The 56,915-nt window shown below is 60.0% G+C and carries 54 protein-coding genes, 1 tRNA gene and 1 pseudogene (1 of these 56 running past the window's edge); 30 read left to right on the forward strand and 26 right to left on the reverse strand.

Annotated elements, in window-relative coordinates:
- Positions 1-310 precede the first annotated feature (310 nt).
- Entirely contained in the window at positions 311-1,033 is a 723-nt protein-coding gene (locus EOS_RS32060) for a response regulator (protein ID WP_047896230.1), read from the forward strand.
- Positions 1,017-2,369 carry an ATP-binding protein gene (locus tag EOS_RS32065; protein WP_047896231.1) on the forward strand — a complete coding sequence of 451 codons (1,353 nt, stop codon included), beginning with the start codon at positions 1,017-1,019 and terminating at the stop codon, positions 2,367-2,369. Before EOS_RS32060 ends, EOS_RS32065 begins: the two co-directional genes overlap by 17 nt.
- A 112-nt stretch (positions 2,370-2,481) precedes the next feature.
- On the opposite strand, the gene EOS_RS32070 is transcribed toward EOS_RS32065, so the two are convergent.
- Positions 2,482-2,745 carry a double-stranded DNA-specific endonuclease gene (locus EOS_RS32070; RefSeq protein ID WP_031362550.1) on the reverse strand — a complete coding sequence of 88 codons (264 nt, stop codon included), beginning with the start codon at positions 2,743-2,745 and terminating at the stop codon, positions 2,482-2,484.
- A gap of 118 nt (positions 2,746-2,863) precedes the next feature.
- Entirely contained in the window at positions 2,864-4,540 is a 1,677-nt protein-coding gene (locus EOS_RS32075; RefSeq protein WP_047896232.1) for a sensor domain-containing diguanylate cyclase, read from the reverse strand.
- A 682-nt stretch (positions 4,541-5,222) separates the two neighbouring features.
- Here EOS_RS32075 and EOS_RS32080 point away from each other — a divergent pair.
- From EOS_RS32080 to EOS_RS46535, 3 genes are all read left to right on the forward strand, one after another.
- Positions 5,223-7,004 (forward strand): ABC transporter permease, encoded by a 1,782-nt coding sequence (locus tag EOS_RS32080; protein ID WP_047896233.1) that lies wholly within the window; start codon positions 5,223-5,225, stop codon positions 7,002-7,004.
- A 91-nt stretch (positions 7,005-7,095) separates the two neighbouring features.
- Positions 7,096-8,430, forward strand: coding sequence for an ABC transporter ATP-binding protein (locus tag EOS_RS32085; RefSeq protein WP_047896234.1), 1,335 nt, complete (start codon positions 7,096-7,098; stop codon positions 8,428-8,430).
- 132 nt (positions 8,431-8,562) lie between these two features.
- Positions 8,563-8,751 carry a hypothetical protein gene (locus EOS_RS46535; RefSeq protein WP_152693203.1) on the forward strand — a complete coding sequence of 63 codons (189 nt, stop codon included), beginning with the start codon at positions 8,563-8,565 and terminating at the stop codon, positions 8,749-8,751.
- Between the two features lie 47 nt (positions 8,752-8,798).
- Here EOS_RS46535 and EOS_RS32090 read toward each other — a convergent pair whose 3' ends face one another.
- The 3 genes from EOS_RS32090 to EOS_RS32100 all read right to left on the reverse strand — a co-directional run bounded on the left by EOS_RS32090 (position 8,799) and on the right by EOS_RS32100 (position 11,157).
- Positions 8,799-9,311: a hypothetical protein gene (locus tag EOS_RS32090; RefSeq protein ID WP_047896235.1), complete on the reverse strand. Its 513-nt coding sequence runs from the start codon at positions 9,309-9,311 to the stop codon at positions 8,799-8,801.
- Complete coding sequence (locus EOS_RS32095) at positions 9,308-9,862, reverse strand: hypothetical protein (RefSeq protein ID WP_047896236.1); 555 nt, start codon at positions 9,860-9,862, stop codon at positions 9,308-9,310. The genes EOS_RS32090 and EOS_RS32095 overlap by 4 nt, the downstream gene beginning before the upstream one ends.
- A 224-nt stretch (positions 9,863-10,086) precedes the next feature.
- Entirely contained in the window at positions 10,087-11,157 is a 1,071-nt protein-coding gene (locus EOS_RS32100; protein ID WP_047896237.1) for a sigma-54 interaction domain-containing protein, read from the reverse strand.
- A gap of 539 nt (positions 11,158-11,696) precedes the next feature.
- Here EOS_RS32100 and EOS_RS32105 point away from each other — a divergent pair.
- From EOS_RS32105 to EOS_RS32140, 8 genes are all read left to right on the forward strand, one after another.
- Complete coding sequence (locus EOS_RS32105; protein WP_047896238.1) at positions 11,697-12,041, forward strand: hypothetical protein; 345 nt, start codon at positions 11,697-11,699, stop codon at positions 12,039-12,041.
- A 47-nt stretch (positions 12,042-12,088) separates the two neighbouring features.
- Positions 12,089-12,406 (forward strand): DUF883 family protein, encoded by a 318-nt coding sequence (locus EOS_RS32110; protein WP_047896287.1) that lies wholly within the window; start codon positions 12,089-12,091, stop codon positions 12,404-12,406.
- A 70-nt stretch (positions 12,407-12,476) separates the two neighbouring features.
- Positions 12,477-12,737, forward strand: coding sequence for a hypothetical protein (locus tag EOS_RS32115; RefSeq protein ID WP_047896239.1), 261 nt, complete (start codon positions 12,477-12,479; stop codon positions 12,735-12,737).
- 347 nt (positions 12,738-13,084) lie between these two features.
- The gene (locus EOS_RS32120; RefSeq protein WP_047896240.1) at positions 13,085-14,491 is read left to right on the forward strand and encodes a sigma-54-dependent transcriptional regulator; all 1,407 of its coding nucleotides are present in this window, start codon (positions 13,085-13,087) and stop codon (positions 14,489-14,491) included.
- A gap of 336 nt (positions 14,492-14,827) precedes the next feature.
- Entirely contained in the window at positions 14,828-15,085 is a 258-nt protein-coding gene (locus EOS_RS32125; protein ID WP_326972960.1) for a hypothetical protein, read from the forward strand.
- 199 nt (positions 15,086-15,284) lie between these two features.
- Entirely contained in the window at positions 15,285-15,548 is a 264-nt protein-coding gene (locus EOS_RS32130) for a hypothetical protein (protein ID WP_047896241.1), read from the forward strand.
- A 211-nt stretch (positions 15,549-15,759) separates the two neighbouring features.
- Entirely contained in the window at positions 15,760-17,202 is a 1,443-nt protein-coding gene (gene otsA / locus EOS_RS32135) for an alpha,alpha-trehalose-phosphate synthase (UDP-forming) (RefSeq protein ID WP_047896242.1), read from the forward strand.
- A gap of 214 nt (positions 17,203-17,416) precedes the next feature.
- Complete coding sequence (locus tag EOS_RS32140; protein ID WP_047896243.1) at positions 17,417-18,298, forward strand: YihY/virulence factor BrkB family protein; 882 nt, start codon at positions 17,417-17,419, stop codon at positions 18,296-18,298.
- 54 nt (positions 18,299-18,352) lie between these two features.
- Here EOS_RS32140 and EOS_RS32145 read toward each other — a convergent pair whose 3' ends face one another.
- Positions 18,353-19,837, reverse strand: a complete 1,485-nt coding sequence (locus tag EOS_RS32145; protein WP_047896244.1) for an RNA polymerase factor sigma-54 — start codon at positions 19,835-19,837, stop codon at positions 18,353-18,355.
- Positions 19,838-20,209: 372 nt separating this feature from the next.
- On the opposite strand from EOS_RS32145, the gene EOS_RS32150 reads away from it, so the two are divergent.
- Complete coding sequence (locus tag EOS_RS32150; RefSeq protein ID WP_047896245.1) at positions 20,210-20,542, forward strand: BON domain-containing protein; 333 nt, start codon at positions 20,210-20,212, stop codon at positions 20,540-20,542.
- A 189-nt stretch (positions 20,543-20,731) separates the two neighbouring features.
- On the opposite strand, the gene EOS_RS32155 is transcribed toward EOS_RS32150, so the two are convergent.
- The 5 genes from EOS_RS32155 to EOS_RS32175 form a co-directional block, all read right to left on the reverse strand.
- Entirely contained in the window at positions 20,732-21,184 is a 453-nt protein-coding gene (locus EOS_RS32155) for a PA2169 family four-helix-bundle protein (RefSeq protein ID WP_047896246.1), read from the reverse strand.
- Between the two features lie 385 nt (positions 21,185-21,569).
- Positions 21,570-22,196 (reverse strand): membrane protein, encoded by a 627-nt coding sequence (locus EOS_RS32160; RefSeq protein WP_047896289.1) that lies wholly within the window; start codon positions 22,194-22,196, stop codon positions 21,570-21,572.
- Between the two features lie 56 nt (positions 22,197-22,252).
- Positions 22,253-22,609, reverse strand: coding sequence for a DUF1488 family protein (locus EOS_RS32165; protein WP_047896247.1), 357 nt, complete (start codon positions 22,607-22,609; stop codon positions 22,253-22,255).
- 178 nt (positions 22,610-22,787) lie between these two features.
- Entirely contained in the window at positions 22,788-24,155 is a 1,368-nt protein-coding gene (locus tag EOS_RS32170) for an MFS transporter (RefSeq protein WP_047896248.1), read from the reverse strand.
- 118 nt (positions 24,156-24,273) lie between these two features.
- Positions 24,274-24,777, reverse strand: a complete 504-nt coding sequence (locus EOS_RS32175; RefSeq protein WP_047896249.1) for a YbhB/YbcL family Raf kinase inhibitor-like protein — start codon at positions 24,775-24,777, stop codon at positions 24,274-24,276.
- A gap of 339 nt (positions 24,778-25,116) precedes the next feature.
- Here EOS_RS32175 and EOS_RS32180 point away from each other — a divergent pair, with 339 nt between their 5' ends.
- On the forward strand, positions 25,117-26,523 hold the full coding sequence (locus EOS_RS32180; protein WP_200908728.1) for a sensor domain-containing diguanylate cyclase: 1,407 nt from the start codon (positions 25,117-25,119) through the stop codon (positions 26,521-26,523).
- Between the two features lie 30 nt (positions 26,524-26,553).
- Here the strand turns inward: EOS_RS32180 and EOS_RS32185 are convergent, their stop codons facing one another.
- Positions 26,554-27,030, reverse strand: a complete 477-nt coding sequence (locus EOS_RS32185) for a hypothetical protein (RefSeq protein ID WP_235443026.1) — start codon at positions 27,028-27,030, stop codon at positions 26,554-26,556.
- Between the two features lie 172 nt (positions 27,031-27,202).
- Here EOS_RS32185 and EOS_RS32190 point away from each other — a divergent pair, with 172 nt between their 5' ends.
- Both EOS_RS32190 and EOS_RS47240 read left to right on the forward strand, forming a co-directional pair.
- Complete coding sequence (locus EOS_RS32190) at positions 27,203-27,877, forward strand: TetR family transcriptional regulator (RefSeq protein ID WP_047896292.1); 675 nt, start codon at positions 27,203-27,205, stop codon at positions 27,875-27,877.
- 114 nt (positions 27,878-27,991) lie between these two features.
- Positions 27,992-28,150, forward strand: a complete 159-nt coding sequence (locus tag EOS_RS47240; RefSeq protein ID WP_160312548.1) for a hypothetical protein — start codon at positions 27,992-27,994, stop codon at positions 28,148-28,150.
- 17 nt (positions 28,151-28,167) lie between these two features.
- On the opposite strand, the gene EOS_RS32195 is transcribed toward EOS_RS47240, so the two are convergent.
- Positions 28,168-28,521, reverse strand: coding sequence for a hypothetical protein (locus EOS_RS32195; RefSeq protein WP_235443027.1), 354 nt, complete (start codon positions 28,519-28,521; stop codon positions 28,168-28,170).
- Between the two features lie 76 nt (positions 28,522-28,597).
- Positions 28,598-28,990, reverse strand: coding sequence for a DUF1090 family protein (locus EOS_RS32200; RefSeq protein ID WP_160312549.1), 393 nt, complete (start codon positions 28,988-28,990; stop codon positions 28,598-28,600).
- A 267-nt stretch (positions 28,991-29,257) separates the two neighbouring features.
- Between EOS_RS32200 and EOS_RS32205 the strand changes: the two genes are divergently transcribed.
- From EOS_RS32205 to EOS_RS32215, 4 genes are all read left to right on the forward strand, one after another.
- Positions 29,258-29,479, forward strand: coding sequence for a hypothetical protein (locus tag EOS_RS32205; RefSeq protein WP_047896251.1), 222 nt, complete (start codon positions 29,258-29,260; stop codon positions 29,477-29,479).
- Between the two features lie 56 nt (positions 29,480-29,535).
- Positions 29,536-29,739: a hypothetical protein gene (locus EOS_RS32210; RefSeq protein ID WP_047896252.1), complete on the forward strand. Its 204-nt coding sequence runs from the start codon at positions 29,536-29,538 to the stop codon at positions 29,737-29,739.
- Between the two features lie 89 nt (positions 29,740-29,828).
- Complete coding sequence (locus EOS_RS47245; RefSeq protein WP_160312550.1) at positions 29,829-30,002, forward strand: hypothetical protein; 174 nt, start codon at positions 29,829-29,831, stop codon at positions 30,000-30,002.
- 164 nt (positions 30,003-30,166) lie between these two features.
- The gene (locus EOS_RS32215) at positions 30,167-30,358 is read left to right on the forward strand and encodes a hypothetical protein (protein WP_047896253.1); all 192 of its coding nucleotides are present in this window, start codon (positions 30,167-30,169) and stop codon (positions 30,356-30,358) included.
- Positions 30,359-30,487: 129 nt separating this feature from the next.
- Here the strand turns inward: EOS_RS32215 and EOS_RS46540 are convergent, their stop codons facing one another.
- The 7 genes from EOS_RS46540 to EOS_RS32255 form a co-directional block, all read right to left on the reverse strand.
- Positions 30,488-30,778 carry a hypothetical protein gene (locus EOS_RS46540; RefSeq protein ID WP_152693204.1) on the reverse strand — a complete coding sequence of 97 codons (291 nt, stop codon included), beginning with the start codon at positions 30,776-30,778 and terminating at the stop codon, positions 30,488-30,490.
- Positions 30,779-31,039 carry a hypothetical protein gene (locus EOS_RS32220; RefSeq protein WP_047896254.1) on the reverse strand — a complete coding sequence of 87 codons (261 nt, stop codon included), beginning with the start codon at positions 31,037-31,039 and terminating at the stop codon, positions 30,779-30,781. It lies immediately after the preceding gene.
- Between the two features lie 350 nt (positions 31,040-31,389).
- Positions 31,390-31,464, reverse strand: a tRNA-Arg gene (locus EOS_RS32225).
- Between the two features lie 276 nt (positions 31,465-31,740).
- Positions 31,741-31,884: a hypothetical protein gene (locus tag EOS_RS47250; RefSeq protein ID WP_160312551.1), complete on the reverse strand. Its 144-nt coding sequence runs from the start codon at positions 31,882-31,884 to the stop codon at positions 31,741-31,743.
- A gap of 449 nt (positions 31,885-32,333) precedes the next feature.
- Positions 32,334-33,659 carry an alpha/beta hydrolase family protein gene (locus EOS_RS32235; protein WP_200908727.1) on the reverse strand — a complete coding sequence of 442 codons (1,326 nt, stop codon included), beginning with the start codon at positions 33,657-33,659 and terminating at the stop codon, positions 32,334-32,336.
- A 2,127-nt stretch (positions 33,660-35,786) separates the two neighbouring features.
- The gene (locus tag EOS_RS32250; RefSeq protein ID WP_047896259.1) at positions 35,787-36,098 is read right to left on the reverse strand and encodes a hypothetical protein; all 312 of its coding nucleotides are present in this window, start codon (positions 36,096-36,098) and stop codon (positions 35,787-35,789) included.
- Between the two features lie 655 nt (positions 36,099-36,753).
- Positions 36,754-37,050, reverse strand: a complete 297-nt coding sequence (locus EOS_RS32255) for a hypothetical protein (protein ID WP_047896260.1) — start codon at positions 37,048-37,050, stop codon at positions 36,754-36,756.
- 173 nt (positions 37,051-37,223) lie between these two features.
- On the opposite strand from EOS_RS32255, the gene EOS_RS32260 reads away from it, so the two are divergent.
- Both EOS_RS32260 and EOS_RS32265 read left to right on the forward strand, forming a co-directional pair.
- Positions 37,224-38,027: a bestrophin-like domain gene (locus EOS_RS32260; protein WP_047896261.1), complete on the forward strand. Its 804-nt coding sequence runs from the start codon at positions 37,224-37,226 to the stop codon at positions 38,025-38,027.
- A 42-nt stretch (positions 38,028-38,069) separates the two neighbouring features.
- Entirely contained in the window at positions 38,070-38,804 is a 735-nt protein-coding gene (locus EOS_RS32265) for a class I SAM-dependent methyltransferase (RefSeq protein ID WP_047896262.1), read from the forward strand.
- Between the two features lie 43 nt (positions 38,805-38,847).
- Here the strand turns inward: EOS_RS32265 and EOS_RS32270 are convergent, their stop codons facing one another.
- Complete coding sequence (locus EOS_RS32270; RefSeq protein WP_047896294.1) at positions 38,848-39,030, reverse strand: rubredoxin; 183 nt, start codon at positions 39,028-39,030, stop codon at positions 38,848-38,850.
- Between the two features lie 365 nt (positions 39,031-39,395).
- Here EOS_RS32270 and EOS_RS32275 point away from each other — a divergent pair, with 365 nt between their 5' ends.
- From EOS_RS32275 to EOS_RS32295, 5 genes are all read left to right on the forward strand, one after another.
- Complete coding sequence (locus EOS_RS32275; protein WP_047896295.1) at positions 39,396-39,800, forward strand: DUF4399 domain-containing protein; 405 nt, start codon at positions 39,396-39,398, stop codon at positions 39,798-39,800.
- Between the two features lie 200 nt (positions 39,801-40,000).
- Positions 40,001-41,938: an ATP-binding cassette domain-containing protein gene (locus tag EOS_RS32280; RefSeq protein ID WP_047896263.1), complete on the forward strand. Its 1,938-nt coding sequence runs from the start codon at positions 40,001-40,003 to the stop codon at positions 41,936-41,938.
- Between the two features lie 305 nt (positions 41,939-42,243).
- Positions 42,244-44,259: a DNA topoisomerase IV subunit B gene (locus tag EOS_RS32285; RefSeq protein ID WP_047896296.1), complete on the forward strand. Its 2,016-nt coding sequence runs from the start codon at positions 42,244-42,246 to the stop codon at positions 44,257-44,259.
- A 59-nt stretch (positions 44,260-44,318) separates the two neighbouring features.
- Complete coding sequence (gene parC, locus EOS_RS32290) at positions 44,319-46,631, forward strand: DNA topoisomerase IV subunit A (RefSeq protein WP_047896264.1); 2,313 nt, start codon at positions 44,319-44,321, stop codon at positions 46,629-46,631.
- 147 nt (positions 46,632-46,778) lie between these two features.
- Positions 46,779-47,237, forward strand: coding sequence for a CopD family protein (locus EOS_RS32295; RefSeq protein WP_047896265.1), 459 nt, complete (start codon positions 46,779-46,781; stop codon positions 47,235-47,237).
- Between the two features lie 14 nt (positions 47,238-47,251).
- Here EOS_RS32295 and EOS_RS32300 read toward each other — a convergent pair whose 3' ends face one another.
- The 4 genes and pseudogenes from EOS_RS32300 to EOS_RS32315 all read right to left on the reverse strand — a co-directional run.
- Complete coding sequence (locus EOS_RS32300) at positions 47,252-49,624, reverse strand: bifunctional diguanylate cyclase/phosphodiesterase (protein WP_407639196.1); 2,373 nt, start codon at positions 49,622-49,624, stop codon at positions 47,252-47,254.
- A 633-nt stretch (positions 49,625-50,257) separates the two neighbouring features.
- Complete coding sequence (locus EOS_RS32305; RefSeq protein ID WP_047896266.1) at positions 50,258-50,722, reverse strand: RidA family protein; 465 nt, start codon at positions 50,720-50,722, stop codon at positions 50,258-50,260.
- A gap of 124 nt (positions 50,723-50,846) precedes the next feature.
- Positions 50,847-52,043, reverse strand: coding sequence for an aminotransferase-like domain-containing protein (locus EOS_RS32310; RefSeq protein ID WP_047896267.1), 1,197 nt, complete (start codon positions 52,041-52,043; stop codon positions 50,847-50,849).
- Positions 52,044-52,512: 469 nt separating this feature from the next.
- Positions 52,513-53,175 (reverse strand): annotated as a pseudogene (locus EOS_RS32315) (VOC family protein); the annotation flags it as partial.
- Between the two features lie 312 nt (positions 53,176-53,487).
- On the opposite strand from EOS_RS32315, the gene EOS_RS32320 reads away from it, so the two are divergent.
- On the forward strand, positions 53,488-54,930 hold the full coding sequence (locus tag EOS_RS32320; protein WP_047896269.1) for an aminotransferase-like domain-containing protein: 1,443 nt from the start codon (positions 53,488-53,490) through the stop codon (positions 54,928-54,930).
- 179 nt (positions 54,931-55,109) lie between these two features.
- Positions 55,110-56,915 carry the 5' portion of a molecular chaperone HtpG gene (gene htpG, locus EOS_RS32325; protein WP_047896270.1) on the forward strand. It continues 99 nt past the right edge of the window, so only the first 1,806 of its 1,905 coding nucleotides appear in the window; the start codon lies at positions 55,110-55,112; the stop codon falls past the right edge of the window.

Raw genomic sequence — 56,915 nt, forward strand, 5'->3', positions numbered from 1 at the left:
CCGGCGCGGCTGCGCTGGCGGCGTTGACCGCGCCGATCGACAAAGCGAGCGCAGCAGCGGTGATGGCGAGGAATCGGGACTGCTTCAACATGGTGTACTCCTTTTTGATTTTCAAAGCCGATCTGGCGGCGCCTTTTCGATGCTCACGCCTTCGGTAAGACACAGCGTAGACAGTCGCCGGGACGCGCGTGTTACGAGTAGCGGCCCCGTTATTACGCCGGTTTACTTTCGGCTTTCGCGGTAACACCCAGTAACCGTTTCCGGCAGGTTTGCAATCTTGTGGCCCCGCGCAGGCGTTAAACTGCGTCGCATGGCTACTCAAATACTTGTCGTCGACGACGACGCTGAACTGCGCGACCTTCTGCGCGACTACCTGGTCCGGCAGGGCATCGAGGTATCGGTGCTGCATGACGCAGGCACACTCGAACGGCGTCTCGAACGCGAGCGCCCGGACCTGATCGTGCTCGACCTGATGATGCCGGGTGTGGACGGACTGACCGCGTTGCGCAAACTCCGTGCATCGGGTGACGACATCCCGGTGATCATGCTGACGGCGCGCGCGGACGACGTGGACCGTATCGTCGGACTGGAACTAGGTGCTGATGACTACCTCGGCAAGCCGTTCAATCCGCGCGAGTTGCTGGCGCGCGTGCAGGCGGTACTGCGCCGGCGCCGCACGATTCCGTCGGCGGCACCCGAGCAGCGCGAACCGTTTTCATTCGGGCGGTTCCGGCTCGACTTCCAGTCGCGCACGCTCCATCAGGACGAGACACCGCTCACGCTGTCGGGCAGCGAATTCGCATTGCTGAAGATTTTCGTCAATCACCCAATGCGCACGCTCACGCGCGAGCGCCTGCTCGAACTGCTGCACGGTCCCGAATACGACGGCACGGACCGGGGTATCGACGTGCAGGTGTGGCGTCTGCGCCGGATTCTCGAAACTGATCCGTCCACGCCGCGCTTTATTCAGACGGTACGCGGGCGCGGTTATGTGTTCGTGCCGGACGGCGAGCAAAATGCGTCGGCCCATTGATTCGCTGTTCGGCCGGCTGGTTGTACTGGTCATCGGCGTGCTGGTGTTGTCGCACGTCGCATGGTTCACGGTCATCCGGCTAGAGCGCGATCAGACGCAAACCCGCTATGCGGTAGAAGAAGCCGCGTTCCTGGTCGACGCCGTGCGCCAGCACATCGCGAATTCACCGGATCAGCCGCTGCCCTCGAGCGTGCGCGTGGTCGAGCCTAGCAGTCCCGACGTCCCCAAACCCTTCACCGATGTCGATACCAATCGCATGCCGGCGTCGTTCGGGCGGTTTATCGACGACTTGCGGGATCGTTTGCCGGACGGTACCGACGTTCGTGTCGGCGAGCCGGGCGGCCCGCCGCGGCTTTGGGTGCGCGGCGCGAAGGACGCCAACTGGATTGTCGTCCCGGTGCAGCCGTTGCGTCCGCCGCGCTCGCGCGACCGGATGCTGCTGTGGCTGGCAATTATTTTTTCCACGGCTGTCATGGCTGCGCTGTTTGCCGCATGGCAATTACAGACGCCGTTGCGCTCGCTGGCACAGGCGGTCGGTCGCTTCGGCCGGGGCGAGCCTACTCCGCCGGTGCCCGAGCGTGGTCCTCGGGAGCTGCGGCAGCTGACTCACGGTTTCAACCAGATGGTGCGCGAAGTCGAGCAGACAGAAAGCGATCGCGCGGTCATGCTCGCGGGTGTTGCGCACGATCTCAAGACGCCGCTTGCGCGCTTGCGGCTGCGTGCCGAAATGATGGATGAAGCGAAGGTGCGCGATGGCGTGGTGCGCGACGTGGATTCCATGGCGCATATTGTCGACCAGTTTCTGGTGTTCGCGCACGACGGCGCGGATCGAAGCGAGCCCGCTGAAGTCGATCAGCAGTGTGAGCGCATTGTGCGCAGTTATCGTGCGGTCACGGTGGGCGCGCCCTCCGTTCAGACCCGGCTCACGGCGGGGCGGGATTTTGCGTTGCCGGCCGCGACACTTGACCGCTTGCTGTCGAATCTGCTCGACAACGCTCACGCATACGGCGCGCCGCCGATTGTGATCGAAACATTGCGCGGTGCGAATGGCTGGATTCTGCGCGTCATGGATAGCGGCAGCGGGATCGCGGCGCAGGATCTCATCAAGGCGAGCCGGCCTTTTGTGAGGCTGGACCCGGCGCGAGGCGGCAGTGGCCACAGCGGGCTTGGGCTCGCCATCGTGGAGCGGCTGGTGCGGCGTGCGGGCGGAGAATGCGACATCCGCAATCGCGAGGAAGGCGGTCTGCAAATCACAATGACCTTTCCTTTCGATGTCGTGGCGCGCTCGGCCGAGATGCTGCACGGAGACGAGCTCCATGAAGCGCGCATGATGTGATCGTGCGATTGGCCTTCGAGGGGGCTCGCGCCAGTGGGCGAGGGTTCGGCCGCCGGCAGAACTCAGTTGCCGCCGCAGCGCCGGCAAACCATCTCTGGCACGAGCGAAAACGCTAGTCGAACAAGGTATTAAGCGCGGAAGCAGCTTCACTATCGACGGTGTTGTATGTCACCGTGGCCGCCTCGAAAATATAGTGCGTCGTGTATTTACCGAACCGCGCCAGGATTTCCTCCTGAATCACTTCGGGCGCGACATCGAGACGCAAATACCAGGCAGTCGAAGAGAGTCGCGTCTGGAACGCACCATATTCGGCCAGCAAGTGATCGAATGCGTCAGCGTCCTGATCGCGGCAGACAATGACCAGATTTCCCTTCATGCACCCCTCCTGATAACGGCAGATATCGAACTCGAAGATCGATAATACCTGCTGTCACGGCGCTACCCCAGTACGCCGTTCGGCCAATCTCTCGCTTATTTCCTGTTTTAACTTCGCGTCAGGCCGTTTCAGGATGCCGCGGCATAGGCGGCTTGCTGTCCGCCGGATGCACTTCGGTGCGGTCGCGCCCGCCCGATTTCGCCGCATACAACGCCAGATCCGCGCGCTTGAGCAGATTTTCGGCGGTGTCGCCCTCGCTCAGCTCCGTAATGCCAATGCTCACGCTCAGCGCGGTGTCGTCCGGGAGATAGGCGCAATGCTCCTGGTTGAAGCGCTTGCGCAGGCGTTCGAGAACCGTGTGGGCGTCCGCGAGTGCTGTCTGCGGCAGCAGCAGCCCAAACTCTTCGCCGCCCAATCTCCCGACACCATCGCTTGCGCGCAGTTGCTCTTCGCACATCCGCACGAAATGCTCGAGCGCGCGGTCGCCGGTTGCATGGCCGAAGCGGTCGTTGACCTGCTTGAAATGATCCAGATCGGCGATCGCAACTGACATAGGCACGCCCGCCGAGCGCGCCAGATCGACCTCGCGGCGCAAGGTATCGAGGAAATAACGTCGTGACAACGCCCCGGTCAGCGCATCGTGGCGTGCTTCGGCAGACAACAGCGTATTGGCCGACTGCAGCTGCTCGGCTAGATGACGCGTGGCCCGGTGTAAGCGCCGCTCACGCAGGTACGACACGGCAATCACGATTGCCAGCAGGCTGACACCCAGCGCCGTGATGAACACAAGCAGCCGGTCGCGCCGTTGATTGCTCACGATTTCTGCCCAGTTCGGCAGCGGATGGACAATATGCGCGGCAAGCCCCGAGTTCAGGCCGGTGCGCTCGTCATAGAGAGAGGGCGCGGTGCTGTCGTCGGCGGCGAAAAATGCGCGCGAGAGTGCGGGCGGCAGCCAGGGCGCATCCATCCGCACCCGTTCGCCGATGTTCGTAAGCCGGAACGTGCGAAAGTCGACCCGCCGATACGCATCCAGCCGCTCCGCCCGCGACATCCGCAGCACCGGTGAATCGGGCATCACGCGGTTTTCGAGCCGGCTTTCGTGCGCCATCACGATCACGCCGTTGTTGTCGGTGACGAACGTTCCCGCCCGCGCCACCCAGTGGCGCAAGCGGTCGACGCTCACTTTCGCGATCACCGCGCCCACCAGGAAGCCGTCGCGATACACCGGCGTCGCGATGAAAATCCCCGGATCGCCGTTGGTCCGGCCGACGCCGTAGGTTTCGTTGAACGCGCCGAGCAGCGCTTTCTGGATATAACCCCGCGCCCGCATGTCGACGCCGACAAAGCTGTTTGGGTCGATGCCGTTGCTCGACGCGACGCAAAAACCGTCGCTATTGACCACCCACACGTAGTCGAGACCCGTGAAGCCACGGGCGTTGCGCAGGAAATTGCCGATTTTCGTGAGCGCCGGTACGGCGAGCCACCTTGTGCGCCGCTCGGCCTCGGTTGCGGCGGTTTCGCTGGCGGAATTGTGGGATTGCGCGAGCGCCAGCTGGATCATGTCCATTTCGGCGATGGTGGCCGGGATTGCTCGCGACATGGCGAGGTCGCTGGCAATGATCTGCGCGGTGTTGTCGACGATGGACGCGGCCATTTGCTGTTCCACGTGCATCGAAGCGGCCAGTTCTTGCTGTACCATTCGGTCCGACACCAACCCGGCGGCAACCCAGCACACGCATGCGAGCAACGCGAAGGCGAGCGTCGCGATGGCGCGGTGGAAGGTTGTCTTGTTCATCGATCCTCTGGCCTGTCTGACTGTGGCGCGACTCCGCGCCACGAGCATGTTATGAGTGTTTTACCGGCATATGAGCATCTTACCGGGCGCAGCCGCGCGCACTGCGGTAGTTGGCCTCCGCGCCGTTTGCTTGGGCGACGGAACCGGCGTCAGCCGCACACCATGCTTTGTCTGCACCGTCGCGACCGGCCCCAGTCCCGATGGCACAGGTTTGTGCGGATTCGCTTAACGCGGCTTATGCCTATACGCCTCGATTGGACGACGTTTTCTTTTGGCCATCAAGTTCTTATCGGCGCGAGCGTGCTTTTCTGAACGGTGTGTCCACGCCGGCAGGTGGGTAGCCGTTTAGTCGCTGGCGGAGGTTAGGCGTGGCCCGATCGTACAACAGGACATAAACCCGCCGGTCGAGGTTGTGCGTGAAACGAAGGTTGGTGTAGTGTCGTGCGATTCTGAAATGGTCAACTTGTGTGTCGCCGGGGGCGTGGCGGCACCGGACGTGCACTGGATCGCGCAGCGCTCCGCTGGTTCGAAGGGGATGCCGGATTAAGCGGTGTCCACGCTGTGTGCGCCGGCGGATAAGGGGGAGCGGGGGTTACCCCGCTTACAAACAAAAACACAGACACCGGACGTAGCCTCGCGCGACGGTGCCGGCTGCAACGAGCCTAAACGGGAAGGGCGTGTAATGGATTTTGGCTTTAACCTGACTCGAACGGCGAACGCTTCGGTGTGGCGTCTGCTGCCTAATCGATGGGATTTCGTCGCGTTTCCGCTGATTATCTGCGTGCTCGCGCTGACCGCAGTCGGCTTTCACGAGACGCTTGCACCCATCTCAACGCTGCAAACTCAGGCCGTCTCGCTCGATCCGGCGAACCTGCCCGAATACGCCCTGCGCACCACGCTGCGCATGCTGGCCGCCATGGTGGCGTCGCTGGTTTTCACGCTGATCTACGGCACGCTCGCGGCCAAAAGCCGGCGGGCGTCCATGGTGCTCGTGCCGATCCTGGACATCCTCCAGTCGGTGCCGGTGCTCGGTTATATCTCGTTCACGGTCACGTTCTTCCTGGCGTTGTTCCCGGGCCGTGTATTCGGCGCGGAACTGGCGGCGATCTTCGCCATCTTCACGAGCCAGGCGTGGAACATGACTTTCAGCTTCTATCAGTCGCTGCGCACGGTGCCGCGCGATCTGGACGAAGTTTCCCGTGGTTTCCATCTGACCAACTGGCAGCGCTTCTGGAAGCTCGAAGTGCCGTTTTCGATGCCCGGCCTCATCTGGAACATGATGATGTCGATGTCGGGCGGCTGGTTCTTCGTGGTCGCTTCCGAAGCCATCGTGGTCGGCAATCGCACCATCGTGCTGCCGGGTATCGGCGCGTATCTGGCGACGGCTATCGGCGAGCGCAATCTCGGTGCGATCGGCTGGGTGATCCTGGCAATGACCGTCGTGATCCTGGCCTACGATCAGCTCATGTTCCGCCCGCTGGTTGCCTGGGCCGACAAATTCCGCATGGAAAACACCAGTTCGGGCAACGTGCCGGAATCGTGGCTGCTCGACCTGATTCGCCGCACGCGCCTGATTCACCAGTTGCTCGTGCCGGCCGGTTGGATGATCGGCAAGATGGCCCGGGTGCCGCTGACGCTGCCGTCGCTGCAAGGCCGCCTGCCGAAGTTCCAGATAGGCGGCGCGTCGGTGTCGGCGCGCGGCAGGTCCCGTAATCCGTCCCGTATCGGCGATATTGTGTGGGCCATCATCGTGCTGGCGCTCACTGTGTTCGTCGTGTGGAAGGTGACCGTCTTCGTGAGCACCGGTGTGACCTGGAGCGAAGTCGGGCATGTTTTCTGGCTGGGGCTGATCACGCTGTTTCGGGTGGCGGTGCTGATTGCGCTCGCTTCGGTGATCTGGGTGCCCATCGGCGTGCTGATTGGCTTGCGCCCCGCATTGGCCAGCAAGATCCAGCCGCTCGCGCAATTCCTGGCCGCGTTCCCGGCGAACCTGCTGTTCCCGGTGTTTGTCGTGGTGATCGTCAAGTTCAACCTGAACCCGGATATCTGGCTCTCGCTGCTGATCGTGCTCGGCACGCAGTGGTATATCCTTTTTAACGTGATCGCCGGGGCGACGTCGTATCCGAACGATTACCGCGAGGCGGCCACCAATTTCCAGATCAAAGGCTGGCAGTGGTGGCGCCAGGCCATCTTGCCTGGCATCTTCCCGTACTACGTGACCGGTGCGATCACGGCGTCGGGCGGCGCGTGGAACGCGAGCATCGTGGCCGAAGCAGTGTCCTGGGGCAATACGAAGATCGTGGCGCACGGGCTTGGCGCGTATATCGCGGAAAGCACGGCCAACGGCGATTATCCGAAAATCATCCTTGGGATCGCGTTTATGTCACTGTTCGTCACGCTCTTTAACCGGCTCCTGTGGCGACCGTTGTTCGCCTACGCCGAAGCGCGCCTGAGGCTGGACTGAGCGTGAAGCGGGACCTGTTGCACACCGGCTGAACGCCCGCCGCCAGCGGCCACACCGTTAAATTTTTGTAATCAGCAACGCGAGCGCGCCTATGTCAACGCAGACGAATACGACTACCCAAACGCCGCCGATGCCGCCGCGCCTTGGCCAGGAAATCCTGCGCGTCGAAGACGTCAGTCGCGGCTTCAACAAGACGCAGGGCGAACTGCTCGTGCTCGAAGACGTGAACCTGACGCTCAACGAAGGCGAGATCGTCGGGCTGCTCGGCCGTTCGGGTTCCGGCAAGTCGACGCTGCTGCGGATCATCGCCGGCCTGATCGAGCCGACCGGCGGCCAGGTCACCTATCTGAACGAGCCGTTGAGCGGCCCGGCCAAAGGCGTGGCGATGGTGTTCCAGACCTTCGCGCTGTTCCCGTGGCTGACCGTGCTGCAGAACGTGGAAGCGGGGTTAGAAGCGCAGGGCGTGCCGGCGAAGGTGCGGCGCGAGCGTGCGCTGGCAGCAATCGATCTGATCGGTCTCGACGGTTTCGAGAACGCGTATCCGCGTGAGTTGTCGGGCGGGATGCGTCAGCGCGTGGGGTTTGCGCGTGCACTGGTGGTCGACCCCACGCTGCTGCTGATGGACGAGCCGTTTTCCGCGCTCGACGTGCTGACCGCTGAAAACTTGCGCACCGACCTGCTCGATCTCTGGACGCAGGGCAAGATGCCGATCAAGTCGGTGCTGATCGTCACGCACAACATTGAAGAAGCGGTGTTCATGTGCGACCGGATCCTGGTGCTCGCGTCGAATCCGGGGCGCGTGATGGCCGAGATTCGCGTGCCGTTCAAGCATCCGCGTAATCGTCTCGATCCGGCGTTTCGCCGTCTGGTCGATGACATCTACGCCAAGATGACCGCGCGGCAACTCGGCGAAGAGAAGAAGAAGGGCCTGGAACTGAGCAGCTGGCTGCCGCAGGTGTCGACCAACCTGATGGCCGGTCTGATCGAGACGCTCGCCGCCGATCCGTACCACGGCCGCGCCGACATGCCCGAGATCGCGCGTTCGCTGCATCTGGAAGTGGACGATCTGTTTCCGGTGGCCGAAGTGCTGCAGCATCTCGGTTTCGCCGATGTGCGCGAAGGCGATATTTTCCTGACCCCGCCGGCGCGCGTGTTCGCCGAATTCGGGACGCAGGAACGCAAGATGATGTTTGCGGAGCATTTGTTGCGGCACGTACCGCTCGCGGCACGGATCAAGAAGGTGCTGAACGAGCGGCCAGGACATCGTGCGCCGCGCGTGCGCTTCGAGCAGGAACTGGAAGATTTCCTCTCCGATAAAGCCGCCGAGGAGACGCTCGACGCGGTGATCAACTGGGGCCGTTACGGCGAGATTTTCTCGTATAACGACCAGACCGAGATTTTCAGTCTGGAAGACGTCGAGTCCTGATGCGCGGAGATTGAAGGGCGCTGGCTGGCGCAAAAAAAACGCGGCTGATCCGGAAATGGACGCCGCGTTTTTTGCATTGTGCGGGTTGTGTTTTAGTCATCGATAAGCGCTCTGGTTTTGCTTGTCGAGGGTTTGCGAGCCCGAAAGAGGTCGATTGTCGACGACCATGCCACGAGCCATGTGACGTTTGGCGGTACGACGGTGATCCCGGCGTTATCATCCGCGACGATTGCCGACGTCACGGCCGGGGTGGCCGTGAACGTGAACGGCGCGCGTCGCACGACAGTGGGCGGGGATGCAGGCGTGCGCTGGCGCGGGTGAAGCGCCCTCGACGCGTCACCCGCCGGTTACGTCGGTTACGTCGGTTACTACTGCAGATTGCCCCAGCGCTCCACCGCCGGTTCCGCCGATGCCCATTTCCAGGCGCCACTGTCATTGCCCTTGCACGCCTGGGCAAGGAACCAGTCCCGATGCGCATCGGGGTTATCACCGTCGGCGACCGAGAACGCAAACTCCCGGCACGTGGCCAGCGCACTGCTGAATTCGCGCAGCACGCGTACGTCGCCGTGACCGTTCTCCACCGGCAGCCTGTGCTTCACGCTCCACGGTTTCGTATCGCCGATGGGCAGATCGCCCACGGTGGTTGCTATCGCGATCTGCTGGTCGCTGTGCAGGCGTTTCATGAGGCGCTGGATGGCTTCGTCGGTGGCGGCCTGGACCGCGATACCCACGCCGAAGCCAACTGCGGGATTGCTGGTGACCACGCCGGTGGACACGCCGGCAGCCGCGCCGGCCGCGGCGCCAATCGACCCGCAGCCGCTCATGATGACGCAGCTCGCTGCAACGCCGGCCGCGAGTATCAAGCGGAGGCCGGGCCTCATTGCAGCGCGCCCCAGCGCGGCGTAGCAGGTTCTGCCGATGCCCACTTCCAGGTCTGGCCGTCACGGCAGATCGAGGCTACGTAGAAGCCGCTGTCGGCGGGTTGATCCTTGGTGGCGTCGGTATCGACGGAGAACACGATTTCCTTGCAGTCGAGCGTGCCGGTGCTGATGGTCCGGCTGACCGTCACGCGACCTTTCTCATCCGGTTCGATAGGCACGGAATGCACCGCGGCCCACGTTGCCACTGCCCCAACGGCAAGTGGCCCGGCGGCGCCGGCGATCCTGTCCTGCGTGTAGGTGTGCATCACGCGCTCGCTATATTGCACACCTGCTTTGGCTGCGGCGACAGCGCCCAGGCCGATGCCGGTTGCCACTGCGGCATTCCTGGTGACGCTGCCCGCGATAGCCGCGCCAGCAACACCGGCGCCTGCCACGGCGCCTTCGCCATATAGGGAGTTACAGCCTGAAAGGGTAGAGCATGCGAGTGCTCCGATCACGAGCGTTACCAGTGCGACGGCGTTGGGGGGACGCCGGTGAATCATTTTCTGCATGTGCTGTACCTTCCTCGCCTTTCCTTATTCTTTCGATGACGGCAGCCGGCTTGCGTGTGCGCACTGAAGGAACACTAAGCAATCGGAGCGCCCGCGCATTTTGAATGACGCAGCGAAATGAAGGGCAAAGAAATTTGCAAGAAATTGCAAATGCGGGGAACGTAGTGCGGATCGAGTCGCTCGCGCGAGCAGACCCGGACCAACCCCGAGTGCGAACGAAACAACTATCCCTCAGCACCCGTCGAAGTCGATGAATCCGCCTCGCCGCCTTCGTTCTCGTAAATACCGAGGCGGTTGTACAGAGTCTTGAGGCTCACGCCAAGCGCCTTGGCGGCGCGTCGTTTGTCTCCTCCGCAATGCTTGAGCGTGCCGAGGATGATTTGCTTCTGCGCATCGGCGAGCGGCGTGCCGACCCACACGTTCATCGCATCGCCTTGCGTGACCGGTTTTTTAACCCGCGACGTCAGATGCGGATGCGCTATTTCCACTGTCCTCTCAGCAAGAATGAATGCGCGATACACCGTGTTCTTCAACTCACGCACGTTGCCCGGCCATGAGTAGGTGCGCAGCATGTCCAGCGCGCGTTTGCTGAAGGACTTGTTCGTGCCTTCCTGCGCGTTCATCTCGGCGAGAAAGTGTTGCGCGAGAAATTCGCGGTCGGTATCGCGTTCCCGCAAAGGCGGTGCTCGCAACGGAAATACGGCGAGCCGATACATCAGGTCTTCCCGCAAGCCGTTCTCTTTGACCGCCACGATAGGGTCGCGATTGGTCGCCGCGATCACGCGGACATCCGAATGAATCAGATCATTGCCGCCCACGCGAAAGAACGTTCCTGTTTCCAGCGCACGCAGCAACTTGACCTGGCGCACTGGCGACATCTCCGTCACTTCATCGAGGAACAGCGTGCCGCCGTTCGCATGCTCGAAGTAACCCAGGCGCCCCTGCACGGCACCCGTGAAGCTGCCTTTCTCGTGGCCGAAGAGTTCGGGCTCGATCAGGTTGTCGGGGATCGCGCCGCAATTCACCGCGACAAACGGTGCTTCGCGGCGCGCGCTCTGGTCGTGGATCGTGCGGGCAATCAACTCCTTGCCTGTCCCTGATTCACCGATGATCAACGCGGTGGCATCGGTGGCGGCGACACGTTCGATCTGCGAGTAAAGCTCCATCATCACGGGCGACGATCCGTACAGAAGTCCGTACGACTTCAGACCCGCGATTTCACCTGGATTGCGTTTTTTCTGCGATGGCGTGTCGCCGGAGGCGACGGCCGGCGAGTCCAGATCGGTTGACGCCATGAGTCTTTTGTCCTGCAAATGTTGTTCGGGCGACAAGTCGGCCGCGGGGGGAAGACAAGGCGGCGCCGCAGGGTCGAGCGGGTCGTCACCGCGTCAGGTGGCAGGCTGGATTCTCACTGCCGCTCGAGTGGGCAAAGCATCGTTCGACGCGCGCCGGTCCGGTCGTTGCCGTGGCCGGTGCGTGCATGCGGCTTATCTCATAAACCGTATTTAACCATTCGTAACGACTCAGCGGCAATGTGCTTTGGGTGAGCTTTGAGATTTGTCGCGCAATTAAATAACCAGCAGGCATACGTATAAGCATACGAATAAGCGCGCGAATAGAGATCGATAGCCACGAGCCGGAAAGCTTCACCGATACCGTCTGAAAATTGCCTCCGACGGGCGTAATAGTTACGCGTTCGACGCATCGTCACGCCACTCTGCCTATGCAATCATTAATGAATAGAGTCCCGACCGACCTTGTTTGACCGGGATGGCACGAAATCTGCGAATAGGGTGGCATCTGCAATAGAACGGCCGGTAACCGGCAAGAAGCCATGGAAGATTCCCTTCATTTCGACATTCCCGTGCAACAGCGCATGCGTCCCGTCGGCCGGGCACGCGCGCCGCAGCGCGCAGCCGAGCGTCCGGAACTCCTCTCGGCTGAACCGATCAACATTGATCACTGGGCCGCCGTTGCGCTGGTTACTGCGCTGATGTGCGTGGTGATGGCGTGCGCTGCCGGTACGCCGACGCTGGCGCGCGCAGCGGGTTTTACGAGTGCGGTGTTTGGAGCGCTGGGTGGCGCGCTGGTGCTCGGTTGCATGCTGCGCGCCATGCGACTGCGGCACTCGCAGCGGCGCTACATTCGTCAGACGTTAATGGCAGTCAATGATGGTTAATGGATCGTTAATGGATCGTTAATGGCAAGGGGTTTCATAACATGAGCATGAGTCAAACCACTGTCCAGATGTCACTGGGCAGGCAGAAGATCATCGAAGACATCAAGGTCTTGCTGAACGATTCGGAAGAGCTCGTGCGGCTGAGCGCGTCGCTGCCTGCTGAAGGTGTCGACGCGTTGCGTACGCGCTTGCGAGAGCACGTCGATGCTGCGCGCAACGCGCTCGAAGCAGCGCAATCCACTGCACAGGAGCGGTATCGCGCGAGTCTGGACGGCACCGTGCAATACACGCGCGACAACCCGTGGCAGGCGCTGGGCATTGCGGCGGGCGTCGGCTTTCTGGCGGGCATCCTGGTTTCGCGATAACCGTGACGGTTGCGAGAAGCGATCACCGCGATCATCGCAATCGATCATCGCAATAAGCGGAGGAAACACAATGGCACGACCCAAATTCGGCCTGTTCGGCGCGTTGTTCGCGATAGGCAGCGTGCTTGCCTGGCGCTGGGCGCAATCACAACGCGACGCTTCAAAACGCGGAGCGCGTGAACTCCAGCGCTGGGAGGGCGAGGGCGGCAAGGTCGTCACGCCGGCGAGTGCATCGGCTGTGACGCCTGTGTCGCCGGTCAGGCCGTCGAACGGCCAGGGCAATGGCGCGCTGGGGGGTACACCCGAGGCGTGGCATTTTCCGCATAGCTGATATTCATACGAGTTTGCCGGCTCGATTTGCGCCAACTGAGCATGGTGAGTACGCGGCGCATGACGTAAGCGGACTATTCGAGACGCACGCCTTGGCGTGCGTTTCATTTTAATAAAGCCTTATAATCGACTGACTCACAGTAATAATTTTGCTAAATGGCAATAATTGCCCGATGCAGTCAGGCGCCATTCGCGAAACCGGAAAGTCTTTCATCTTTCGGCATACTTGAGTTTCTCTCAGTGCGCATTCGACCTGGTGGCGCGCAGTTCTTTTAGCACCGTCCCAGAGACCTCCACGACGCCTTCTGCGTCGCGTGACCCTCAACGCTTTGGATAAATTCGAGACGCATGCCACACGTATTGATTGTCGATGACGATCCCAGTACCCGCGAGGCACTAGCCGCGATCATCGGCGAAGACGGACTGACGACAGCCACAGCGGGCGATCTGCGCGAAGCGCGGATTCAGCTTGTGCGCCAGACACCGGACGTTGTATTCACGGACCTCAAATTGCCCGACGGTTCGGGTGTCGATCTGTTCGAGGATCTCGATCCCCGATCCGGCGTGGAAATCATCGTCATCACCGGACACGCGACAGTGGAGTCGGCGGTCAACGCGCTGAAGATGGGCGCGACGGATTACCTCGTCAAACCCATCAACATGCAGCGCGTCAAGGCGATCCTGAGCCGCCTGCCGCGTCCCGGCGACCTCAAGGCCGAGATTGGCACGTTGCGAGGCGAACTACGCCGCATGGGCCGCTTCGGCCTCATGCTTGGCAATTCTCCCGCGATGCAAACCGTCTACGACCAGATCGGCCGTGTGGCGCCTACGGCAGCGTCGGTGCTGCTGATCGGCGAATCGGGCACGGGCAAGGAAGTCGCCGCGCAGACGCTTCACGAGCTGAGCCTGCGCCGCAAGCATTCGTTTATTGCGGTGAACTGCGGGGCGATCTCGCCGAACCTGATTGAATCGGAGATGTTCGGGCATGAGCGCGGCTCGTTCACCGGCGCGGATCGTCAGCACAAGGGCTACTTCGAACGCGCGAACGGCGGCACGCTATTCCTCGATGAAATCACCGAGATGCCGATCGAATTGCAGGTGAAACTGTTACGCGTGCTCGAGACGGGCATGTTCATGCGGGTCGGCACGACGAAAGAATTCGAGACCGACGTGCGCCTGATCGCCGCGACCAACCGCGATCCGGAGCAGGCCGTACTCGAAGGCAAGTTGCGGCTCGACTTGTATCATCGGCTCAACGTGTTCCCGATCAACCTGCCGCCATTGCGCGATCGTGGCGCGGACGTGGAGTTGCTGGGCCAGGCGTTCCTCGACGAACTCAATTCACGCTACAACACCAAGAAGACGTTTCCGCCCTCGGTGCGCGACATGCTCGCGTCGTATCCGTGGCCGGGTAATGTACGCGAGCTGAAGAACTACGTGCAGCGTGCGTACATCATGTCGGGCGCCGAGTCCGACAGTACCGCGACTGTGCCGTTGCAGATCTCGCTGGCGAAGCCATCGGCGGGAACCGCGGTCACCATTCCATTCGGCACGTCGCTCGCCGAAGCGGATCGTCAGTTGATCCTCGCCACGCTCGAACAGTGCGGCGGCGTGAAGACGCGGGCAGCGGAGATCCTCGGCATCAGCCTGAAGACGCTGTATAACCGGCTGGTCGAATACGGCGAGGACGCCGCGAACAAGGCGGCCGAAAACGAAGCCAGCGAAGTAGGCGACGGCGGTACCGGCAGCCGCTAATACCAGGGCTCAGGGTTTTCAAGCCGGCGTAACGTTCGGCAACGAGCAGTAGGTGAGTCAAACGCCCGTGTCATTGGGACATCGAAAGATGTCTGCTTTGGACGGGCGCTTTTCATTGGCGCTCGCGAATGCAGCGCCGATAATGTCAAAAGGCCCGTGGGTTGATCGGAGCGGTACCAGAACTCGGGGCATGGCCTTTGCTGCGACTGAATCGCTTGGCTCGTGCGAGGTCCGGCACCTTGCAGACATCGAGCTAATCTCGAGAGTCCTTGGCCGGATCGGCCGCTGCGTCAGATCCGCACGAGTGTCATCATCATAAGATCCAGGGAGCCCGCCATGACCGATCTCGCCTCGCTTCAACGCCAGTCCCGCACGTCATGCTTCGCGTCACGCTTCATGGCGGTCCACGCGCAAACACCGCAGCCGCCTGATCCACCGTTCAATCCCGACACGCCGCCGTCGCCCGATCCGCAAGAGCCGCCCGACACGATTCCGGATCCGACACGCGAGCCGCCGTCGCCGCCGGGTCAACCGATCGGCGATCCGCCTCCGGGTCCGAACGAAACGCCGCACTTCTCAGGCACGTTGCATTGAACCTGAATTTTTTCACCGGGCCTTGTCAATTCGCCGGCTCGCAGAGGTTTTGAACATATTTCCATGATGCTGTAGGCATTACAACGTATTGCGCAAGAGTGACCGGATAGATGTGATGTGTGCGGTTGTTTTTGCTGGATTTTGTTGGTAATCCGCCGCCGAACTTGTTCTCCGACGGCCTTCTCTTCTGGAGGCATCCATGAGGCACCCCGCACTCCGTCGTTCAGCACGCCATTCATCGAAGCGTGAAGCGCGGCCCGATCCGGCCAAAATGACCCCACCCGACGTCGCCGCAGAGTCAGGTAACCCGGCCAATCCAGGCAGCCTGCAAACGCCGCACGATCCCGCCGGACAGAACCGTCCGGCCCCGGGCGTGCCGCCGGACGGCGACCACAACCAGGGCGGCATACGGAAGGAAGGAATCGATTACCAGCGGGATCTCGGGTCGGAACAGGACGCCTGAATCACGTCGATGCAAGCTTTTTATGCGATGCGCGCCACCATGAAAATCTTCTGCATGGCGCGCTATAACCGCTTGTTTTTGTTTGTCTGTCACATTTATACACAATTTTTATTTTCCAAATTGTAAAAAAGGCACGTGTCTTGCATTGGTAAGTCGGTCAATTCGAACGAGCAACCGAACGAGCAACGACAACTGATGAGGTGAAGCGGTAATGAGCAGATTGATCGTGGTATCGAATCGCGTCGCACCGATCCAGGAAGGCAAACCTGCTGCAGGTGGTTTGGCGATCGGTGTCCTGGACGCGCTGAAGGAGACAGGCGGTGTGTGGTTCGGCTGGAGCGGCGAGATTGTGGGTGAGGCATCGGCGCCGGTCATCGAGAAGCGTGGCAACGTGACGTATGCGACCGTGGGGCTGACCCGGCGCGACTACGACCAGTACTATCGCGGCTTTTCCAACGCCACGTTATGGCCGACATTCCACTACCGCAACGACCTGTCGCGGTTTGATCGTGAGGAATATGCCGGTTACGCGCGGGTGAACGAGGCGCTGGCGAGGCAGCTCAAACCGCTGTTGGAACCCGACGACATCATCTGGGTCCACGACTATCACTTGCTGCCGTTTGCGCAGGAATGCCGGGCGGCGGGCATCAAGAATCCCATCGGCTTTTTCCTGCACATCCCGTTTCCGGTGCCTGAAATCCTGCGTACGGTGCCGCCGCACGAGGAGTTGATCAAGGCGATGTGCAGTTACGACGTCGTGGGTTTCCAGACTGAGGCGGACAAGCAGTCGTTTGTCGATTACATCGAACGCGGGCAGTTGGGGCATCTCAGCGAAGACGGGATGCTGCAGGCGCATGGACGCATGTTGAAGGTCGGTGCGTATCCGATCGGCATTTATCCGGACGCCATTGCGAAGGCCGCCGAGCAATTTTCGAATCGCAAGCCGGTGAAAAGCCTGCGCGACAGTTTGCGCGGGCGCAAGTTGATCATGAGCGTGGACCGGCTCGATTATTCGAAAGGGCTCGCCGAGCGTTTCCAGGCGTTCGAGCGTCTGCTGCTGCATGCGCCGGGATGGCATGGGCGGGTGTCAATGGTGCAGATCGCGCCGCCAACGCGTTCCGATGTTCAGACGTATCAGCGCATCCGGCAGAACCTGGAGGGGGAGGCCGGGCGTATCAACGGCCGTTTTGCGCAGCTCGACTGGACTCCGATTCAGTATCTCAACCGCAAGTACGATCGCAGTCTGCTGATGGCGTTGTTCCGCTTGTCGCAGGTCGGGTACGTCACGCCGTTGCGCGACGGGATGAACCTGGTGGCGAAGGAATATGTGGCGTCGCAGGATCCGGCCGATCCGGGGGCGCTTGTGCTGTCGCAGTTCGCGGGCGCGGCGGATCAATTGCCGGGCGCGCTGGTGGTCAATCCGTTCGATTTATCGCAGATGTCGGAGGCGCTGGAGCGGGCGTTGTCGATGCCTCTGGCGGAGCGTCAGGCGCGTCATACCGACATGATGGCGCCGTTGCGCGAGAACAATCTATCGGTGTGGCGCGATTCGTTCCTGACCGATTTGCGGAGCGTGGCGACGGCGGCATCGGTGACAAAGAAAGCGGTGAGCCAGGTGACCGAGGCGAAACGCCCCGCCCGCGTTTCGAGCTAAGTATCGAGCTGTGCACGTAAGACAAATCCAGCCCCGCGCCGATAAAACGCCGCGGGGTTTTGCGTTCATTGGACAGACAGGACCGGGAGAGTCATAAAGTAAGACATACTAAATAAATGAACTAAACTGCCGCTGCAAACCCAGAGGCCCAAGGGAAAACCCGAAATCCGCGCTACCATCGCAAGAAAAGCAAAACTTGCGGGAGCGACACGCCTTGAACACAGCAGCAAAAGACGGAAGACTGAAATCTTTCTGGTCCTGGATCCAGGACCCGATCGTCCAATGGTCGCAGGACCACTGCGTCATGTTTTCTGCGGCGATCGCGTTTTTTGCGGCTTTCTCGCTAGCTCCTACTCTCGTGATCATCATCGCTGTGGCGAGCATTTTCTTCGGCGCGGATGCGGTCCAGGGGCGTCTGTTCGGCGAAATAGCTGACGTAGTAGGCGCAGATGCGGCCCATGGCCTGGAAGCGATCGTTGCCAACGCGTGGCATGCGGACATCGCAACGCGCACTGCGATCGTATCGGGCGTCGGCGTGCTGGTGGGGGCATCGGCGACCTTTTCATCGCTTCATACCGCACTCAACGTCATCTGGCCGGCGCCCATCGCGAGTACTCGGGAAAGCATCCTGGCAATACTGCGAGTCCGCGCGATCTCCTTCGCGTTCGTCCTGGGCGCGGCCTTGCTGATTGTCGCGTTGCTCGTACTCGACGCCCTCGTGGTCATCGTCGGTCAGTGGGTGCTGGGCACGAGCGGCTCGTCTTTCCTGATCGCGGCACTGGCGCAGAGAGCCATCTCCCTGCTGATGATGGTACTGGCCTTTGCTGTGTTGCTTAAATTCCTGCCCAGCACGCGCATGCAATGGCGCGACGCCGCGCTCGGCGCGCTGACCGCGGCGTTGCTGTTCGAATGCGGCAAACGGCTATTTGCGTTCTACCTGCAGCACGCGGGCATGACGAACACCTTCGGCGCAGCGGGGTCGCTCGCGGTCATCCTGATGTGGCTGTACTACTCGGCCGCGGTGTTCCTGCTGGGCGCGGAAGTCTCGGCGATGGCCGCGCGCAGACGCACGCAACGAGTCTCCGGCTGGCGATAAAAAAGCGCCCCAGGATTTCTCAAAGGGCGCTTTTTTCAGGCAACAATAAAATCATCAAGCCCGACGCAATTCCGCCGGCGGCACCTTCATCAGATGGCGATACTTCGCCACCGTCCGGCGCGCCACGATCACTCCCTGATCCGCCAGCATCTTGGCGAGGCTCACGTCGGACAGCGGATCGCTGCTGTTCTCCTTTGCGATCATTTCCTTTAGCAAGGCTCGCACGGCGGCGGCCGAACACGTACCGCCGCTTTCGGTGCTGAGTTCGCGCGGGAAGAAGTGCTTGAACTCGAAGATACCGCGTGGCGTGGACATGTACTTGTTGCCCGTGGCGCGGGAAATGGTCGATTCATGGAGTTCGAGTTCATCGGCGACATCGCGCAGCACCAGCGGCTTCAGCGCGATTTCCCCGTAGTCGAAGAACGCCTTCTGATGCGAGACGATACATTCCGCCACGCGCTGAATCGTCGTGAAGCGCTGCTGCGCGTTACGGATCAGCCAGCGTGCTTCCTGCAATTGCTGAGCAAGCGGCGAGCGGCTTGTGCCCGCCGACTGCGCGAACAATTCGGCGTACATGCGATGAATACGCGCGCGGGGCAGCACGGCCGGGTTGATCGTCACGACCCAGCTCTTCTTGACCTGGCGCACGATCACGTCGGGCACGACGTAATTGTCTTCCGCCGCACCGTAATTCGCGCCGGGCTTGGGATCGAGTTTGCGCACGAGCGCGCAGGCAATGCGCAGTTCTTCCGCACTGCAGCCAATCTTCTTTTGCAACTCGGCCTGCTCACGTCGCGCGAGCCGCTCCAGATGATGCGCGGCGATCTCGAGAGCGACATCGCGTCCCGGTGTTTCCGGACACAACGCCTCGAGTTGCAGCGACAAGCATTCGGACAAGGTACGCGCGCCGACGCCCGGCTTCTCGAGCGATTGCACGAGCTTCAACGCAATATTCAACTCGACCTCGGACAACGCCGGCTCGATATCCACCAGCTCCGACAACTCCTGCAAGTCCTGACGCAGGTAACCATCGTCATCAAGGGCTTCGATGATGAGCTGCGCTACCGCGCGGTCGCGATCGTTGATGGGATAGAGCCGCAGCGTATCGTGCAGCGTTTCATGCAACGAGGGTTCGACGCGAACCCAGTCGGCCGGGTCGGAGCCTTCGCCGTCGCCATTATTGCGGGTGGAGGTCCGGCCGAACGGATCGGATGAGAACTCGTTCATCGAGTCCTCATGCGACTGTGAATCGCTGTTGTCCGCCACATCGGCGTTGCTCTCGGCGGCCATCGGCACATCGGCGGGCGCGTTCTGATCGCTTGCCATGGGTGGGTCGCCCATGGAGTTACCGTTATCGGTAGAGAGTGCGTTGTCTTCCGCTTGCGTCTCGTCGTATTCGAGGAAGGGATTCGTATCCAGGGCGTTGCGCAATTCCTGCTGGAACTCGAGCGACGAAAGTTGCAGCAGACGAACCGATTGCTGGAGGCGCGGCGTGAGCGCAAGACTTTGCTTGGTACGTAGTTCGAGGGAAGGCGGCATTGCGTGTTGTTCCTCAATGTTGGGACTTTTGTAGGTCCTTTACGAGCAACAGTCATGCCATGCGCGTCGCAGGGCGCGTGAGCGCTAGGTTTCAACGCGATTTCCTTTGGCCGGCGGCATCGCCGGGCATTCGATCAAGCCCCGACGGCGCGCACTTTTTACACGCGCGCAGGCAAAAGGACTGCGCGTGTTGTCTGTGGTGCGGCATGCTATTTGCGGCTGACATCGCTACTAGCGGCGCGTCGGCGCTGCCGGTATGAAAACGAGCAGGTCTTTGCAGCGCTTATGCTGCGGCCGTACGAGGCGGCCTGCGTTCAATAAGACAGCGAGAACACCCGCAGTTTTTTAAACCGTATAGAAGGAGAGAAACCTATGAAGTCGACCCAGATCCTGAAGGCAGCCGGCAGTATTGCGTGTGTCGTGTTTGCGCTCAACGTCAATGCGCAAGCCGCCACCACATCAACGGGTGCCTCCACGTCGATAGGTACAAAGGTTGATGACACGGCAATCACGACCAAGATCAAGGCCGAGTTGCTGGGCGCGAAGAACGTGAAGTCCACGCACATCCATGTAAAGACGCGGGCTGGCGTTGTATCGCTGACGGGCACGGTGCCGTCGTCTGAAGACAAGAGCGGCGCGGAAGATGTGGTGTCGAAGGTGGATGGCGTGGCGTCGGTGCGCAATCACCTGAAGGTCGTTCAGTAAGTGTTTTAGCGAAACGGGCAGCATGGTTGCTGCCCGTTTGTTTTATTGGTGTTGGCGGTAGCAGGGTGATCGCGGAATTAAATAAATAAGAAGTACGAATTTTGATACCAGTTGTAACCATGCGCATTGGTGTAAAAAAGCCGCCACGTTTTTCAGCGTAGCGGCTCGACTGCAGCATACGAGCAACGATTACGGCTTAGCGGGCGTGTATTGGTCGCGCAGATCGCGAATACGGTCGTGGTTTTCGATCACGCCCTGGTATTGGCGCTCCACGACGGCACGCACGTCGGCGGGCAGTTCCTTGTCCAAGGCATCCCGATAATTTTTCTTCGCCACATCTTCGCCGCGCTCGCATTCGGAGAGGATCGCGTGATCGGTACGGTGCGCCACTGCCGACTTGACATCGACCCAGCCGCGATGCAACGCGCCGCCGACCGTGCCGCCGGTATGCGGTTTTCCGCCTAGCCGCTGAACCACATCCTGCAACTCGCGTGCGCCTCGGGCGCAGTCTTCCGCGCGACCGTTGAAGAGTTGCTTCAGGGTGGGATCCTTGGCGTCTTCGGCGGCCTTGAGGAAACCCTTCTCGCCGTCCTTCGACGTTTCAACCAGATCGTTCAGTACGGATACGATATTAGTGCTCATATGAACCTCCTGTGAGTGATCGAAGATGGCCCGCGGTCCTCTTTTGCCGTGGACTACGGTCGAGAAGAGAGACGCAACAGCCGTGCCAGCTACTGCGAAACCGGAAGCGCCCGGCGCCGCGAATCAGCGTACAAAGATGGGGCATGACGCACGCCTCCAGGTTACCGGCGCGAGCGCAAGAATTGCTCAGCAACCGAGAGGAAAATGTGCAGCATTTGCTCTCCTAACCACCGCCAAAATTTTCTACTGGAGAAGCAATGACCCTCCATGCGCGCGAGCTTCTCGCGTTCAACTTTGGGTGTAATTAGCAGGGTTCCGAAAACATAAAACAACGGAAAAGCCGCTCGCGACGTTCAACGAGTGGAGCGGCCCAAATCACCCGGTCTTATGCACGCGGTTCCGCAAACTCACGAACCGGTTCGGGCGGTTTGACGGGATCGAAATCGGCCCAGCGGCCATTTCGCCATTGCCCCGAAGCACGTTCGACTTCCTTGCCGCCCGCGTCGCGAAGAATGGCTGCTGCTTCCGCCTGCAATTCCGGCGCAACGTGAACGGCGACGACTACGCCGGAGTGCCGAGGGTCGACGGCATTCGCCGAACCATGATTGCCGGTGCTGGCTTCGGTGCCGGCCGCCGTGCGTGTGCGGGCCGCCGTGCGTGTGCCGGAGCGCGCATGCACCATGGCGCCGACGAGCGATCCGACATACGCACCCGCGCCGGCGGCCAGAACGGCAGCCAGCCAGGGCGCTTTGAACAGCACGAACAAAGCCGCGCCGACGATTGCCCCGAGTACCGCGCCGATCGTGACGCCTTTGCCCGCACCCTTCGATACCTCTTGCGCGCTTGCGTCGGCGTGGTAGCCGCCACCCGTGCCGATCAGTCCATGCTGACCGCTTGGGGCGACATAGAACAGCGTGACATCTTCTTCGAGAAACCCGCGCGCGAAGAGGCGCTGGGCGGCGGCTTCGGCTTTGGGAAAGGTTTGAAACCGTCCTGCAATGATCAGCGACATGAGGACCTCCGGGAAGCGTTTGAATCCGTGAACCGATGACGGATGGACCGCCGCGGTCATTCCGGTTCCATGCCCGCAACGCGGAACAATCCGCTACGTAATACGACGCTCTGTCCGCTATTGCTGTCAAGGGCTTCCGCGCACACCGCGCGGATTCGCGCGCGGCCCCGTTCGAACGCGGGCAGCAGATCGTCTTCCCGTAGGGATACGGCGCCAAAATGGTCCTCGAGCGCTTCGGCGGAGATGGAACATACCACCGGCTGAGCATCGACGAGGGCAGTGAAGTGAAGCGCGAAATCGTCGCCGTCATAGGTCGGCGGGTCGTCGGAAAACTGGATGTGCATGGTCGAGTCCTCATAGACTGGCCGCGGATCCGGAATGGTTGAGGCGAGCGAACCAGACGCGGCGGTCATGATGTCACGCCCTTGTAATCGTGGAGGGAATCAGCCATGCAACAAGCTCCTTAGTGCAGCAAACGAACCGGCTCCGGTGTGCAGAGCCTCGCTCGCTCAATTCAGCAAAGGGTGTGCCTAATGGTTTTGGAATGGGCTTTGGAATGCCTTTGAACGCGGGACCGGATTGGCGATGGATTCAGGCGATCGCAGGTGTCTTGCTGCGCGAAATACGCATCAGGCTGACGAGCGCCGCCGCTGCGGCGAACCCCGCCGCGACGACCAGCGCGATGGTCGCGCCGTGCTGCGGCGCAATACCGAAGATCAGCGCGACGAGCGCCGCGCCCAGTGTCTGTCCGGAGAGCCGCGCGGTCCCGAGCATGCCGCTTGCACCGCCGCTGCGACTACGCGGCGCCGATGACAACATCTGGCGATTGTTCGGTGACTGGAACAGACCGAAGCCCAGCCCGCACAGTGCCATGCGCCACGCGATATCGAAGGGCGCGGGATGCGCTCCGGTCGTCGCGAGCAGCAACAAGCCGAGGGTCATGAGGGCCAGCCCGATGCCACCCAGCGCGCCTGCGGAATAGCGGTCGGAAAGCATGCCGGCGAGCGGTGCAATAAACACGATCACCAGCGGCCACGGCGTCATCAGGAAGCCCGTCTGAACCTGGCTCATGCCAAACGTGTTTTGCAGCAAAAACGGCAGCGAGACGAACGTCAGCATTTGCGCGGTGAACGAGCAGAACGACGTCGCGATCGACAGCGCGAACACGGGGATTCTCAGCAGATCGATGGGCAGGAGCGGCGCGCTTTGCGTCAGTTGCCGCCGCACGAAAAAGTATCCGATCAGGCCTGCTACGAGAAACTCGGCGATCACGTACGGACGATGTTCACCATGGCCGAGTCCATCGATAGCAGTGATCGCGAGCCCGAATACTGCCGCGTTCATCAGCGCGCTGAGATAGTCGTAGGGTTGCCGGTGTCCTGGCGTGCGCGGCAACGCTTTCCAGCCCAAGGCTAACGCAGCGATGCCGATGGGCACGTTGATCGCGAAGAGCCACGGCCACGGTGCGACCGCTAGCACGCCGGATGCAACCGTCGGTCCGATGACCGCCGAGATCGCCACCACGGAGGCGTTGATGCTGACGCCGCGGCCAAGATGCTCGGAGGGATAGATCATGCGCACCAGCGCCGTGTTGACGCTCATGATGCCCGCCGCGCCGAAGCCTTGTATCACGCGTGCAATAGCCAGCGATGTGAGAGATCCCGAGAGCGCGCATCCGAACGACGCGATGGTGAAGAGCGCGAGTCCCGACATGTACACGCGCCGGTAGCCTATCCGGTCGCCGAGCGAGGCGAGCGGCAGCAGCGAGACGGTGATGGCGAGCTGATATGCGTTGACTACCCAGATGGAGTCGGCGGGACTCGCGTTCAGATTGCGGGCGATGGTGGGAAGCGCGACGTTGGCGATAGCGCCATCGAGTACGGCGAGCGTGATGCCGAGCGCCACGACCAGGATGGCCCAATAGCGCTGGGGAAGAGGAAGGCCTTGTTCTGGGTCCATCGGTAGGGAAGGAGAGGGGGGCGGCGAAGTGTAAGGCTCGCGCCTTTCAGACGGTTTACTTCAAAAGGGCCGCGCGGCGTTAAAGCGGATGCTGACGCGCGGACCTTGAGCCCGGTGCTTATTTCAACTGATACAGGCCGGTGTAGGTAGCCGAATCGATCTCGTTCAGATGCGTCATGAAACGCGCGACCGCGTTGGTCGCAGTGATATCGAGCGGCAGGTGCTCCGCTGTCAGCGCGTGGATCCGGAAGATGTAGCGATGCGGCTTGTCGCCACGCGGCGGCGCAGCGCCGCCGAAACCGACCGTGCCATAGTCGTTGTGCAGTTGCAGCGCGCCGGCTGGCAGCAGGCTGCCGTCGGCCTTACCGGCGTTTTGCGGCAGCGAGCGTGTTTCCACCGGAATGTTCACCACGATCCAGTGCCAGAAACCGCTGCCGGTGGGCGCGTCGGGATCGTAGACGGTGAGGGCGAGGCTCTTGGCATCGGCCGGCACGCCGTCCCATTGCAGCGCGGGCGAGATGTTCTCGCCATTTACGCCGAATGCTTGCTGATCGAATTCGTGATTCTTCGAGAGATGACCGTTGGCCGCGAATTCATCGGACCAGATTCGAAAGTCAGCCATGGAACGTGTCTCCTTTGATGGGGTTGAAGATACCGGCGTGGACCGGTGCTGAGCTGTTCACGCGTGCGCGTGGGCCGTACACCCGCGGCAGTTCAGCGCCCTCGTGCAGCAAACATGCCTGAGGTCCGTTCATTGTTGCTCAAAGCCGCCGCCGGTGCGTCCTATGAACTTTTACGTCTAGGTTTTTTCCGCCACGTCTGCGCATAAAATGGCGGAGCCGGGCATTTCAAGCTCGATTATCGGAAAAGGATGGACATGCCGAACAACCAGGGGCGCGTTTTGCAGAGTGCGGCGACGGCGTCGACGACGGCATCGAGTGTACCGGCGGACGACGCCGATATGTTCGACCTCGCGCCCGTTTCGCTGTGGCTCGAGGATTTCAGCGCCGTGCGTGAAGTGTTCGAAGGCTGGCGCGCGCAAGGTGTTGTCGATCTGCGCGCTTTCCTGCGCGAGGACACGGCGCGGATTGCCGAGTGCTCGTCGCGCATCCGGCTGATCAAGGTCAACCAGCGCACGCTCGCGCTGTTCGGCGCGAAGGATATCGATCATCTGGTGCTTAATCTCGGCGCTGTTTTCCGCGACGACATGCTGCTCACGCACGCCGACGAACTCGAGCAACTGTGGTCCGGCAAGTCGAGATTCGTGAGCAAGACAGTGAACTACGCGCTCGATGGCAAGCGGCTCGACGTGTTGCTCAAAGCGGTGATCCTGCCCGGCCACGAAGCGACCTGGGACCGCGTGCTGGTCACTGTGGAAGACATCACGGAACTCGAGGACGTGCGCCGCAAGGCCGCGCTGAGCGAGCTTTATGCGCGTGGCCTGTTCGAGCATTCACCCGTGTCGCTGTGGGTTGAAAACTTCAGCACCGTGAAGGCGCTGCTGGACGATATTCGCGAACGCGGGATTGTCGATTTCCGGACCTTCACAAATGTGCATCCGGAATTCATCGAGCGCTGCATGCAGGAAATCCACGTGCTCGACGTGAACCAGCACACGCTGACCATGTTCGGGGCGCGCGATAAAGCCACGCTGCTCGGCCGCCTCGGCGAAGTTTTCCGCGACGAGATGGTGACCCATTTCCAGGAGCAGCTCATCGATCTCTGGGACAACCGCCTGTTCCATCAGCGCGAGGTGGTCAACTATTCGCTGGAAGGCCAGCAGTTGAATGTGCATCTGCAATTCTCGGTGTTTCCCGGCCACGAAGCCGATTGGGACCTCGTGCTCGTCGCACTCACCGACATCACCGCGCGCAAGAAAGCGGAGGCGTACCTCGAGTTCCTCGGCAAGCATGACGCACTCACGAAGCTGAAGAACCGCTCGTTCTACATCGATGAAATGAACCGGCTGGAGCGTAAGGGGCCGTTCCCGGTGACCGCGGTGGCGGTGGACGTGAACGGCCTCAAGACCATCAACGATCAACTCGGTCACGCCGCCGGCGACGCGTTATTGCGGCGCGCGGGCGAGGTGCTCAGCAAGGCCGTGGAAAAGCCGAGCCATGCAGCGCGCATTGGCGGCGACGAGTTCGTGCTGCTTCTGCCGGGTGTGGACGAACGCGGCGGCGCCGCGGTGATCGACAGCATCAGGCAACTGGTCGAGGTCAACAACCAGTTCTACTCGGGCATGCCCTTGAGTTTTGCAATGGGCGCAGCCACCGCGCAGGATGGCGAGCGGCTCGAAGTCATGATGCAACGCGCCGACGCCGCCATGTATGCCGAAAAGCGCGCGCATTACGGCGCATCCGGCTGAGCGCGCTACGCCTGGATCAACAGGCGCGGCTCACTTCGTCGTTTCATCGATACCCCGGGTCAGCGCCGGGCATGCCTCGCCGATCTCCTTTGCATACTCGGCGGGGTTGCTGGTTTTCAGCGCCGCGAAGCGATCGACTGTCGATTGCGCTTCCTTGTAGCCGAGATTCCACTCGCCGTCGAAGTCGGGCGCAGCGGGAAAACTCTTGCGTGTCATGGTCTTGAACTGTTCGACCTTCGTGCGGTCGATGTGGCAGATATCGATGGCACCGCGTGCAATGTTTGCGCTCGTGCGCACGCCTTCAGCCGCGAGACTTTGTGGCGATGGCGGCGGCACTGCGGGATGGCCCGGCGGCAGCGCTTGAGCGGAAAATGGCTGCTGGGCAGGCGCGTTTTGTGCGGTGGCGTTCAATGACACGGTGCACGCGAGAACGCACGCGATGAAGACCGGTTTGAACGTCGGGTTGAGGGCCAACGCAAAACGCGGCATGGCTTGCTTGAGAGTCATTCGATTCCTTGTGAGGGCGTGCAGCCAGGGTCTGCAAAATTCTGCGGAAGTATAGCGAAACCCCGGTGAAACCCCTTGAAACAAGGGTTTGCGCGGAGAATTCCTACGCGATGAGCGCTCAAATGCTCATGCTAAAATCTTGTCCACCCTGAGGCGCTCTGCACAATAGATGATGAAAAAGGCAAGCAAAGTCCCAGCGCCGGTTCGTTCGGTCAAGGCACCGGACGCCAAACGAAAGTACGACCCGGAACAAACGAAACGAAACATTATCGACATCGCGACACAGGAGTTCGCGGCGATGGGTTTGAGCGGTGCACGGGTCGACGCTATTGCGGAGCGCACCAATACGACGAAGCGGATGCTGTATTACTACTTCGGCAGCAAGGAGGGTTTGTACGAGGCAGTGATCGAGGAGGCATACGCCAACATTCGCGCGCTCGAACAGTCGTTGCATCTCGATACGATGGACCCGCATGAAGGCTTGCGCGAGCTCGTCCAATTCACGTTCGACTTCCACGACAAACACCACGATTTCGTCCGGCTCGTGACTATCGAAAACATTCACAGCGCCAGGTACGTGAGCCACTTGAAGACGTTCAGGGGACGTAACGCGAGCGCGGTGAAAACCCTCGAGGGCCTGATTGCTCGCGGTGTTGCGACGCGGCAATTTCGTGGCGACGTCGATCCCGTCGATCTGCATCTGCTGATCAGTTCGCTATGTTTTCATCGTGTTGCGAACCGGCATACGTTCACCGTGGCTTTCGGGCGTGATCCATCGGGGGTGAGATCGCGGGCGCGGCATCGGACGATGATCGTCGACACCGTGCTGCGTTTCATGCAGCGCTGAGCTTAGCGTACGCGATCCACGGACCCACGAGCGTTTTAAACCCGCTGTCTATGCCCCGATCCCGGGCGATTGACCTATGCTTGATCATGGCAGTCGACCGATAGGGAGGGCGCCATGGACGGTTTCGCGCATATCCTCGTTGGCATCGCGACGCTTGCCGCGCTGGCGATCGCCGTGCTTGCACACGACTGGCGCGACGAATTCCGCGACCGCATGCTCGGTCGCAGCAACCATGGCACGTTACGCGACTGGTGGATGCGGCACCGGCATTGAGCGCCGGCGCGACTCGCTTACGAGTGGCGTTTCCCGGAGGCTTCGGCCAGATCCTGCTGCGGGACTGCACGCGGCATCGGTGGTATCGGATCGGGCGTGAGTTCGGGTGCGGTGTCGAGCGCCCGGTTGCTCGCTTCGTAGGCGTCGATCTGCAGGTACAGCCGATGAACCGTCTGGATCTGCGTATGCGAAAGGTGCGAGCTCCGTGCGACCAGCGCCAGCCGGTCCCGCCAGTAAGTGGGCGGCATGATGGGGGACAGCGCATCGTCGATGAGAGAACGCCGCAGCACCAGTTCAAGGTGCGTCAGCTCCTGGTCCGCCAACAGCGCGGAGAACGCGCCTTGCGGTTTCATATCGATGAATGAGTCCATCAGTGGCTAACGGCAACGTCAGGCAAAGCTTTAGCCGATCTGTGGTCGGTAAAAACCCTTAATAAGAGCGGGCGGCTCATTGAATGGGCCTGGCCATTGCGCGGTTTAGATCCGCGCGCGCCCGGTTCACCTTGCGCTCCCAGGCCGCAATGTTGAGCTGGTCCGTGCCTTTTTTCCTCGCCCTCGCCAACTCGGCTTCCCAGTCACGCAAACGATTTCTGGCTTCGGCGACAGCACTGTCGTGGCGTTTCAACGCGTTTGCGTGTCTCTGCGCAATCGCCTCGGGCGTGCATTCAGCGTTGGTCTTGTCGAGTTCGGCTTGCAGCGTGCTGAGCTGCGCCGAGTTGTCCTGGGTCAGCGCGGTGGCCATCTGCCTTTCGAGGGCTTGTCGATGGGCATCGCAGGCGTCGGTTTCCTGCGAGGCGTGAGCGACCGACACACACAGGCTGAAGGCGACGGCGGCAAACAATTTCATGGCGGAATCCGTGGCTAACGAGATAGGGCTGAGGGTCAAACGATGTCTAACCCACACGAGGTGTCTTCTCGTTTGGTCAGGACGGGCGGGGCGTGTTCAACAATTGCACGTCCGTTCGTCCTGGCGGGGTCGGCGTATTTTAACGAGTTTGTGGGGACTGATAGGGCCGATGCGATCCGCCGGCGACGCCTGTCGCGCGAGTGCGCGGAACGGGTTTTGCGCGCGGCCCAACGACGTTCACATTTTGCGAGGAATACGCCGATGCGTTTCGATCACAAGGGATTTCACATCGACTGTCGCTCACGACACGGCGAGGACGGCCTGTATTACGCGCAGGCTCGCATCATCCGCATACCGACGATGGCCGACGCGCACCCGGAGAAGCATGAGTCGGGCGACATCGATGCGTTCGATAACGACGGCGATGCGATTGCGTGTGCGCGGGCATGGGCGCTTGACTGGTGTCATGAGCATGAAGCCTGATGGAAAGGCCGGGAACGACACCATGCTAGGATCGCGTCCTGTCAACGGGAGAAGCCATGCGTTATATGCACAATGAACATGTCATCGACGTGTTCGTCGAACAACGCGGCGCCCGCTGGGACTGGTCCGTGAAGGCGGGTACATTGCCGCTCAAGACGAATGCGGGCGAGATGGCGCCGACCAGCAACGTGGCAGAAAACGAAGCGCTGCATTGGGCGAAGCGTGAGTTGAACCGGCGCTTTCCGGTGGAACCGGAGTGAGAGCGGTGGTTTGAGACTGCTCTCGGGCGTTCCTTACCGCGGGAAGATGCTGACTTCAAGTTCGTCGCGGCCACGCCGTTAGTGCTGGCATGAACACACAAAACCCCTCTCCCGAAGCGTCCCGCGACATCGTTCGAGCCGCGGGGGAAACGCTGGAATTGATCTGCCGCCTGCGTGGGGTAGCTATCGAAGCACTCTCCGATGATGAGCTCGGTGAGTTCTTTTCGAACGCACTCAGCGATGACATGTGCGGGTCCTGGTGATTTGAACCGGCATGTGCTGTGCCGCTGTGCTGCTGTGTCGTGCTCTGCGATATGGCGAAGTGCTGGCGGGCTGATTTGCCTTTGGACGATGTCGCGCGGCTTAAGGCTCTTTCGACCTTCAGCGGGATACTAAAGTCTGCCAAACGTTTGCCGTTATTCCGGCCATGGACCTCAGCAAACTTCCTTACACCGATACCCGCAGCGCATTAAACGCAGCCGATGAAGCGTTGGAATTGCTTTGCCGTCTGCGAGGGATTCCTCTCGATAGCCTTTCCGATGCCGCGTTGGGCGAGTACTTTTTCAACGCGCTCGAAGATGAACTGGGTGGGGCTGCGTATCTGAACGGGCGCATGTAAGGATCGTTTTCTCGGCGATGTAACCTGCGTTTCTCAGTGTGCGTGAAGAGCTGTTGAAGCTTGCGCCGAGGCCTAAGCTGCTTACGGAAAATTACCTAAGCGTGTGATTTTCGGGTCGAACGCGGTTACTCAAAAATATCGCGCATTTCGTCTAAAGTTTGCCGCGTGCTGGCCGTTAGCCCATGCATGAACACGACCAATCCCTCCGCCGCCGCCTTTCGGAATCTCGTCATTGCCGCCGACGAGACGCTGCATGTGCTTTGCCGCCTGCGCGGTATCACGCTCGACGATTTGTCGGAGGACGAGCTGGAAGCGTTTTTCTTCCAGGCTCTCGATGACGAATTCTGGATCGGCGCCCGGTAGGTGGGCGAGGCGGGGCGGGGCGATGCGGCTTGCATCGAATGCCGGCTCGTCCTTCATCTATGCCAGTAGGTCCGGCCTTGTCGTGAACCGCGGATCGGCGAGCCACGCAACAAACTCGTCGTGCCACTGCTCGAAAGCGTTCTCGTCCATATCGAATACTTCGTCGACGTGACCAGCGTCGCGAAGGTAGGCGCCCACCACCTGTCGTCCATCCCAATAAGCAACTGCAAAATCGGTCAGGTCCGCGGTAACGCCGCGCGGCTGGTCGCGAAGCAGCATGTTGAGCTGAGCCTTGAAACTGGTAAAGGTCGTGGCCATAGTGGTGTCCCGGGAAAGACTGCGAGCGGAAACAGGGCTCGCTAAGAGTAGCGCTTTCCATGGTCCTCGTGCATTGGGTAAGCCGTATGTCCTGCGCGCGATTGTTTTTGTTCGGCATTACGCGCGACTTTTCCTGAGCTGCTAGCTGGCTACAAAAAACGTCTGTTCTGCAATGCAGGGCCGCGCCGATGCGATTCTGTCGCGTCATCGTCATCGAGACGAGTTCATAACGAGCATGCTCCAGAAGGATGCCGTAGATGTGACGAGACGATCACAGCAGAGAAAAAGCCCCGCAGCGCAAGGCAGTACGGGGCTTTTTGGTATTCAACGGGCACTGCTAGGAACTAAGATGGTCCCCCCGGCAGGAATCGAACCTGCATCTAGCGCTTAGGAGGCACTTGTTCTATCCATTGAACTACGGGGAGATGGATATTTTTAATGGGTGAACCGGAACCTTATGAATACTGGCTTCAGCCTTGCCCAGCATGCGTTTCCGGCTGATTCGCTTCTTCCTAAATGAAGCGCCGTGACGCACTGTGAACCGTGGTTTTTCAACCTCTTTGCTACAAAGCGGCCTTTTGGCCACTTATATACGTAGCAGTGCCAGATCGCTCGGCCTTGCTGCACAACCTTTGGGGCAAAGACCATGGCTTCAATCTTACCCGTCGGCGAGGGCTGGTGAGCGCAGCGGGCAGAGTATATCAAAGACGTTTAAAACGATAGGCGCAGCCCAGGCTTGCTCCGACCAGAAAGAGCAGGGTCGCCAGCGCCATGTGAGGGTTTGTTCGGCAGTAAGCCCGAACAGCAGCGAAGATCGGCTTAAAAGCCGAGGTGATCTCGTCCATCGCGGTTTCTATTGGTTTGGTTGGCTGTGCACGAGACTACTCTGTGATCCATAGCGCGGGTGTGGAATGAGCGGCATGTTCGACCATGCCGCTCGCGTGATCATAGCCGCTCGGCATGTTCATGATTAGCGGCGACCTGAAGTATCAGGTTGGATTCTTTCAGCTTCTCGGTGTTTTCATTCGCGCGGGCTGCCTCCTCTCTCGCAGTTGCAGTCTGTGCTTCGTTCGCTTTGGCTCGCTCGTCGGCGAAACGATCGCGGCTGCCGCCGGTTCAAATTGCGGCGATCGTACCGATAACGACTAGGACCGCTCCGGCGATTAACGCGATGTTGGCAAGGGTGAAGATCAAATTTGCGGTCGTGAGCGTGATATCGAGCACAGCTTGTTTTTCTTCCATATCGGCCGAGAGCGGTCTTCAGAGCGGTGGAAGCGGCCACCTGAGCAGAATACTATGGCGCGTAATTCTGTATCAAACGCCAAATCAAGCGGCCCATGGGAAGGCGATAAATGTCACTGTGAGCACCTCCGCCTGAACCCGGGCTATTAAATTGCGTGATCCCGTTTGATGCATCGATATAGAGAACTTGCGGATTAGTTTGGGCAGCGTTCGATGAAGGTTCCAAGCATTCGTTAGTATCATCAACTCGGCACACCTTAAACGTACCGTCGGCGGAGCTGGTGGTGTCCATCGCACGCCAGCAATCAAACACGCTTTTATATGCTTGATTCGCTCCTTCACAAGCTTTGTTGTACGCTTTGAAGGAGCCGGATGGGGTGTACCAGAAAGGAGCGCCCGTCGCTTGATCATTTTGTGCAGCTGTTAGCACAATTTTTGTTTTCCCAAGCGTTTTGAAATCACGATATGGTGCTCCTTCATCGCTGTCTTCAGTTACAAATCGATTAATACTCACAGCTCCTTGGAGCCCTATGGCGAGATCAACGTCGGACCGCGGTGGGTTCTTGCTAATATCGCCATATTCGAGCACAGGACGACTGAACAGCGCTCTTGTCGCCGCTCTCGCGCCGAAGCTATGCCCTATTAATACGATCTTCAATCCAGCTGTAGATTTGTGTTTCTGCGTATTTACTTTATCAATAACTGCAGGCAAGGTCCGGTTGATCAGGACGTTGACCCAAGTAAGCCCAAGCTGGTCGGCATCGTTGGCTAGATCTCCATAACTAAACCAATTGATAAACGTGTTCGTCCAGAAAGACGGCCAGGTGACCCCTACCACTAGCGGGCGAAAAGGCTCTGGAGAAACTCCCTGTGCGGTAATTGCATCGTGTTTCGCTTCGGGGGTGCCTGCGCTGGAGTTGTTTGCATCGGTGGTGTCTGCGTAAGCAGCCTCAACCACGTTGCCTACAATATCATTGAAGTTTCGGATAGCTTCGTCTTGAGAAGTGTTCCAGCCCATCACAATAACAACAATATGTGTGTATCCTCCCTTTGCGACGTCATCTATCAGATTATCCTCTAGTTTCTTTAAAGCTTTTAGACCGTCCATATAAATATCGCCGATATTGCCCGGGATTTGGAACGATTGAGCGGGGCAATTGTGCCATGCTGTAATCTTACTCATATCGTTCTCTTTGTCTAACACTCCATTCGCACGGTAGGCGTTGTATACAAAGCACTGATCGATCATCTGGTAAGGTGAGGGGCCTGACGAAGATTGTATCGTACTGTATCGAATAATGTGAGAAACGAATAAAACTTTTCGGTCGTTCACTTCAAAATCTCGAATTATCCTGGCGGTGCCATTAAAGTTTCCCACTCCGGGCTCCGCTTGTACATAATATGAATGGGTATTTAAGAATGAACGGGTACCGCCGGGATCGGTAGAAGGACCCCCGATGGTTGATTGCGGGCTTTTTTCCACCGCTACTACATAGCCAGGGTAATGTAAGGATTCTCCCTTTGGGAAATAGAGGGTTGAGTGAAATTCTCTTTCAAATGCACCGTCAACTCCGAGCCGCCTCTCCACTGGGTCTAAGGCCGTCGAAATTGAAGAGCATGATGTAATTGCGCTTAGGAACGCTATGCATGAGCATGATTTAACGAAAGTCGCCGCTGTTTTCATGGTCGACGTAGGATTAAAAATTATTAAAAAACAGGGTTCAACAGCCTTTCTGTTAATCGAACTCCTGAATTTCAGATAAGCGTTGTTTATATTTATATGATTATTTTTACACCAAAAATCAGCGCGACTGTCTATTTTTGGTGAGGAGCATCACCAACTATGTATAGAACAAAAATACCTCGATTAAAAGTGGAAAGCTGCGATTCGTCGCTTTTCGAAGCTGCAAATCGTTGAATGGCGGTTGAAGCGTAAAAAATGTCTGATCCAAAGGGCGACAGGCGTCAGGAAAATGAGGCGATGCTGCATCGTGCGGATCTTTTCGATGGCGCTTGCCAGCGTAGTACGAATGAAGTCGAACAGTTTGTCCGCTGGGTCAGAGTACGATCCTATTCCGCGCAGCGGCAGCGGAGCCAAGCTTGAATCTGTCAGTTTTAGCGACAGTGGCGTCGGCCGAGGTACGGTCAGCCATCACACCGTCGCCAGGGACTGTTTCAACTTGGAAGCAGGCGTACCTCGAGATTGACGCCTACCGGCCCATAGACGATGGGAGGCAAAGGGATGGTAGCCAAGAAGTCTCCTTATCAGCTATGTCACTGCAAAGGCGTTAATCGAAACGAGGAACGAGAGATTTCCAGCCTCGACTCAGGCGTCAAAGCTTGAGACCTTCTACGGTGGAAGGTCCCAGTCTTAAATTTGACGGCCGTGCTGAGCGTGCTAGTGGGCAGCGGCCGTCGCCGGAAGGAGCGGGCACCTTCAGTTGAGGGTTATTGTTGCTCTAGGTAGGCAACCTTAATTTGTGTGCTCTTGAAGCCAACACTCGGCCTGACACTAGCGTGTCGCTTCGATGCACGAAAGAACGCGAGTTTCAATGAAGCTGGACTGATGCAGGTTCATGCCCTGATTTCGACTCCCGGGCCGGCTCGCTTTTCGATAGCTTGGAGCGCCTCGTTATAGCCCGTCATCAGTCGCTCTCGCACTGCCGGATCAGTAATCTTATGTGATTCGGCGCGGAGCGAAGCTACGATCATTGCGTCCTGAAGAAACGCCGGATAATTCACAGGCCCTGGACCTGGCTTCCAGTGAGTCATCGGAAGCAACACCTCTGGAATGCCGTAGCAGTGGGTCTTTCCCTCGATAGTCAGACAGATTTCCATGATTCAACTCCCGCGATAGAACAAGTAAAGATACGCATTGCTAAGGAAGCTTTGCGAATCTTCATGTTAGTTGCTGCTATGGTTGAACCATCCTCTAAATCTCATTCGGTTCCGACAAAATTGTAGCGGATATCAGCCACGTGTTAAGTAACTAATGCTTGACATGTCCCATGTGGGTCGAGGTCGTGTGAAAACGCACGCCGAACGTGACGTTCGAAAAAATCGACCCTTCAAATCGCGCTACATTGGCTTCGCGACACCTCGGGAGGGGTAAAGCGACACTCGAAAACCGAGTAGTTTTGCGTTTTCACACGACCTCGGTCGCGAACGGTCTTTCGAAGGCAAGGAGCGGCGTCGGCTACGATCTGTGGAGCGGTTAATATGGATGGTTAATCGCGATAAGTAATTGAATCAACAGGAATGACGACGGCCTGCAAAGCCGCTAAGCTCAGTGACGCAATGTCTCTGAGCTTAGCCCGAAGCGGTCGCGTTCGATCTCAGTGAAAAAACTCCCGCGAGGCGCGGGAGGAGCATTTGGCGAGAGGTGAGCCGCTGCAAAGGACAACGGATAGTATCGATCCTTAGATTCGCGGCATAGACCTGCGGCCGAAACACAGCATTTCGCAGTACGGCTGCTCACTCATAGGTCAAACTAACTTTGTTCGTCTCAGTTGACCCGTTGCTGCCCCTTCGAGCCACACGCGCGAAACGGGACGATGGAAGTTATTGGAATGAATGATAATACTGCCAGCAGCGCAGCAATCGCGAAAAAAGGCAATGCTAGCTTGGCGCCATCCGCGGCAGACGGCGGGAGCGGAGTGTCAGTATGCAAAAGCCCCGTCAGCGCAATAATCCACGCAGAGCAAAATGTAAGTAATGCCCCGTTCTTCGTTTCGGCGAATTTCACAAAATCGATTGCGCGACTTAGATTAGCCGACATTATCTTGTCCAACTGTTCTTGTTGGTCGTCTTTAGTCATTATTGCCTCCGCGGATTGCTACGCCAACAACCACCGGTGGAAGACTAAGGCTCTAATGCTACGCTGGTTGTTGGTACTCGCCAACGTCAGCTTTTGATCAATTGAAGCGACCTCGGAAGCGCGCCTAATACATTCGTCGCATAAAGAGGAAATCGGGGCTGGCTACCTCATGCCTTTCAACGCAAGGGTCTGCTACAAGGGTCTGCTATTTAAGCGTTCGAGCCGTTCTGATGAAAGCCGCATCAGTTTGCGAATGGCGGTAGATGGCCGATTGTTGTCGGATGAGCTCGCGTGAGCCGGGACAGCGTAGAAGCCGGCTGATGCTTAAGAGGGGAAGTTTTGTGTGCTACAGATTTGCTATAGCAATGATAGCAATCCATATCTGACGGGCCTTGCGCCTGTCATTCCATCCCCTGAACTATGGGGAAATGGATATTTTCAACGGTTCGACATGAAGCCCGCGAACGTTGGCTTTAGTCCTACCCTGCGTGCGTTTCTGAGCTATTTAGCCTCGTCCTAAATGACGCGCCCACAACGCACCTTGATCCATAACTTATCAACCGCCGGCGCGCTCAAGTCCGCTGCAGTGGGCGGAGCATATCAAACACGTTCAAGACGAAAGTCGCCGCATCGCGTAGACGATTCGCGTCGGAAACTACATCGCCGACCGCTCACCGCACACACTAGTCACGCCCATATGATCGGTCCCACCCGCCATACCCTTGACCAAGGTCAACGCTGCTCGCAACACATCGTCTGACAGCGCGCTGTCTTTCGGCCGTGCGAACGGTTTGATCGAACGGTCCGTGCACTCGTTGCCGATAAAGCGATCATTCGCGGGCACAGCGCTCCGCTGGACGTTATCGGCGGCGACGCTTGCGAACGCGCTGCTGCTCGTTGCCAACCCAAATCCAAACGCCAGCGCAGCCACCCAGTATTTCGTCTTTTCCATGGTCTCTCTCAGCGATAGATTGGCAAGCATAACTGCTAATTATGGTTCCCACTTAACCACACGGTCAACTTAATCACCCCAAACACTACGCCAAAACCCCGCCGCCGCAACCAACCCATCTGGAATAACCCACCACTTCCTCCCATAATGCCCACATCCCCCGGCCGCCCACCATGACCGAACTCGAAACCGCTGTCGTCGTGTTCCTGTGTCTACTCGCTGCCACGGCGCTTGGCGTGGTCGTGCGTCCGTTGCTGCCCGAGGAGCACAAGGCGCGTGAAACCGTGCAATTGCTGGAGTTAGTGGTTGGCATGCTGGTCACATTCGCGGCACTCGTGCTGGGTCTGCTGACGGCATCGGCGAAAACTTTATTCGATACCACCAACACCGACATCCGCACCTACGCCACCGCGCTGATCCAGCTCGACGACAGCCTGCGCGAGTATGGCGCGGACGCTGACGCCCCGCGCCAGATACTGCGCGCCTACACGGCTGCCGCGATCGCTTCCACCTGGGTGCAGGAGCTTCCGCCCGTCGGCGATTATTATCAGAAAACGCTCCCACCGGACCGCAACGCCAATCATCTCGACAGCCGTGTGCTTGGCGCCTTGCTCGAACGGGCGCAACGATACACGCGCGAGTTGCAGCCGCGCGATCCGTTCCACCAGAAGGTGATTGAAGAAGCGCTTGGCCGGTTCGACCGGCTCATCCAGCAACGCTGGAAAATCGTCGAGGAAGCACGCGGTTCGATTTCATCGCCGTTCGACCGGATCCTGGTCTTCTGGCTGCTCGTCATCTTCCTTTGCTTCGGCCTGATTACGCCGCGCAACGCGCTGGCGCTAGTGACGATCATGCTCGGGGCGTTATCGATAGCGTCCGCGGTATTCGTGATCCTTGATCTCGACACGCCGTTCACGGGTTCCATCATCGTGCCGAGCCAGCCCATGCGCGACGCGCTCGCTTACCTCAACCGCTGAAACGCTTAGCCGCATAAGCATAACTATCCAGCCACCGATCCAATGCCATCCACGCTCTACACCGACCCACGCCTCGTCGCGTTGTACGACACCCTGAACCCCGTCGCCGCCGATACAGCGTTCTACCTGGCGCTGGCCGAAGGCAAAAATCACATAATCGATCTCGGTTGCGGAACGGGCTTGCTTGCGTGTGAACTGGCGGAGCGGGGGCATCGTGTTGTTGCTATCGATCCCGCGCCCGAGATGTTGCGCGTCGCGCGACATCGGCGGAATGGCGAACACGTTCAGTGGATAGAAGGCGATGCCCGCGCGCTCGCCGTGCTGTCACCCGCCGATCTGTTATTGATGACGGGCCACGTCGCGCAAGTTTTCCTCGACGACACCATGTTTCTCGACACGCTCAAAGCTGCCCGCTATGCGCTGCGCAATGGCGGCGAACTGGCGTTCGAGAGCCGCAATCCCACCGCACGCGCGTGGGAATCGTGGACGCCCGCGCAGTCGCGCAGACGGGTCAACGTGGAGGGGATCGCTGAGGTGGAGGTGTGGCACGACGATGTGAGCGGCAGCCCGGAATCCGGTATTCGCTTCAACACCTATTATCGATTCAAGGCGACAGACGAGACGCTGACGTCCGCGAGCGAACTTCGCTTTCGCACTCAGGACGAACTCGCCGCGCTACTCGAATCAGCGGGGTTCAGCCACCTCTCGTGGCATGGCGATTGGAACGGCGCGCCGGTATCGGCATCGAGCCGTGAACTGATTGTGGTCGCGCGCTAAACGGGCGCAAAATTAGTCTGAAACGGCAAACCTGCCAGCGGAATCAGAACTCCACTGCCACGAAATCGTCTTTGCCGACGTCGCATAATGGACAACGCCACCCGTCCGGGATGTCGGCGAAACGGGTTCCGGCCGCAATGCCTTCTTCCGGCAAACCGTCCTGTTCGTTGTATATCCAGCCACAAATCAGGCAAACCCAGCTTTTATATTCTAAAACTTCACTCACGACAGACTCTTTCATTTCGTTCGACAAAACACCGGTAAATATTCCACCGGGCGGCGTATTCGCTCGCAGAATCGCTTTCCGGGGCTGCGCTGCGCGCGGCCGCCGAAACGTCCGGCGACCCGCATAGTACCGGAATGTCGAAATCGGTTCATTCAAGTGAAACAGCCGCGCGGGGTAGGGCAAAAGCGGCAAAAGCACAGATCTGCGTGGTTTCTCATGCTCGGTGTATCCTCTCCACGGCGGTTTTTGAGTACCTTGCGTGTCGTCCGGCCGGTGGTGCCGTGTCGATTCGCCGTGCGTCGCACGACCGTTTTGGCCTGCCTGGATCGTTCGTCTGGCAGCCGCATTCTTCTGGGAGCAAAAAAATGATGTTCAAGAAACTGTTGTCGGGAGCGGTGTTGTCGAGCGTATTCCTCATGCCCATCCTGGCGCATGCGCAAGCCCGCGTGTTTTTCGTCGAACCGAAAGACGGAGCGATCGTCACGAGTCCGGTGCATGTGGTGTTCGGCCTGGAAGGCATGGGGCTCGCGCCGGCCGGCGATCCGGATCCGCAGAAGGGCCATCATCATCTCTTGATCGATGCAGGCCCGATGCAAAAGGGTCTCGTGATTCCGGTGAACGATAAATCGCTGCATTTCGGCAAGGCGCAGACGGAAGCGGACGTGAAACTGCCCCCCGGCGATCACACGCTGACCCTGCAATTCGGCGACGGCGCACACCAGTCGTTTGGACCGGAAATGAGCCAGACGATCAAGATCCACGTGAAATAAAGGCGAGTTCGCAGAGTCTTGCCGGGGTGCACTAATCCTTGCGCGAATCTCAAAAAACGCGGCGCGGCCGCGTTTTTTTTGATCTTATCGGGCACCTCGCCTTGTCCTGATGACATAGGGCCCCAAGCGGCCTCCAAGCGGCCCGGTCAAGACCGGTACAATGGCCGCTTCCAGTATTTGCACTTTTCCGGCTGCCTCCCATGTCGCTTTATTCCATTTCGGACGCGCAACTCGCGTTCGGCCACGTTGCGTTGCTCGATCACGCTGACTTTTCACTCGAAGCGGGCGAACGCGTCGGTCTTATCGGCCGTAACGGCGCGGGCAAGTCGTCGCTGCTGAAGATCATCGCCGGGCTTGCCAAGCCGGACGACGGCCTCATCACGCGCCAGAACGAGCTCACCACGGTCTACGTACCGCAGGAACCCGAGTTCGACCTGGAGGCGTCGGTATTCGACGTCGTCGCATCCGGCCTGTCGCACGAGCGGGAACTGCTCGACGAATATGATGTCGTGGCGCACAAGCTCGCAGACGCGCCGTCAGAAGGCCCAGAGCACGACGCGCTGATGTCACGCATGAACACGCTGCAGTCTTCGCTCGACTTGCACGATGCCTGGAGCTGGCAAACCCGCGTCGCGACCACGCTGCAGCAAATCGGCCTGGACGGCGACGTGCGTTCGGGCGCACTGTCGGGCGGCATGAAAAAGCGCGTGGCGCTGGCCCGCGCGCTGGTTGTGCAGCCAGACGTGCTGCTGCTGGACGAACCGACCAACCATCTCGACTTCGAAGGCATCCGCTGGCTGGAAGAGCTGCTGGTCACGTTGCGCACGGGTTTGCTGTTCATCACCCACGACCGGGCGTTCCTCGACAAGGTCGCCACCCGCATTGTCGATCTGGATCGCGGGCGCTTGCTGTCGTATCCAGGCAATTACAGCGCGTATCAGACACGCAAGGCGCAGCAGCTCGAAATCGAACAAGTCGAAGCGGCCAAGTTCGACAAACTGCTGGCGCAGGAAGAAGTGTGGATCCGCAAGGGCGTGGAGGCGCGGCGTACGCGTAGCGTCGGGCGTATCGCGCGGCTGGTCGAAATGCGCAACGAGCGCGCCGAACGGCGCAACGTGCAGGGCAATGTGAAGCTTGACGTCGGGCAGGGCGAGCGCTCGGGCAAGATCGTGTCGGAACTGACCGACGTGACAAAACGGTACGGCGATAGAACCATCGTCGACAACTTCACGGCCACCGTCATGCGCGGCGACAAGTTCGGCTTCATCGGTGCGAACGGCGCGGGCAAGACCACGTTGCTCAAGATGATCTTGGGCGAACTCGCGCCGGACGAAGGCACGGTGCGCACCGGCACGAACACGCAAGTGGCGTATTTCGACCAGATGCGCGCGCAACTCGATCTCGACAAGACCCTCGCCGACACCATCAGCCCAGGCAGCGAATGGGTCGAAGTGAACGGCGTGAAGAAACACGTGATGAGTTATCTCGGCGACTTCCTGTTCGCGCCGGAACGCGCCCGCTCACCCGTGCGCTCGCTGTCGGGTGGGGAACGCAACCGGCTGCTGCTCGCGCGTTTGTTCGCGCGGCCGGCAAATGTGCTGGTGCTGGACGAGCCGACCAACGACCTCGATATCCAGACCCTCGAGCTGCTTGAAGAACTGCTCACGGATTACGACGGTACCGTGCTGCTGGTGAGCCACGACCGCCAGTTCCTGGACAACGTGGTGACCTCGGTGTTTGCATCGGAAGGTGGCGGGAAGTGGCGCGAGTACGTGGGCGGATTCACCGACTGGCAGATCCAGAGCGAACGCTCGGAGAAAATCGCGCTCGAAGCCGCACGCGACACAGCCAAGCAGGCGAAGAAGGACGACGGCCCGAAAGACAGCGGCGCCGGCCGCAATTCGCAGCGCTCGACCAAATTGCCGTACAAGGAAGTGCGCGAGCTGGAAGCGCTGCCCGCGCAGATCGCCGCGCTCGAAGCCGAGCAGAAGTCGATTGCGGCGAAGCTTGAAGATGGTTCCGCGTTCGCGAAAGATCCGAAAGAAGGCACGCGTCTGAGTGAGCGGCATGCGGCTATCGACGAGGAGTTGCTGGTCGCGCTCGAACGCTGGGAAGAACTGGAAGCAAAGCGCAAGTGAGCCGGCCTTCAAGTCCGGCCTCTTCTTCATATCGAAAAAATTGTCGAAAACAGTAAAATACGTCGCGTTTTCGGGCGCACGGCCTCGAGGATCGCCGCGGTTACACCGTAGTGAAACTTTGTAGTGAAACGCTGTAGTCAAGCAAGAGGCCGTCGCGTTTTCGAGTTATCACGCGCAATCCGGCGCGGTCGGCCGGGTTGGCCCGCTATGTTCACGCATTCGCCGGTTGTCCGGCCTGGCCGCTGCTGAATTCCGCTACCGAATTCACGCCGCGGCCGCCCGGACCGCCGGACCCACGTCCAGACATGTCCACGAAAAAACCCAGCGCCGCCGACGGCGGCAAGAACAGCGGATACAGCGAAGCATCGATCAAGGTGCTGAAGGGTCTCGAGCCGGTCAAGCAACGGCCCGGCATGTACACCCGCACCGAAAATCCGCTGCACATCATTCAGGAAGTCATCGACAACGCCTCCGACGAGGCGCTCGGCGGCTACGGCAAGCAGATCACGGTCACGCTGCACGCCGACCATTCGGTGTCCGTCGAAGACGATGGGCGCGGCATTCCGTTCGGCCTGCATCCGGAAGAAGGCGTGCCGGTCGTCGAGATCGTGTTCACACGCCTGCACGCGGGCGGCAAGTTCGACAAGGCCGCTGGCGGCGCCTACACGTTTTCGGGCGGTCTGCACGGCGTGGGCGTATCGGTGACGAACGCGCTGTCCACGCGATTGGACGTGACCGTGTGGCGCGACGGCAAGGTTGCGGAACTCGGCTTTTCGAATGGCGATGTGGTGAAGCCGCTCGAAATGCGCCCGATGAACCGCGGTGAGAAGAAGTCCGGCACGCGTGTCACCGCCTGGGCCAATCCCAAATATTTCGATTCGCCGAATCTGCCGGTCGGTGAGTTGCAGCGGCTGTTGCGCTCGAAGGCGGTGTTGCTGCCGGGCGTGGAAGTCGTGCTCATCAACGAAAAAACCGGCGAGCGCCAAAGCTGGAAATACGAGGATGGGTTACGCGGCTATCTGCTCGAAGGAATGGGCGGCAGCGATCTGCTGATTCCGCTGTTCGAAGGCGAGCGTTTTGCGGGCAACGCGAAGTCGAACGAGGAAACCTTCGCGGAAGGTGAGGGCGCGACGTGGGTCGTTGCATGGAGCGAGGAAGGTCCGTTGCTGCGTGAGTCGTACGTCAACCTGATCCCGACGCCCGCTGGCGGCACGCACGAATCCGGTTTGCGCGACGGTTTGTTCCAGGCGGTCAAGAGCTTCGTCGAATTGCACAACCTGCAGCCCAAGGGCGTGAAGCTGCTCGCGGAAGACGTGTTCGCGCGGGTGTCGTTCGTGCTGTCGGCGAAGGTGCTCGATCCGCAGTTTCAAGGGCAGATCAAAGAGCGCCTCAATAGCCGCGACGCGGTGAAACTCGTGTCGTCGTTCTCGCGGCCCGCGCTCGAACTGTGGCTGAACCAGCATGTCGAGTACGGCAAGAAACTCGCGGAACTCGTGATCCGCCAGGCCCAGGCGCGCACGCGCGCCGGGCAGAAGGTGGAGAAGCGCAAGAGCTCGGGCGTGGCGGTGCTGCCCGGCAAGCTGACCGATTGCGAATCGACGGATGTCTCGCGCAACGAACTCTTCCTCGTAGAGGGCGATTCGGCGGGCGGTTCGGCGAAGATGGGCCGCGACAAAGAATTCCAGGCCATTCTGCCGTTGCGCGGCAAGGTGCTGAACACGTGGGAAACAGAGCGCGACCGGCTCTTCGCAAACAATGAAGTGCACGACATCGCTGTGGCGATCGGCGTGGATCCGCACAGCCCGGACAGCCTTGACCACAAGGTCGATCTCTCGAATCTGCGTTACGGCAAGATCTGCATCCTGTCGGACGCGGACGTGGATGGTTCGCACATCCAGGTTCTGCTGCTCACGTTGTTCTTCAAGCATTTTCCGCAACTGATCGAGCAGGGCAATGTGTGCATCGCGCGGCCGCCGCTGTTTCGCGTCGATGCCCCGGCGCGCGGCAAGAAGCCGGCACAAAAGCTCTACGCACTTGATGAAGGTGAACTCGAGGCCATCCTCGACAAGTTGAGGAAGGACGGCGTTCGCGAGACGCAATGGTCGATCAGCCGCTTCAAGGGCCTGGGAGAAATGAGCGCGGAGCAATTGTGGGACACCACGATGAACCCGGACACGCGCCGTTTGCTGCCGGTCCAACTCGGCGATCTCGGTTTTGACGACACGGTCACGCGCATGACGATGTTGATGGGCAAGGGTGAGGCGGCGTCGCGGCGGAGCTGGCTCGAAGAGAAGGGCAACGAAGTCGAAGTCGACATTTGACGCCGCCGGAAACCCAAAGACGCCCCTGAACCTCGTCAACGCATAACACTGGAAATTCGATGGACGATCTCTTCGCGGACCAAGAAGCCGCGCCCGAAGGCGAAAAACTGACGCTTGGCGATTACGCCGAGCGCGCGTATCTCGACTATGCGGTGAGCGTGGTCAAAGGCCGGGCGCTGCCCGATGTTTCCGACGGCCAGAAGCCCGTGCAACGCCGCATCTTGTTCGCCATGAACGAGATGGGCCTCGCCAACACCGCCAAGCCGGTGAAATCGGCGCGCGTGGTGGGCGACGTGCTGGGTAAATATCATCCGCACGGCGACCAGTCGGCCTACGACGCACTGGTGCGCCTCGCGCAGGCGTTTTCGATGCGTTATCCGCTGATCGACGGGCAAGGCAATTTCGGCTCGCGCGACGGCGACGGCGCGGCGGCCATGCGGTACACGGAAGCGCGCCTCACCCCGATCGCGAAATTGCTGCTGGATGAAATCGACATGGGTACCGTCGATTTCATGCCGAACTACGACGGCTCGTTTCAGGAACCGAAGCTTCTACCCGCGCGCCTGCCGTTCCTGTTGCTGAACGGCGCATCGGGTATCGCGGTGGGGATGGCGACTGAAGTTCCTTCGCACAATCTGCGTGAAGTCGCAGCCGCCGCGGTCGCGATGATCCGCGATCCGAAGATCGATCACGCCCGGCTCGCCGAGCTGATTCCAGGTCCGGATTTCCCCGGCGGCGGCCAGATTATTTCGAGTCAGGCCGAGATCGCAGCGGCTTATGAAACCGGACGCGGCAGCCTGAAGGTGCGGGCGCGCTGGAAGATCGAAGACATGGCGCGCGGCCAGTGGCAACTCGTCATCACGGAATTGCCGCCGAGCACGTCGGGCCAGAGGGTGCTCGAGGAAATCGAGGAACTGACGAACCCGAAGATCAAGCTCGGAAAGAAGACGCTGAGCCCCGACCAGTTGCAGACGAAGCAGACGCTGCTGGCTCTGCTCGACACGGTTCGGGATGAATCGGGCAGGGATGCGCCGGTGCGGCTCGTGTTCGAGCCGAAATCGAGCCGTATCGACCAGACCGAGTTCGTGAATTCGCTGCTCGCGCATACGAGCCTGGAATCGAATACATCGATCAACCTCGTGATGATCGGTGCCGACGGCCGGCCGCGTCAGAAGGGTATTAGCGAGATCCTGCACGAGTGGGTCGGCTTTCGCTTCACCACCGTCACGCGACGCACGCAGCATCGGCTGGGGAAGGTGAACGACCGGATCCACATTCTTGAAGGGCGGATGATCGTCTTTCTGAATATCGATGAAGTGATCCGTGTCATTCGTGAAGCCGACGAGCCGAAGCAGGCATTGATGGACAGGTTCAGTCTCAGCGAGCGTCAGGCCGACGACATCCTCGAAATCCGTCTGCGGCAACTGGCTCGGCTCGAGGCGATCAAGATCGAGCAGGAACTGAAGGAATTGCGCAGCGAGAAGGAAAAGCTCGAAGAGTTGCTCAATAGCGACGCCGCCATGAAGCGGCTGCTAATCAAGGAGATCGAAGCCGATGCCAAGCAGTATGGCGACGATCGCCGCACGCTGATCCAGCCGGAAAAGCGGGCGACGTTCGAGGCGCGGGTGGTCGACGAGCCAGTGACGGTGGTGGTATCGCAGAAGGGCTGGGTGCGGGCGTTGAAGGGCCATGGCCTGGATCCGGCAAGCTTCCAGTTCAAGGCCGGCGACGGCATCTATGCCGCATTCCAGGCGCGCACGCCTGACATGCTGATTGCGTGGGGCAGCAACGGGCGCGTGTATTCCGTGCCCGTCGCGATCCTGCCGGGCGGACGCGGTGACGGCGTGCCGGTCACGTCGCTCATCGAGCTCGAGTCGGGCTCGCATCTGCTGCACTACTTCGCCGCTTCGGTGGAGCAGCCGTTGCTGCTGGCATCGAGTAACGGCTTTGGCTTCATGGCCAGGCTCGGCGACATGGTGAGCCGGGTGAAGGCGGGCAAGTCGTTCATGACCATCGACGCAGGAGCGACGCCGCTCACGCCCATGCCGGTATTGCCGGGCGCAACGCAGGTTGCGTGCTTGTCGAGCAACGGGCGCCTGCTGGTGTTCGATATCGATGAGATGAAGACCTTGTCGGGCGGTGGCCGTGGCGTCATCCTGATGGCGCTCGATCCGAAGGAGACGTTGCGGCAGGCGCTGGCTATCGATGCGCGCGGTCTGGTGCTGATCGGCACGGGCCGGGGCGGCAAGGCGCGTGACGAGAAGCTTGCGGGCGCGGCGCTGGAAGGGCACGTGGGCAAGCGGGCGCGCAAGGGCCGTGCACCCGAGTCGACTATCAAGGTGACCGAATTGCGGCCGGTGTTCGAAGGCTGATAAAACGATAAGCGGTTGGGCGCCCTGGGTCCGCAACGTCGGTCCGGGGCGTTTCTTTATCTTGAAAATACTTGAACTGGCTGCGTTTGGTCGAGTCGAACGCCCGAACGTTGGCAATCAGTGATTCACCCGCATTTAGGAACGTTAATGAATAAGGCGATTGAAGTGGCGCTGTTCCTGCATTTGCTGGGGGTAGCGGTGTGGATTGGCGGAATGATATTTGCGCACTTTTGCCTTCGTCCGGCAATAGCGGATTTATCGCCGCAATTGCGGTTGCCGTTGTGGGAATCCGTATTCGGCCGGTTTTTTAACTGGGTGGCGGCATCGGTGCTGGTGATATTGCTGACTGGCGGATTTTTGCTGACGCAGTTTGGTGGCAGTCACGCCGCATTGCCGTTACACGTGATGGCAGGTCTCGGCATTGTGATGATGCTGATTTTCGGGCACATCCGGTTTGGTGTATTCCCGAAAATCCGGCGCGCCGTGCAATCGCAAAATTGGCCGGATGGCGCGAGGGCGGTGGGCACGATCAGAAGGCTGGTGTTGGTTAATATCGTGCTGGGTGTTGTGACGATCGGTGCAGCGGTTTTATCGCGGGGAATGTAGCGCACGTAACCCATTCAATCAACGGCATTGGAAGGCGCTTCGCCAAACGGCAGGGCAGCAACATCCGCCACGAGCCCCAGGCCGCAGACACCAAACCGGTCGAGCAGTGCTTGCACGCCCTCGGCCGGGACAGCACGAGAAAAGAGAAACCCTTGAGCCTCGATAGGCCCAAGCCGCGATAACCACGCAATCTGCTCCTCGGTTTCCGTCCCTTCAACCACGACCGTCAACCCAAGCGAGCGGGCGAGATTGACAATTGCAGAAACCATCACGCAGACACTGCGATCGTGAGGAATCGCCTGAATAAACGACCGGTCGACTTTGAGTGTATCCACGGCAAACCGGTTCAGGTAAGACAGCGACGAATACCCCGTGCCGAAGTCATCGAGCGCGATCCTGACACCGAGTCGCTTTAAAGCAGAAATCTTTTCGGCGACGATATCCGGAAACTCCATCATCACGGTTTCAGTAATCTCGAGTTCGAGTTTGCCCGGCGCGATACCGCTTTCGCGAATAGCGGCCGCGACCGTCTCGAGCAAATCCCCGCGCCAGAACTGCACTGCCGAAATATTCACTGCAAGCGACAACCCGTCATACCCCTGACTCTGCCAGATAGCCAACTGACGGCACGCCGTATGAATCACGAAGTCGCCGATGGGCACGATCAACCCCGTCGATTCCGCAACCGGAATGAACTCGTTAGCCGGAATCAGCCCATGTTGCGGATGATTCCATCGCGCCAGCGCCTCGAAGCCCGTGATACATCGCCGGGTCAGGTCGATCTTCGGCTGATAAGCGAGAAACAACTGATTCTGGGCCAGCGCCACCCGTAACTGCTGCTCCCACTTCATCAAATGATCCGCGCGATGGGACAACTGCGGCGAATAAAACTGATAGCAGTTCTTGCCCGCATCCTTCGCGCTGTACATGGCCAGATCGGCTTTCTTCAGCAAGTCGATTTCGCTTTCACTCGACACCGAATACAACGCAATGCCAATGCTCGCGTGCAGCACGAACGCGCTGCCGCGTACATCGAAAGGCGTCGCGAACATGTGCGAAACCGCCTCTGCCAGCTGGACCGCTTGCCGCTCGACATCGGCGCCTTTGACGACCACAACGAATTCATCGCCGCCAATACGCGAGAGCATGCCGTTATCGCTGACCGTTTCCGCCAGCCGCGAGGCCGTCATCTGCAGCACGATGTCACCGGCGTTATGGCCGAGGGTGTCGTTGACGGTCTTGAAGTTGTCCAGATCGATGAACAGCAGCGCGAGATGGCCGACGTTCTCCGGTTTCGCGACGTCGTAGCGCAGCATCTGCAGCGTGGAATAGCGGTTTCGCAGACCGGTCAGCAGATCGTATTCGACCAGATGGGTCATCTCACGCTCGCGCCCAAGCAGCTTGCCGATCAGCCCGGTTGCGACCGCGAAGAAACCGAGCATGGCGAGCGAGATGAAAGTCGCCATGAGCAGGTAGACGCGGCGCGTGTGATTGAAGTCGGTGAACTCCTCGGCCTGCGAGAGCCCCACGAGCACGCCGAGCGGATAGCCGTCTATATGCCGATACGAAACGATGCGCGTGACGTTGTCGATCGGGTCGACATAGATGCCGGATGCGTGCTCGGAGGTCGGGTACACACCGCTTGCCGTGAACGCGCCTTTCGGGTCGCCGCTGCCGTCGACCTTTTTTATCAAGAGGCTGTCTGGTTTGGAGGGCGTCGGTCCGGCGCCGACCCCGGTGCTGCGCGCGAGCACCGAGCCGTTGTCCGAAATCACGGCGACCACGCCGTCGCGTCCGATCGACGCCACGTTGTAGAAGTCGCTCGTGAAATAGCTGGGATCCTCCGACACCACCACCACGCCCGCGAACGAGCCGTCGGCATGATTCAGGCGGCGCGTGATTTGCAGCGTCCATTGCCGGGAAACGCGGCCGAGGACGGGCTTGCTGATGTAGAGCAGGTCGTCGTTGGAAAGCTGGTGGATCCGGAAATGTTCGCGATCGGAAAGATCGACGGGTTTCGGCGTGGCTCCCGAGGTCGAGGCGACCAGCATGCCGTGTTCGTCGATTAACGAGACCTGCACGAGCGTGTCGCTTTGCACTACGCCTTTTTCAACTGTGCTCGCCAGATTGAACTGTCCGGGCGTTTTCTCGAACTCGTATTTGACGAAACGGGTGATCTGGTCGACCTGGTGAATGGCCTTGATCGTGTGCTGTTCGAGTGCGGACGAAAGGATCGCCGCCGATGCCATCGACGCGTGCGTGGCGGCGTCGCGCTCCACCGACAGGCGCGCGAAGATCACCGTCCACAGCAGCACGAGCACGAGCGCGCCCAGCGCGGGAATGGCGAATAATGCGCGACGCCGGCGCGGAAAATCCGCCTGTTTCATGTCGCGTGGCGCTCTGGGCCGTGATCGATTCATGGGTTTGGTCAGTCCATGGACCCGGTGAGGCGTTGCGCCGATAGTACGTCCGGAACAACACAAATGAATTTCGGCATTGCTGCAGCGCGTCCAATGCCGGTGAGGCGGGGCGTTATTGCCGGTATTCGGTGAATCCGGGCCCATCGTTCGAGTTCGTTTGCAGGCCCGAGCCTACACGTGCATCGATAACAATTACATTTCTCTTACGATGGTTTTAACCATGCCGCCGTTCACAAACCGGTTCGGCGTTGCCCGACACCCCGCTGGTTATCCAGTCTCCCCCGCGTGAGGCTGATTTCCATAATGGCGGTTAAGTCAGATAATACCAATGACAACCGGCTTAGATACTACTGAAGGCAACCCATTTAAGGAAGCGCGGCGATGAGGCGAAGTATCGAGGTATACACGGATAGGCTGAAACGCTTGTCTGGAGCGGCCCCGGCGGGGGTGGCGGTCGTTTCGACAATGTGAATTCAAGTCACGAAACGGTGGTAATCCGGATCCCGATGCCGGGCGGCATCGGGATTAAGCCCCGGGATTAAGTGCAAGATAAAATTCGTTACAACGATTTACGCGTCTTAAGCGTTTAAAGCAGCGGTTTCAACCAATTTCGGCAATCAATTCGATTTCGACGCACGCACCCAGCGGAATCTGCGCCACGCCAAATGCCGAGCGTGCATGTTTGCCGCGCTCGCCAAACACGTCGGCGATTAACTCCGACGCGCCGTTGGTCACCAGATGTTGCTCGGTGAACTCGAACGTGGAGTTCACCAGGCTCATCACCTTCACGATCCGCGTCACCTTGTTCAGGTCGCCGACGTGCGCATGCAGCGTCGCGATCAGGTCGATGGCGATGGAGCGCGCGGCGGCACGGCCTTCTTCGGTCGTGAGCGTGGCGCCCAGTTTTCCCGCCCACACCTTGCCGTCCTTTTTCGCGATGTGACCGGACAGATAGACCGTGTTGCCGCTTTGGGCGCTCATCACGTAGGCGGCGGCGGGGGCGCCGGCCGTCGGCAGTTCGATGCCGAGTTCCTTCAGCTTGTCGTAGACGTTTAGTTGGGCCATGGGGTGTTCCCTAGAAATGGAAATGATGACCCGCGCCCGACTGGTCGATGCCGGTCAGGAGCGGCGAGCGGGAGAGTGTATCGAGGCATGCATCCGGTCTCCATACACTCTCATTGCAACGAGATCAGACCAATGCGCGGATCAGCGCGCCGAGCTTCGCGACACCTTCGTCGATCTTAGCCGGCGGCACCGTCACGAACGACAGGCGCAGCGTGTTGTGTTCGGCTTCGTTCGCGAAGAACGGGCCGCCCGGCACGAACGCGACGTGCTGCTCGATGGACTGTTCGAGCAGCTTCATTGTATCGATGTGTTTCGGCAGCTTCACCCACACGAACATGCCGCCTTCCGGCCGGTTCCATTCGACGCCCGCCGGCATGTGCTGTTCGAGCGACGCCAGCATGGCCGCGCATTGATCGCGATACAGCGCGCGGATCTTCGGGATATGCGTCTCGAGAAAGCCGTCCTTGACCACCTCGTGCACGATGCGCTGCGTGAGGCTCGGTGTATGCAGATCGGTCGCCTGCTTTGCCTGGACCAGCTTGAAGTGCAATTCCTCGGGCGCAATGATGTAACCCACGCGCATGCCCGGCGACAGGACCTTCGAGAACGAACCCAGATGCACGATGTGATCGGGCGCCATGGACAGCATGGTCGGCAGCGGCGCACCCGCGTAGTCGAGGGCGCCGTAAGGATCGTCCTCGATCACCGGGAAGCCGGCGCGCTGCGCGAAGGCGGCCAGTGCGGTGCGGCGTTCCAGCGCCAGGCGACGGCCCGTCGGGTTCTGGAAATTCGGCTGTGCGTACAGCAGCCGCGCGCCGGCAGTCAGGGTGGCGTCGAGCGTTTCAGGGATCAGGCCGTGTTCGTCGGTGGGGACTTGCACGTAATTCGGTTCGTACATGGAAAACGACTGCAGCGCGCCGAGATACGTCGGCGTTTCGACCAGTACGCGGCTCGCGGGATCGATCAGCACCTTGCCGAGCAGGTCGAGCGCTTGTTGCGAGCCCGTCGTGATCAGCACTTGCGATGGCCGGATCGACGCGCCGTTGACGGAATAGCGTTGCGCGACCCACTCGCGCAACGGCAGGTAACCTTCGGTGGCGCTGTATTGCAGCGCGGCGGACGGGTTGTCACGCAGGATGCGGTCGCACGCCACGCGCATTTCTTCGACCGGAAACGTAGCTGGCGAGGGTAATCCGCCCGCGAACGAAATAACTTCGGGCCGCTCGGTGACCTTCAGGATTTCGCGAATCGCCGAACTGGTGAGCTTTCTGGCGCGTTCGGAAAGTTGCCACGGCTTGGCTTGAAGGTCGGCTTGATTCATGGGGTCCTCAGTTGGTCTCGGTGAGCGGTTTTAATGCTTGATACGTATGGGTGGGTTGATGGAATGCTGCACGGTGCTGCGAATGAGGTCTTGCACGATGCCACGCTGCATTTCCTGGCCCGTTTCAATCAGTGCAATTCAGCACAATCGGTGAACGTCGGTGAACGTCGGCGGACGCTCATTATCGCGTGTTCGATGATCCAGTGGTCCAGCGTTCAATAGTTCCAATAGTTCCTTAACCAGCGCGAAGCACACTTGCCCGCCGTCCTGTGTTCTAACGTGCGTCTTCCTGCCGCGTCTCGTCTTGTGCCGGATCGGCCGCATTCTCGGGCGTGTCCGCGGCGTCCGTTGCGTCCTCGGTCTTCTTGCTCCTCGGCCGCTTGCGGGCCGGCTTGACCGGCGCAGCCTCAGCCTCAGCCTGTCTCGCCGCTTCGATCGATTCCGCCGATTCCCCCAGCGTGACGATGGAGCCATCCGGCAGCTCAAACTCCGCGACGAGCACCGGCGCCCCCGCCGTCACCTCGACCTGCATCAAATGCGATGCTCCGAGCCACGCCAATTGCTCGGAAATCAAATGCGCGCGCGGATGAAACCCCGTCAGCGACTTCAGCGCGATACCCGTTTCCGGCAGCGATGCGCTCGGATGCTGCGGCGTGTCCCACTGGATCAGCGACGGCAGAAGCCCGTCGCCGACACCTTGCCACGCGGGGAACGTGCCATCGGCGGGAACGGTGAGATCCCACGTGTACGCGCCACGCGTCATTGGCACGACAGCCGGGATGCGCTCCGGATATTGCGCCTGCCAGCGCGCGAGCAGCTTCGGCCGGTTCACCCGCACCACCCAGTGCACAAGCTGCGGACTCGCTTCGAGACGCTTGCGCTGCGCCGGGTCGTCGAGCGCGAACAGGCGCGGGTGCGGCGTTTCGATGACAGCCGCGTCCGGGTCGACCGCTATCACTTCGAGATATGCGCCGCCCCACAGGTTCAGCAGGCGGTTATGCGTGCGCATGACCGGATGGGCACCGCCTCCGGTCATCTCGATCCCCAGTTTCCCGGCGATAAAACGCTCGCCTTCTTCCAGCGTTCGGGCAGCGATAACGAGGTGATCGAGTTGCAGCGGATGAGTGGTCATAGTGCACGAATAGCTTGAAGGAAAATTGCCCGGACAACGCCGGCTAAGCCCACAAGCATACCCGTTCCGCCCGGTCGTGCCGCTGCGTTAGCCATCCGACCGGGTCATCGGCGCACAGTCCAAAACGGCCGAAAACCGTTTCAGAAACGCCCCGAAGGCTCGGGACACGCATAAAAGCCGAACGGAAACCGCCAATTTTACCTATCGTCTTGGTCTCAAATGTATCGACTCTGACCGTAACAGTAACGGTACAATCCATCCGATACTCCACGGTACAGTCATCACACGCATTCCAACCCGATGGAACCTGACATGTCGGTCCCGCTCGACCAGATTCCCGCGCCGCACGGCGCGCCGCAACTGACGCTCGTCGACCAGTTGGTCCAGTGGGGCCGGCGTCGTATCGACGAGCGGGTGTTCCGTCCGGGCATGCGTATGCCGTCGATCCGCAAACTCGCGGTCGACAAAGGCGTGTCGCGTTTTACGGTGGTCGAGGCGTACGAACGGCTGGTCGCGCACGGTTATCTCGACTCGCGGCGCGGTTCCGGCTTCTTCGTGCGCGACCGGACCAGTTCCAACGATTCCCACGTGCACCCGCCGTCCGCCATTGAGCGGGCGCCGGTGCCAAGTACCATCGACGTGGTCTGGCTGCTGCGCAACATGTTGCACACGTCGAATCCGGCGAAAGGGCCGGGCATCGGCTACCTGCCGGCTAGCTGGCTGAATGGCGAGTTGCTGACCAGTGCATTTCGCTCCTTGAGCCGGCAAAGCGGCGCGCAAATGCTTGGCTTCGGCACGCCGCAGGGGTTCCTGCCGTTGCGCCAGCAGATTCAGACCCGGCTGGAAGAGCTGGAGATCGGCGCATCGACGGAGCAAATCGTGATGGTGTCCGGCGTCACGCAGGCCATTGACCTGATCGCACGGATCTTCGTGAAACCCGGCGATACGGTCATAGTCGGGGACCCCGCCTGGTTCCAGATGTTCGGCCGCTTTGTGGCACAAGGCGCGCGGCTGGTCGGCATGCCGTACACGCCGGACGGCCCGGATCTCGATGCGCTCGAAACCATGGTCCAGACCTGGCGCCCGAAAATGCTCGTGATCAATTCCGTGCTGCAGAATCCGACCGGCACCTCGCTGAGCGCGGCGCAGGCGTTTCGCATCCTGCAACTCGCCGAAACCTACGATTTCATCGTCGTGGAAGACGATATCTACGGCGATCTGTGCCCGACCAATTTCGCCGCGACGCGCCTCGCCAGCCTCGATCAACTGAGGCGCGTGATCTTTCTCAACAGTTACTCGAAGACGCTCGCGCCGAACCTGCGCGTGGGGTACGTCGCTTGCGCGCCGGAGGTGGCGAACGCCATTGCCGATCAGAAAATGCTGGTCGGCATGACGAGTCCCGAACTCAACGAGCGCGTGCTGTACAAAGTGCTCACCGACGGCCACTACCGGCGTCACGTGGAACGGCTGCGCGTGAAGCTGGACGGGGTCCGCGAGAAAACCGTCCGGATGTTCGAAAAAGTGGGCTACAAGCCGTATCTGGTGCCATCGGCGGGGATGTTTTTATGGGCCGATACCGGCGTGGATTCCGAAGGGCTTGCCGCGGCCGGGCACGAAGCGGGCTTTTTGCTGACGCCCGGCAGCCTGTTTTCGCCGCATCAACTGCCGAGCACGTTCATGCGCTTCAACATCGCTAACTGTGGCGACCCGGGCCTGCCCGCGATGCTCGCCGGTTACGCGGATCGCGTGGGCTAGGGCGGTTCACGGTTCATCAGGTTCCGCGACACGCCTCTTGAAATTATCGCGGGCGACCTCATGTTCCGCAGAATTCGAGCGGTGCATTCCGGCACGTTGCCTTGACGCTCACGCGCTGTCCGGCCGCATCGCCGCCGCTTAAAAATCCCGTCAACAACAGACAACTAGAGGAACCGACCATGGCACAAGAAACCATGAGCTTTCAGGCAGAAGTGAAACAACTTCTGCATCTGATGATTCATTCGCTCTACAGCAATAAGGAAATTTTCCTGCGCGAGCTGATTTCGAACGCATCGGACGCGGCGGACAAGCTGCGTTTCGAAGGAATTGAAAACAGCGCGCTGTATGAGAACGATCCGGATCTGCGCATTCGCATCTCGTACGACAAGGCGTCGCGCACCGTGACCATCGACGATAACGGCATCGGCATGAGCCGCGACGAAACAATCTCGCATCTGGGCACGATCGCGCGCTCGGGCACGAAGGAATTCTTCTCGAAACTCTCCGGTGACCAGCAAAAAGACGCTGCGCTGATCGGGCAATTCGGCGTGGGCTTTTACTCGGGTTTTATCGTTGCCGACAAGATCACGGTTGAAACGCGTCGCGCCGGATTGCCGGCAAGCGAAGGCGTGCGCTGGGAAAGCGCGGGCGAGGGCGATTTCGTGGTCGAGCAGATCGAGCGCGCGCAACGGGGCACGAGCATCACGCTGCATCTGCGTGCGGAAGAAGATGAGTTCCTGTCTACCCACAAGCTGAAGTCGATCATCCAGAAGTATTCGGATCACGTCGCGCTGCCCATCCTGATGAAGAAGGAAGAGTGGGACGCAGAGAAGTCCGAGATGGTCACGAAGGACGAAGACGAAACTGTCAATCAGGCGAGTGCGTTGTGGACCCGTTCGAAGAGCGACATATCGGACGAACAATACAAGCAGTTCTATCAGCATCTTTCCCACGATCACGACGATCCGCTCGCGTGGACGCACAACCGAGTGGAAGGCCGCAGCGAATACACGCAGTTGCTGTACGTGCCGAAACACGCGCCGTTCGATATGTGGAACCGCGATCATCGCGGTGGTTTGAAGCTGTATGTGAAGCGCGTGTTTATCATGGACGACGCCGAGCAACTCGTGCCGGCGTATCTGCGCTTCGTGAAGGGCGTGGTCGACTCGGCTGATCTGCCGCTGAATGTATCGCGTGAAATCCTGCAGGAAAGCCGCGACGTGAAGGCCATTCGCGAGGGCGTGACCAAGCGCGTTTTGTCGATGCTGGAAGAAGTCGCATCGTCATCCGCCGAGGCCACGGACGACGCGGAGAAGGCCAAGTACGCCACGTTCTGGAAAGAGTTCGGACAGGTGTTCAAGGAAGGTATCGGCGAGGATTACGGCAATCGCGAGCGCATTGCGAAGCTCGTGCGTTTTGCTTCCACGCATACGGATTCGTCGGAGCAGACCGTGGCGCTCGCTGACTACGTGTCGCGCATGAAGCCCGAGCAAACGAAGATCTACTACGTCACGGCCGACACCTGGCAGGCAGCGAAGAATAGTCCGCATCTCGAAGTGTTCCGCAAGAAGGGCGTGGAAGTGCTGCTGCTGACGGATCGTGTCGATGAGTGGATGCTCTCGTTCCTTAACGAATTCGACGGCAAGCCGCTGCAAAGCGTGGCGCGCGGCGACCTGGATCTCGGCGCGCTGAACGACGAGGAAAAGCAGGCGCAAGAGAAGGTCGGCGAGGAGTTGAAGCCGCTGGTGGAAAGCATGAAGGCCGCGCTGGAAGGTAAGGCCAAGGATGTACGCCTGACGTTCCGGTTGACCGATTCGCCGACGTGCCTCGTCGCCGATGAAGGCGACATGAGCGGTTACCTGCAACGCATGTTGAAGCAGGCTGGTCAGCAAGCACCGCAGATGCAGCCGATTCTGGAAGTGAACCCCGAGCATCCGCTGGTCAAGAAGCTTCACGCCGATGACGCGAATTTCAGCGACTGGTGT

The sequence above is a fragment of the Caballeronia mineralivorans PML1(12) genome (assembly GCF_001028175.1).
Classification (GTDB): domain Bacteria; phylum Pseudomonadota; class Gammaproteobacteria; order Burkholderiales; family Burkholderiaceae; genus Caballeronia; species Caballeronia mineralivorans.

What these genes read in the sequence shown, in the direction of transcription:
- EOS_RS32110 (WP_047896287.1), top strand. Translation starts at nt 12,089, where the DNA reads ATGAGTCAAACCACTGTCCAGATGTCACTGGGCAGGCAGAAGATCATC.
- EOS_RS32195 (WP_235443027.1), bottom strand. Translation starts at nt 28,521, where the DNA reads ATGGACTCATTCATCGATATGAAACCGCAAGGCGCGTTCTCCGCGCTG.
- EOS_RS32265 (WP_047896262.1), top strand. Translation starts at nt 38,070, where the DNA reads ATGCCATCCACGCTCTACACCGACCCACGCCTCGTCGCGTTGTACGAC.
- EOS_RS32115 (WP_047896239.1), top strand. Translation starts at nt 12,477, where the DNA reads ATGGCACGACCCAAATTCGGCCTGTTCGGCGCGTTGTTCGCGATAGGC.
- otsA (WP_047896242.1), top strand. Translation starts at nt 15,760, where the DNA reads ATGAGCAGATTGATCGTGGTATCGAATCGCGTCGCACCGATCCAGGAA.
- EOS_RS32105 (WP_047896238.1), top strand. Translation starts at nt 11,697, where the DNA reads ATGGAAGATTCCCTTCATTTCGACATTCCCGTGCAACAGCGCATGCGT.
- EOS_RS32060 (WP_047896230.1), top strand. Translation starts at nt 311, where the DNA reads ATGGCTACTCAAATACTTGTCGTCGACGACGACGCTGAACTGCGCGAC.
- EOS_RS32295 (WP_047896265.1), top strand. Translation starts at nt 46,779, where the DNA reads ATGAATAAGGCGATTGAAGTGGCGCTGTTCCTGCATTTGCTGGGGGTA.
- EOS_RS32090 (WP_047896235.1), bottom strand. Translation starts at nt 9,311, where the DNA reads ATGAGGCCCGGCCTCCGCTTGATACTCGCGGCCGGCGTTGCAGCGAGC.
- EOS_RS32250 (WP_047896259.1), bottom strand. Translation starts at nt 36,098, where the DNA reads ATGACTAAAGACGACCAACAAGAACAGTTGGACAAGATAATGTCGGCT.
- EOS_RS32275 (WP_047896295.1), top strand. Translation starts at nt 39,396, where the DNA reads ATGATGTTCAAGAAACTGTTGTCGGGAGCGGTGTTGTCGAGCGTATTC.
- EOS_RS32220 (WP_047896254.1), bottom strand. Translation starts at nt 31,039, where the DNA reads ATGGCCACGACCTTTACCAGTTTCAAGGCTCAGCTCAACATGCTGCTT.
- EOS_RS32300 (WP_407639196.1), bottom strand. Translation starts at nt 49,624, where the DNA reads ATGAAACAGGCGGATTTTCCGCGCCGGCGTCGCGCATTATTCGCCATT.
- EOS_RS32170 (WP_047896248.1), bottom strand. Translation starts at nt 24,155, where the DNA reads ATGGACCCAGAACAAGGCCTTCCTCTTCCCCAGCGCTATTGGGCCATC.
- EOS_RS32320 (WP_047896269.1), top strand. Translation starts at nt 53,488, where the DNA reads ATGTCGGTCCCGCTCGACCAGATTCCCGCGCCGCACGGCGCGCCGCAA.
- EOS_RS32080 (WP_047896233.1), top strand. Translation starts at nt 5,223, where the DNA reads ATGGATTTTGGCTTTAACCTGACTCGAACGGCGAACGCTTCGGTGTGG.
- EOS_RS32155 (WP_047896246.1), bottom strand. Translation starts at nt 21,184, where the DNA reads ATGAGCACTAATATCGTATCCGTACTGAACGATCTGGTTGAAACGTCG.
- EOS_RS32075 (WP_047896232.1), bottom strand. Translation starts at nt 4,540, where the DNA reads ATGAACAAGACAACCTTCCACCGCGCCATCGCGACGCTCGCCTTCGCG.
- EOS_RS32130 (WP_047896241.1), top strand. Translation starts at nt 15,285, where the DNA reads ATGAGGCACCCCGCACTCCGTCGTTCAGCACGCCATTCATCGAAGCGT.
- EOS_RS32085 (WP_047896234.1), top strand. Translation starts at nt 7,096, where the DNA reads ATGTCAACGCAGACGAATACGACTACCCAAACGCCGCCGATGCCGCCG.
- EOS_RS32165 (WP_047896247.1), bottom strand. Translation starts at nt 22,609, where the DNA reads ATGACCGCCGCGTCTGGTTCGCTCGCCTCAACCATTCCGGATCCGCGG.
- EOS_RS32205 (WP_047896251.1), top strand. Translation starts at nt 29,258, where the DNA reads ATGCGTTTCGATCACAAGGGATTTCACATCGACTGTCGCTCACGACAC.
- EOS_RS32100 (WP_047896237.1), bottom strand. Translation starts at nt 11,157, where the DNA reads ATGGCGTCAACCGATCTGGACTCGCCGGCCGTCGCCTCCGGCGACACG.
- EOS_RS32175 (WP_047896249.1), bottom strand. Translation starts at nt 24,777, where the DNA reads ATGGCTGACTTTCGAATCTGGTCCGATGAATTCGCGGCCAACGGTCAT.
- parC (WP_047896264.1), top strand. Translation starts at nt 44,319, where the DNA reads ATGGACGATCTCTTCGCGGACCAAGAAGCCGCGCCCGAAGGCGAAAAA.
- EOS_RS32280 (WP_047896263.1), top strand. Translation starts at nt 40,001, where the DNA reads ATGTCGCTTTATTCCATTTCGGACGCGCAACTCGCGTTCGGCCACGTT.
- EOS_RS32160 (WP_047896289.1), bottom strand. Translation starts at nt 22,196, where the DNA reads ATGTCGCTGATCATTGCAGGACGGTTTCAAACCTTTCCCAAAGCCGAA.
- EOS_RS47245 (WP_160312550.1), top strand. Translation starts at nt 29,829, where the DNA reads ATGAACACACAAAACCCCTCTCCCGAAGCGTCCCGCGACATCGTTCGA.
- EOS_RS32125 (WP_326972960.1), top strand. Translation starts at nt 14,828, where the DNA reads ATGACCGATCTCGCCTCGCTTCAACGCCAGTCCCGCACGTCATGCTTC.
- EOS_RS32210 (WP_047896252.1), top strand. Translation starts at nt 29,536, where the DNA reads ATGCGTTATATGCACAATGAACATGTCATCGACGTGTTCGTCGAACAA.
- EOS_RS32190 (WP_047896292.1), top strand. Translation starts at nt 27,203, where the DNA reads ATGAAAAAGGCAAGCAAAGTCCCAGCGCCGGTTCGTTCGGTCAAGGCA.
- EOS_RS32070 (WP_031362550.1), bottom strand. Translation starts at nt 2,745, where the DNA reads ATGAAGGGAAATCTGGTCATTGTCTGCCGCGATCAGGACGCTGACGCA.
- EOS_RS47250 (WP_160312551.1), bottom strand. Translation starts at nt 31,884, where the DNA reads ATGGACGAGATCACCTCGGCTTTTAAGCCGATCTTCGCTGCTGTTCGG.
- EOS_RS32185 (WP_235443026.1), bottom strand. Translation starts at nt 27,030, where the DNA reads ATGACTCTCAAGCAAGCCATGCCGCGTTTTGCGTTGGCCCTCAACCCG.
- EOS_RS32260 (WP_047896261.1), top strand. Translation starts at nt 37,224, where the DNA reads ATGACCGAACTCGAAACCGCTGTCGTCGTGTTCCTGTGTCTACTCGCT.
- EOS_RS32310 (WP_047896267.1), bottom strand. Translation starts at nt 52,043, where the DNA reads ATGAATCAAGCCGACCTTCAAGCCAAGCCGTGGCAACTTTCCGAACGC.
- EOS_RS32285 (WP_047896296.1), top strand. Translation starts at nt 42,244, where the DNA reads ATGTCCACGAAAAAACCCAGCGCCGCCGACGGCGGCAAGAACAGCGGA.
- EOS_RS32145 (WP_047896244.1), bottom strand. Translation starts at nt 19,837, where the DNA reads ATGCCGCCTTCCCTCGAACTACGTACCAAGCAAAGTCTTGCGCTCACG.
- EOS_RS32255 (WP_047896260.1), bottom strand. Translation starts at nt 37,050, where the DNA reads ATGGAAAAGACGAAATACTGGGTGGCTGCGCTGGCGTTTGGATTTGGG.
- EOS_RS32095 (WP_047896236.1), bottom strand. Translation starts at nt 9,862, where the DNA reads ATGCAGAAAATGATTCACCGGCGTCCCCCCAACGCCGTCGCACTGGTA.
- EOS_RS32215 (WP_047896253.1), top strand. Translation starts at nt 30,167, where the DNA reads ATGGACCTCAGCAAACTTCCTTACACCGATACCCGCAGCGCATTAAAC.
- EOS_RS32180 (WP_200908728.1), top strand. Translation starts at nt 25,117, where the DNA reads ATGTTCGACCTCGCGCCCGTTTCGCTGTGGCTCGAGGATTTCAGCGCC.
- EOS_RS47240 (WP_160312548.1), top strand. Translation starts at nt 27,992, where the DNA reads ATGGACGGTTTCGCGCATATCCTCGTTGGCATCGCGACGCTTGCCGCG.
- EOS_RS32150 (WP_047896245.1), top strand. Translation starts at nt 20,210, where the DNA reads ATGAAGTCGACCCAGATCCTGAAGGCAGCCGGCAGTATTGCGTGTGTC.
- EOS_RS32305 (WP_047896266.1), bottom strand. Translation starts at nt 50,722, where the DNA reads ATGGCCCAACTAAACGTCTACGACAAGCTGAAGGAACTCGGCATCGAA.
- EOS_RS46540 (WP_152693204.1), bottom strand. Translation starts at nt 30,778, where the DNA reads ATGAAGGACGAGCCGGCATTCGATGCAAGCCGCATCGCCCCGCCCCGC.
- EOS_RS32120 (WP_047896240.1), top strand. Translation starts at nt 13,085, where the DNA reads ATGCCACACGTATTGATTGTCGATGACGATCCCAGTACCCGCGAGGCA.
- EOS_RS32065 (WP_047896231.1), top strand. Translation starts at nt 1,017, where the DNA reads ATGCGTCGGCCCATTGATTCGCTGTTCGGCCGGCTGGTTGTACTGGTC.